The sequence below is a fragment of the Curtobacterium sp. MCLR17_054 genome, assembly GCF_003234335.2.
Lineage (GTDB): Bacteria > Actinomycetota > Actinomycetes > Actinomycetales > Microbacteriaceae > Curtobacterium > Curtobacterium flaccumfaciens.
This window is the reverse complement of the sequence record NZ_CP126263.1, coordinates 1,927,645-1,984,639: the sequence shown is the minus strand read 5'-3', so window position 1 is coordinate 1,984,639 and position 56,995 is coordinate 1,927,645. Positions and strand designations below refer to the sequence as shown.

Genomic DNA, 56,995 nt, shown 5'->3' with positions numbered 1-56,995 from the left:
TCGGTGTGACGGTCATCTCGAGCCACGCACGACCGGGCGACTTGAACTCGGCGCGGAGTCGCAGGTACCGGCCGCGCTCGAGTCGTTCGACGCGCCACCAGTCGAGCGCGTCGCCCTGCTCCAGGCGTTGCTGGTCACGCCGGCCGCGGTTCAGGCCGACACCGCCGGCGATCTTGTCCATCCAGCCGCGGGCGACCCAGGCGAGTGGGAACGAGTACCAGCCGTTTTCGCCGCCGATCGACTCGACGACGCGCCAGACGTCCTCGGCGGAGGCACTGGAGTGCCGCTTCCGGTCGTCGACGTAGACCGTGTGCCCGGCCCAGTCGGGGTCGTTCGGCATCGGGTCGGCCGAGGCGCTCGAGAGCGTCGCGCTGCGCCAGCTCGTCTGGACCTGACCGATGCGCATCTTGTTGAGCGCGAGGCGGACGGCCCGACGGTACGAGGTGAGCCCGCCCTCGGGCTGCGGCACGACGTCGTCGATGTCGTGCTCGCGCTGCACGCACTCGAACTGCAGCGACTCGATGATCGGCGTCGCGAGCTTGCGCGGGATCGGGGTGACGGCGTTGAACCAGTGTGCGGCGAGGCGCGGGGTGAGCACCGGCAGGACCGTGATCGGGCGCTGGGGCAGCTTCGCCTCGACCGCGTAGCCGTTCAGCATCTGGCCGTACCGCAGGACGTCGGGGCCGCCGATGTCGAAGGTGCGGTTGACGTCGGCGGGGACGTCGAGCGCGGCCACCAGGTAGTACAGGACGTCGCGGACCGCGATCGGCTGGATGTGGTTGCGGACCCAGCGCGGCGCGGGCATCCACGGCAGGACGTCGGTCAGGTGCCGGATCATCTCGAACGAGGTGCTGCCCGAGCCGATCACGACCCCGGCCTGGTACGCCACCGTCGGCACGCCGGAGCCGAGGAGGATCTCCCCCACCTCCTTGCGGCTGCGGAGGTGCTTGGACAGCTCGCCGTCCGGGTGCAGCCCGCCCAGGTAGACGAACCGGCTGACGCCGGCCGCCTTCGCCTCGCGCGCCATGGTCTCCGCTGCTTCGCGCTCGGCCGACTCGAAGTCGCCGTCGGCGCCCATCGCGTGGGCGAGGTAGTAGACCGCCTCGATCCCGTCGACGGCGGCGCGCACCGCCTCAGCGTCCTGGAGGTCGCCCTCCGCGACGTCGACCTCACTGCTCCACGGGACGTCCTGGAGCTTCCGGGGGTTGCGCACGAACACACGGACGGAGTGGCCGGCTTCGAGGAGACGAGGGACGAGACGACCACCGATGTACCCGGTGGCGCCGGTGACGAGGACCTGCATGCCCTGCACGCTACGCGGCACGCCTGACGGGTAGGCTTGCCGGGTGGACAACGCAGCCTTCCCCGTCACCGTCGATGCCGTCCGCGGCCTCATCGACCACGCGATCCTGAAGCCCGAACTCACCCGCGCGGACGTCGACGCCCAGCTCGACGAAGCCGCCGCCCACCGCGTCTTCAGCGTCTGCGTCCGTCCGAGCGACGTCGCCCACGCCGTCGAGCGCCTCACGGGCACCGGCGTCGGCGTCGGCACCGTGATCGGCTTCCCGCACGGCACCACGTCCACCGCGGCGAAGGTCGCCGAGTCGCTGCAGGCCCTGGCAGACGGCGCGTTCGAGCTCGACATGGTGCAGAACATCGGCGCCGCGAAGTCGGGCGACTGGCAGCGCGTCGAGCAGGACGTCCGCGCGGTCGTCGACGCCGCCGGCGACACCGTCGTCAAGGTGATCCTCGAGACCGCGTTCCTGACCGACGACGAGATCGTCGCGGCCTCGCGTGCGGCACAGACCGCCGGCGCCGCCTTCGTGAAGACCTCGACCGGGTTCGCCGGCGGTGGCGCGACGGCCGAGCACATCGCCCTCATGCGCCGCACGGTCGGTGCCGACACCGGCGTGAAGGCCTCCGGCGGCGTCCGCGGCCTCGACACGCTGCTCGAGATGGTCGAGGCGGGCGCGAACCGCATCGGCACGAGCGCCTCGGCCCGCATCCTCGACGAGGTCGCGCACCGCGCCGAGACGGGCGCCGCGTCGGCGCTCGGCGACGACACGACGTCCTACTGACCCACGGGGCTGACCCACGGCGCTGAGCCCACCCGGCTGAGCCAGCCCAGCTGAGCCAGCCCACGCACCCAGCACGACCCACCACGACCAGGCCGGTGCCCACCGGACGCGACGACGCGTCGGCGACCCGCACCGTGCCTCCAGACCGCCGCATCGGAGCGCGCATGTCCAGCACCGCACCCCAGTCCCCCGCCCTCGCCCTGGCCGTCGACCTCGGCGGCACGAAGGTCGAGGCCGCGCTCGTCACCGACCAGGGCGTCGTGCTGCCGGCGACCCGGTTCCGCAGCCCCACCGGGCCGCAGCGCACCTCGGACGAGCTGCAGGCCGCCGTCGACGAGGTCGTCACGGCCGCGCTCGGCGCGCTGCCCGCCGACGCGACGCTCGTCGGCGTCGGCGTCGGTTCCGCCGGCCCGGTCGACGAGGAGCACGGCCTCGTCTCCCCGCTCAACATGCCGGTCTGGCGTGGCCACCCGCTGCGCGACCGGATCGCGGCGCTCGTGCCGGACGACGTCCCGGTGACGCTCCGCATGGACGGCCTGGCGATCACCCTCGCCGAGCACTGGGTCGGCGCGGCCCAGGGCTACGAGCACGTCATGGGCATGATCGTCTCCACCGGCGTCGGCGGCGGGCTCATCCTGCACGGTCGCACCGTCAGCGGACCGACGGGCAACGCCGGCCACATCGGCCACGTCGAGTGCGGCGGCTACGACGACCCCTGCGCCTGCGGCGGCACCGGTTGCCTCGAGGCCATCGCCAGCGGCCCGAAGACCGTCGCCTGGGCACGTCGTCAGGGCTTCGCGGGCACGACCGGCGAGGAGCTCTCGGCCGCCTACGCCACGGGCGACGAGATCGCCGTCGCCGCGGTCCAGCGGAGCGGCCGTGCCCTCGGGCAGGCCATCGCCGCCGCCACGAGCCTGGTCGACCTCGAGATCGTCGCCATCGGTGGCGGGTTCTCGCACGTCACGCCGGACCTGTTCGAGTACGCCCGGCAGGCCGTGGCGGAGCGTGTCGAGTTCGGGTTCGTCACGAAGGTGCAGATCGTGCCGACCGGGTTGTCCCAGGACGGCCCGCTCATCGGTGCCGCGGCGCTCGTGCACCGCGCCGACGTCCTGCGCTGAGCGCGCGCGTCGCGCCCGGCCGCGTCCGATCCGGCGCGCGGCCGTCGGCTGGTCGCGTCGTCGACGCGGCCTACGCCGTGGACGTGACCGGCGACGGCCTGGAGGCGCGGTGCCGGCCCGCCACGGTCCTCCCGGTCGGTGCGTGGCTTGTCCACAAGCCTGTCGGTCGCGTGCGCAGGTCGGGCAGGATGTGCGGGTGCCCCACCCGCGACTGCTGACCAGTGACGACTGGCCGGAGCCCGAGCTGCGTGCGGCGGTCCTGGCCGGCGAGCTGGTCGCCGTCGGTCCCTGCTGGGCCTCCCCCGCTGAGCCGCAGACGCCGTCGTTGCGCGCCGCCGCTGCCGCATGGGTCCTGCGGGACGCGCGCCTGATCGCTTGCACGCTGACCGCCGCGTGGATCTGGGGTGCGGTGTCCCGGCCGCCGGCGCCGCTCGAGGCCTGCATCCCGCCCCAGGTCCGTGTCCACGTCGGGCCGGACGTGCGCCTGCGAGAGGTCAGGATCGACGTCGACGACACCGTCGAGCGCTCGCGGCTGCGGGTCACACTGCCGGCGCGGACCGCGGTCGACCTGCTCCGGACGCCGGGGCCGACGGCCGGTGCGTTCGGGGAGGCCGAGGCGACGGCCGTGCACGGGCTGCTCGCGATCGGGGTGGTCACGGCTGCCGAGCTGCAGGCGCGCCTGAGGTCCCTCGGGACGATCCCCATGGTGCGGCAGGCCGAGCGGCGGTTGCGGGGGCTGCAAGGCGCGGCTGGGGGTGCTGTGCGGTAGGGGTTGCGCGCTGGGTGCGGGCGCGGGTGGTCACAACACCCCGTTCACGTCCGCCGAGTGGTCACGAATCGTCGGTTGGCGGGGCCGCAGCCGACGGTTCGTGACCGGTCGACGGAGGGGCCGCGCGGGGCCCTGCCGCTAGCCGGCGCTGACGCGGTAGACGTCGTAGACGGCGTCGATGCGTCGCACCGCGTTGAGCACGCGGTCGAGGTGGATGGTGTCGCCCATCTCGAACACGAACCGGCTCAGCGCGAGACGGTCGGACGAGGTCGAAACCGTCGCGGACAGTATGTTCACGTGGTGGTCGGTCAGCACCCGGGTGACGTCGCTGAGCAGGCCCGACCGATCGAGCGCCTCGATCTGGATCTGCACGAGGAACACCGACTTCGATGACGGGGCCCACTCGACCTCGATCATCCGGTCGGGTTCGTTCATGAGCGACTTCACGTTGGTGCACGACGACTGGTGCACGGAGACACCCTGGCCGCGGGTGATGAAGCCCACGATCTGGTCGCCCGGCACCGGCGTGCAGCACTTCGCGAGCTTCACGAGGATGTCGGGCGCACCGCGGACCAGCACGCCGCTGTCGCTCGTGCGCAGCTGCCGACTGGTGACCTGGCGCGGGAACGCGAGTTCGGGTTCATCCGTCTCGGTCTCGGTCTGGACGTTGCCGAGGACCTTCTCGATCACCGACTGCGTCGAGACGTGGCCCTCGCCGATGGCGGCGTACAGGGCGGAGACGTCCTCGTACCGCATCGACGAGGCGACCTCGGCGATGCTGTCCTGGCTCATGATGCGCTGGAGCGGCAGGTTCTGCTTGCGCATCGCCCGGGCGATGGCGTCGCGACCCTGCTCGATCGCCTCTTCGCGGCGCTCCTTGGTGAACCACTGCTTGATCTTGTTGCGCGCGCGGGGGCTGCGGACGAACTGCAACCAGTCCTGCGAGGGGCCGGAATCGGGATTCTTCGACGTGAAGATCTCGACGACGTCGCCACTGGACAGCTGGCTCTCGAGCGGGACCAGGCGGCCGTTGACCTTCGCACCCATCGTGCGGTGGCCGATCTCGGTGTGCACGGCGTAGGCGAAGTCGACCGGGGTGGCTCCGGCGGGGAGCCCGATGACCTTGCCCTGCGGCGTGAAGACGTAGGTTTCCTTCGCGCCGATCTCGTAGCGCAGGGAGTCGAGGAACTCGCCCGGGTCGCTGGTCTCGGCCTGCCAGTCGGTGATGTGGGCGAGCCACGCCATGTCCTGGTCGTCCGTGGTCGACGAGGTACCGGCGTCACGGCCGGCAGCACGCTGCTTGTACTTCCAGTGGGCGGCGACACCGAACTCGGCGCGCTGGTGCATCTCGTGCGTGCGGATCTGGATCTCGACCGCACGACCCTGCGGTCCGAGCACCGTGGTGTGCAGCGACTGGTACAGGTTGAACTTGGGGGTCGCGATGTAGTCCTTGAAGCGACCGGGCAGCGGGGTCCAGCGGGCGTGCACCGAGCCGAGCATGGCGTAGCAGTCGCGCACGGTCGGCACGAGCACGCGGATGCCGACGAGGTCGTAGATCTCGTCGAACTCGCGACCCCGCACGATCATCTTCTGGTAGATCGAGTAGTACTGCTTCGGCCGACCCATGACGTCGCCGCGGACCTTGGCGGCCTTCAGGTCCTTCTTCAGGGTCCCGATGACGTTCTGGACGAACTGCTCGCGCTTCGGCTGGCGTTCCTTGACCAGGCTGTCGATCTCGACGTAGAGCTTCGGGTGGAGGACGGCGAACGACAGGTCCTCGAGCTCGAGCTTGATCATCTGGATGCCGAGCCGGTGCGCGAGCGGCGCGTAGATCTCGAGCGTCTCCTTCGCCTTGCGCGTGGCGGAGGTCGACTCGACGAAGCCCCACGTGCGGGCGTTGTGCAGGCGGTCGGCGAGCTTGATGACGAGGACGCGGATGTCCTTCGACATGGCGATGACCATCTTGCGGACGGTCTCGGCCTGCGCGCTGTCGCCGTACTTGACCTTGTCGAGCTTCGTGACGCCGTCGACGAGCATCGCGATCTCGTCGCCGAAGTCGGCTCGCAGCTGATCGAGCTGGTAGTCGGTGTCCTCCACCGTGTCGTGCAGGAGGGCGGCCGCGATGGTGATCGTGCCGATGCCGAGGTCGGCCAGGATCTGCGCGACCGCGACGGGGTGCGTGATGTACGGCTCACCGGACTTGCGCTTCTGCCCGTCGTGCGCGCGCTCGGCGACCGAGTAGGCCCGCTCGATGAGCGTCACGTCGGCCTTGGGGTGGTGCGAGCGGACCGTGCGGATCAGTGTGTCCACGGCGCCGGCCGGCTGGGCGCGCGAGAACAGGCGCGGCAGCAGCGAGCGGAGGGAACCGAGGTTGCCGGTGGTGTTCGGACCGATCGGGCTCGAGGGCCGCGGGGCGGAACCCGGGCGGCTCGGCGCGGACGGCTCTTCGCGGGTGTCCGTCATGATGCGCCTCCCAGGACTCGGTCCGAGAGCTCGATCCGAGCTCGATCCGACAAGACTACGCGTCCCCGGTCAGTGCCCGTGACGCGGTTCGCCCTGGGCGTCGCGCTCCACCGGTGCCCCCGCCTGCTCCCAGGCGAGCATGCCGCCGGAGAGGTTGACGGCCGGGACCCCCGACTGCTCGAGCGCCGCGACGATGCGCGACGAACGGCCGCCGGAGTGGCAGACGATGATGGCCGGCTGGTCGCCGCCGTCGATCTCCTGCCAGCGGTCCACGAACTCCGACATCGGCACGAGCGTGGCCTGGGGAGCGTGGACCTCGTCCCACTCCCCCTGCTCACGGACGTCGAACAGGCGGGCTCCGGCGTCGATGCGGCGCTGGGCCTCGGCGACGTCGATCTCCTGGATCTCGATGGGCATCAGACGTTCGCCTCCGCTGCGTCGACCTCGCGTCGGCGCTTCTCGGCCGCCGCGGTCTTCTTGGCGTCCGACTCCTTGATCTTCGGCTCGTTCTCGCGCAGCTGCGCGTACATCGGCGACGCGATGAAGATCGTCGAGTAGGTGCCGACGATGATGCCGATGAACAGTGCGAGCGAGATGTCGCGCAGCGTACCGGCGCCGAGCACGTACGACCCGATGAAGAGGATCGCCGCGACCGGCAGCAGTGCCACGACCGAGGTGTTGATCGATCGGACGAGGGTCTGGTTCACCGCGAGGTTGACCGACTGCTTGAACGTCCGGATCGACTCCTGCGCGGTGTTCTCACGCACCTTGTCGAAGACCACCACGGTGTCGTAGAGCGAGTACCCGAGGATCGTCAGGAAGCCGATGACCGCCGCGGGCGTGACCTCGAGCCCGACGATGCCGTACACACCGGCCGTGATGAGCAGGTCGTGCAGCAGCGCCGCCATCGCGGACAGCGACATCTTCCAGGTGCGGAAGTACAGCGTCATGAAGACCGCGGCGAGGGCGAGGAAGATCACGAGACCACGGATGGCCTGCGCGAGCACGTCGGCACCCCACGTCGCGCCGATGAAGGTCGCGGCGACCTGGCTCTCCGGGACGTCGTAGGCCTTCGCCAGGGCGTCCTGCACCTCGGTCGTCTGCCGGTCGGTGAGCTGCCCGGTCTGGACCCGGATGCCGTGCGTGCCGAGCTGCGAGACGCGCGGGATCGACTCCGGGACGACGTCCTCGACGGTCTCGGTGGCGATGTTCTGGTCGAGCGTCTTGACGTCGGAGATCGTGAACTCCGAGCCGCCGGTGAACTCGATGCCGAGCTGGTACCCGCCACGGAGCCACGGGGTGACCAGGGAGATCAGGATCATCGCGAGGGCGATGAGGTACCAGGTCTTCCGGCGCCCGATGATGTCGTACGACCGCTTCCCCGTGTAGAGGTCGCTGCCGAACTGGCTGAAGCTGGCCATCAGTCGTCCTTCCCGTCCGGCGTCGAGCCGTTGTCGCCGGAGGCCTGCTGGGCCTTCCGCTCCGCGATCGTCTGTCGGCGCTGTGCCTCACCGGCACTGCGCTGGCGCTTGCCGTCCACGACGGGTGCACGGAACTGTGCGCGCCCCCGGTAGACGGCACCGAGTGCTGCCGGGTCGAGACCGCTGAACCGGTGCCCCTCGCCGAAGAACCGGCTGCGGGCGATGAGCTGCATCATCGGGTGGGTGAAGAGCGCGACCACCACGATGTCGATGAGGGTCGTGAGGAGCAGCGTGAACGCGAATCCCTTCACGTCGGCGACCGCGAGCACGTAGAGCGTCACGGCGGCGAGGAAGTTCACCGCGTCGGACGCCAGGATCGTGCGCAGGGCACGCTTCCAGCCGGACTCGACCGCGCTCTCGAGGGCACGGCCGTCACGGAGTTCGTCACGGATGCGCTCGAAGTAGACGATGAACGAGTCCGCCGTGATGCCGATCGCGACGATCAGACCCGCCACACCCGCCAACGAGAGGCGGTAGTCGACGCGCCACGACATGATCGCGATCACCAGGTAGGTGAGCACGGCGGCGATCCCGAGCGACAGCACGGTGACGAACGCCAGGGCCCGGTACTGGATGACCGAGTAGATGATCACCAGGATCAGCCCGATCAGGCCGGCGACGAGGCCACCGATGAGCTGCGCGGTGCCGAGCGTCGCCGAGATGTTCTCGTTCGACTGCACCTGGAAGTTGATCGGCAGCGCACCGTACTTGAGCTGGTCCGCCAGGGTCTTCGACGACTCGGCCGTGAACGACCCGGTGATCTGCGCCTTGCCGTTCGTGATCGCGGAGTTCGTCGTCGGTGCGGTGATGACCGAACCGTCGAGCACGATCGCGAACTGGTTCTGCGGCTGCTGGAGCGAGACGAGACGGTTCGTGACGGTGCGGAAGTCCTTCGAGCCCTCGCCGTTGAACGTCAGGTTGACGGCCCACTGGCCCGTCGACGTGCCCTGCGAGTCGGTGGCGAGACCCGAGGTGGCGTTGCTGATGTCGGCACCGGAGACCTCGACCGGACCGAGGATGTACTTCCCCGCGCCGTCCTGGTCACACGTGACCAGGGGCTCGTCGTCGGGCGCCGTGGTGACGTCGTCCGGAGCCGCGCAGTTGTAGTTGGTGTACAGGTCCTGCAACTTCGGCGTGACCCAGTTCAGGTCGCTCGCGTTCGTCGGCTTCGCGCTCGGCGTCGCGGCGAGCGAGGCCGGCGGCGAGTACGGCGTGGCCGATGCGGTGCCCTTGCCGTCGTCACCGACGGCGGAGTTCGTCGCGGCCTCGGTGAAGAGCACCGGGCGGAAGGTCAGCTTGGCGGCTGCCTCGATGCGGTCGATCGTGGCCTTGTCGGGACGACCCGGGATCGAGACGACGATGTTGTTCGCGCCCTGGGTGTTGATCTCGGACTCGGAGACACCGGTGGCGTCGATGCGCTGGCGGATGATGTTCACCGCCTGCTGCAGCTGCTGCGAGGTGACGGAGTCGCCCTCGGTGTTCTGCGCCGCGAGGGTCAGCTGCGTGCCGCCCTGCAGGTCCAGAGCCAGCTCCGGCACCCAGCTCGCGCCCTGGTACCACTTGTCGGTGTCGTCCTTCGAAGAGCCGGCGAGGATCGACGCGGCGGTGTTCACGCCGGCGAGGATCGCCATCAGGATCACCAACCAGGTGAGCGAGCGCAGCGCCTTCTTGACGGGTGTCGATCGTGCCACCGGTCGTCTCGTCTTTCTGTTCAGGACCGTCGGCACACCGTGCGACGGCAGAGGGAAGCCGCCGGGTCAGACGACCCGGCGGCCGAGGGCGTCAGTCGTCGGACTTGCGCTTCGTGACGTCGGTCTCGTCGACGCGGTCGGTGTCGACACGCTCGCCGTAGACCGGCTCACCGTTGAGCTCGGCCACGGGCTTCGGCTCGTCCTCGGTGGTCGTGGTGGTCTCGACGTCGGACGCGTTGTCGTCGACGACGCGCGACAGGGTCTGGCGGTGCACGGTGACGATGGTCCCCGGTGCGATCTCGACGTCAGCGGTGACCTTCTCCTCGTTCACGGAGAGGAGCGTGCCGTAGAGGCCGAAGGACAGCATGACCTTGGCGCCCGGGACCATCTTGTCCACGAGTTCGGCCTGCTGCTTCTTGCGCTTGCGGCTGTTGTAGAACATGAAGGCCGCGAACGCCACGACGATGACGATGAGGATGACTTCTTGACCCATGATGCGTTGCCTTCTCTGGTTGCTCGGTTTCGGGCCGTAGCAGTCTAGGGCACGCCGGTGTCCGTGGCATGTCACTCGACTGATCGGCGTTCAGTCGTCGGTGTCCTGGTCGTCGAAGAGCCCCGGCTGCCCGCCGTCGGCCTGTCCCGGGGTGAGTCCGAGGTGCCGCCAGGCACGTGGTGTGGCGATGCGCCCACGGGGCGTGCGCGTCACGAGACCGACCCGGACGAGGAACGGTTCGACGACCGACTCGATCGTCTCGGATTCCTCTCCGACCGAGACGGCGAGGGTGTTCAGACCGACCGGGCCCCCGTCGAACCGGGTCAGCATGATCTCGACCACGGCCCGGTCGAGCCGGTCGAGCCCGAGTTCGTCGACGTCGTACAGGTCGAGCGCACCCTGGACCGCGGCCATGCCGTCGGTGGTGCGGTGCACGAGGGCGTAGTCGCGCACCCGGCGGAGCAGGCGGTTCGCGATGCGCGGGGTGCCGCGGGAGCGTCCGGCGATCTCGCGCAGGGCGGTCCGGTCGATGTCGAGTTCGAGCAGGTGGGCCGCACGGATCAGGACCTGTTCGAGCTCGTCCTTCTCGTAGAACTCGAGGTGGGCGGTGAAGCCGAAGCGGTCGCGCAGCGGGTTCGGCAGCAGGCCGGCCCGGGTGGTGGCGCCGACGAGCGTGAACGGTGCGAGGTCGAGCGGGATGCTCGTGGCACCCGCACCCTTGCCCACCATCACGTCGATGCGGAAGTCCTCCATCGCCAGGTAGAGCATCTCCTCTGCCGAGCGGGCCATGCGGTGGATCTCGTCGATGAACAGCACTTCGCCCGGGACCAGGGACGACAGCACGGCGGCGAGGTCACCGGCGTGCTGGATCGCCGGCCCGCTCGACATGCGCAGCGGCCGGCCGGTCTCGTGCGCGACGATCATCGCGAGCGTGGTCTTGCCGAGGCCGGGAGGACCCGCCATCAGGATGTGGTCGGGCGTGCGCTCCTGCATGCCTGCGGCCTTGAGGAGCAGGTCGAGCTGCCCGCGCACCTTGCGCTGCCCGACGAACTCGTCGAGCGAGCGGGGGCGGAGCGCGCCTTCGAACGCGAGTTCCTCTTGCGACTCGGCGCCGGCGGACGTGATGCCGCTCACCGGCCGGCTGCCGCGGGTCGCAGGGCGCCGAGGGCGGCGCGGAGCAGGGCCTGGGTGCCCATCGCGGCGGCACCGGGCTCGTTGGCGACGGCGTCGTCGACCGCGGACTGTGCCGCGTCCTCGCGCCAGCCGAGGCCGATGAGCGCCGAGACGACGTCGACCGCGGCGGGGTGCACTGCGGTCCCCCGTGCGGCCGCGACCACGGCTGCCTGCTCGAAGGCCACGAGCTTGCCGGAGAGCGCGACGATGATGAGCTTTGCGGTCTTCGGGCCGATGCCGGAGACCTTGCGGAACGCGCCGTCGTCCTCGTTCGCGACGGCGTTCGCGATCTGCGCCGGGTCCATGTGGGCCAGGACGCCCATCGCGGACTTCGGGCCGACGCCGGAGACCCCGCGGAGCAGGTCGAACACCTGCAGCGCGTCGGTCGACTCGAACCCGAAGAGCAGGTGCTCGTCCTCGCGCACGATCATGGCGGTCCGCACGAACACCTCGGACCCGTGGCGCATCGTCAGCGCGTGCGCGGGGGTCACGGTGACGGCGTATCCGACTCCCCCGACCTCGATCACCACGGCCGAACCGGCGATGTCGATGCAGGTGCCCCGGAGACTCGCGATCATGCTCCGAGCCTAGGGCCGCCCACCGACGACGCCGACCTGCCACGCTGCGGGCGGGCCGCGGCGGCGGCCGCGCGGGCCAGCGGCGAGTCGACGGTGCCGCCCTGGGCGTCCCGCCAGGCACGCTGTGCCGGGGTGAGGTTCGTGGCACGCGAGCCGGCGGCGTCAGGTGATCCGAGCCTCCAGGCATGGCACACGGCCAACGCGAGCGCGTCGGCGGCGTCGGCCGGCTTCGGGGCCTCGTCGAGCCCGAGCACGCGCGCGATCATGGTCTGCACCTGACGCTTGTCAGCGTTGCCGTAGCCGGTGACGGCGGCCTTGACCTCGGACGGGGTGTGCAGCCCGACGGGCAGGCCGCGGGCGGCCGCGGCGTGCAGCGCCAGGCCAGCGGCTTGCGCGGTGCCCATCACGGTGCGGACGTTCGCCTGCGCGAACACCCGCTCGACGGCGACCGCATCCGGGTGGTGCTCGTCGATCTCGGCGGCGATGCCGTCGGCGATGCGGAGCAGCCGCTGTTCGAGCGGCATGTCCGGCGGGGTGCGCACGACCGTCACGTGGACGAGCCGAGCGCGCCGGTTCGGTGCGACCTCGACGACGCCGACGCCGCACCGGGTGAGCCCGGGGTCCACCCCGAGCACACGGAGCACGGTTACTCGCCCTCGTCCTCGTCGAGCTCGGCCTGGACGTCCGCGGGGATGTCGAAGTTCGAGTAGACGTTCTGCACGTCGTCCGAGTCCTCGAGCGCGTCGATCAGGCGGAACACCTTGCGGGCGGTCTCGGCGTCGACCGGGACCTTGAGGCCGGGCACGAACTCGGCGTCGGCGGAGTCGTAGTCGATGCCGGCGTCCTGGAGGGCGGTGCGGGCGGCGACCAGGTCGCTCGCCTCGGTGATGATCTCGAAGCCGCCACCCTGGTCGATGACGTCCTCGACACCGGCGTCCAGCACAGCGGTCATCACGGTGTCCTCGTCGAGGCCGTCGGTCTTCGTGACCGAGATGACGCCCTTGCGCGAGAAGTTGTAGGCGACGCTGCCCGGGTCGGCCATGGTGCCGCCGTTGCGCGACATCGCGGTCCGGACCTCGGCCGCGGCACGGTTCTTGTTGTCCGTGAGGCACTCGATGAGCATCGCGACGCCGTTGGGGCCGTAGCCCTCGTACATGATCGTCGTGTACTCGATGGTCTCGCCCGTGAGACCCGCACCGCGCTTGACGGCGCGGTCGATGTTGTCGTTGGGGACCGAGGTCTTCTTCGCCTTCTGCACGGCGTCGACCAGGGTCGGGTTGCCGGACATGTCGGCACCGCCCATCTTCGCGGCGACCTCGATGTTCTTGATCAGCTTGGCGAACGACTTGGCACGGCGCTGGTCGATGACCGCCTTCTTGTGCTTGGTCGTTGCCCACTTGGAATGCCCGGACACGGTTCTCCTTGCGTCTTGCGGAAAGTCCCGCTCAGTTTAGCGGCCCTGTGGGCCGAACACCGGCCTGGAGGCGCGGCGCGGCTTCCGTCCCGTCGGTGCGGCGGGTGGACGGTCACGCCTCAGGCGCTGCGCACCAGGTCGAGGAACCGGCGGTGGAAGCGGTCCTCGCCGGCGACCTCGGGGTGGAACGCACTCGCGATGACGTTGCCCTGCTGCACGGCGACGACCTGGCCGTCGGGCAGTGCGCCGAGGACGTGGACGTCGTCGCCGCGCTGCTCCACGACGGGGGCCCGGATGAACACGGCGTGCACCGGGGCCTCGCCGAGGTCGGGCATCGGGATGTCGATCTCGAACGAGTCGTTCTGCGCACCGAACGCGTTGCGGCGCACGGTGGTGTCGAGCACGTCGAGGGTCTGCTGGCCGCTGATGCCGTCGGTGATCCGCGACGACAGCATGATCATGCCGGCGCAGGTGCCGTAGGTGGGCAGGCCACCGCGGATCGCGTCGGCGAGGGGCTCGGCGACGCCGAACGCGCGGGACAGCTTGTCCATCACGCTCGACTCGCCCCCGGGGATCACGACGCCGTCGAGGGTCTCGATCTCCTCGGGGCGACGGAGCGGCACCACGTCGGCGCCGAGCTCGGTCAGCGAGGCGATGTGCTCGCGGAAGTCACCCTGCAGCGCCAGGACCCCGATGCGGGGCCGAGCGCTGCTCGTCGGACTACCAGCCACGCTCGGCGAGGCGGTGCGGTGCGGGGACGTCGGCGACGTTGATGCCGACCATCGCCTCGCCCAGACCACGGGAGACCTCGGCGATGACCTTGGGGTCGTCGTGGAAGGTCGTCGCCTTGACGATCGCGGCGGCACGCGCTGCCGGGTCGCCGGACTTGAAGATGCCGGAACCGACGAAGACACCGTCGGCGCCGAGCTGCATCATCATCGCGGCGTCGGCCGGGGTGGCGACACCACCGGCGGTGAAGAGGACGACGGGGAGCTTGCCGGTGCGGGCGACTTCCTGCACGACGTCGATCGGGGCCTGGAGCTCCTTGGCGGCGACGTAGAGCTCGTCGTCACGCAGGTTGCGGAGCGCCGCGATCTCCTTGGTGATGGTGCGGATGTGCTTGGTGGCCTCGGACACGTCGCCCGTGCCGGCCTCGCCCTTGGAACGGATCATGGCCGCGCCCTCGGTGATGCGACGGAGCGCCTCGCCCAGGTTGGTGGCACCGCAGACGAAGGGGGTGGTGAACTTCCACTTGTCGATGTGGTTGAGGTAGTCGGCCGGCGACAGCACCTCGGACTCGTCGATGTAGTCGACACCGAGCTCCTGCAGCACCTGCGCCTCGACGAAGTGGCCGATGCGGGCCTTCGCCATGACGGGGATCGACACCGCGGCGATGATCTCCTCGATCATCGAGGGGTCGGACATGCGGGCGACGCCGCCCTGCGCACGGATGTCAGCGGGAACGCGCTCGAGGGCCATGACGGCGGTCGCACCGGCTTCTTCCGCGATGCGGGCCTGCTCGGCGTCGACGACGTCCATGATCACGCCGCCCTTGAGCATCTCGGCGAGTCCGCGCTTGACGCGGTCGGAGCCGGTGATCGAGGTGCCAGGGGTGCCGGAGGTGCTGGTGCTGTCGCTCATGATGCCGACCAGTCTAGTGCGCCCGGGGCCACCCGTCGGCGACGAGTCGACGGGTCTCGCCGAGCAACTGCGACATGGACTTGGTCCGGGCGATGATCGGGAAGAAGTTCGCGTCCGACTGCCACCGCGGGACGATGTGCTGGTGCAGGTGTGCGGCCACGCCGGCACCGGCGACCTCGCCCTGGTTCATGCCGATGTTGAAGCCGTCGCAGTGCGAGACCTCGCGCAGCACCCGCATCGCGGTCTGGGTCAGCTCGCCGATCTCGCGCAGTTCGTCCGGCGTGGCCTCGTCGTAGAGCGGGACGTGGCGGTACGGGCAGACCAGCAGGTGCCCGTTGTTGTACGGGAACAAGTTGAGCAGCACGTAGGCGTGCTCACCCCGGGCCACGATCAGGGCGTCCTCGTCGGACTTCCGCGGGGCTTCGCAGAACGGGCAGTCGTCGTCGTGCCCGCGTCCCCGGCCTTCGCGGCCGGCGTCGATGTAGGCCATCCGGTGCGGGTTCCAGAGCCGCTGGAACGCGTCCGGGACGGCTGCGCCGGTGGCCGCGTCGCGGATCACCAGCGGATCGGTGTCCGCGCCTTCGGAGGGCGCGGCGGCGGTGGGGCCGACCACGTCGTCGACGTGACCGGTCCCCGCGGCCTGCTCCGGGCCTCCTGGGAGGGCCATCAGACCTGCGTGCGCTCGCGGATCGCGGTGAGGATGCGGTCCACGGCCTCGTCGACGGGCACCGCGTTGTCCTGGCGGCCGTCGCGGAAGCGGAAGCTGACGGCGCCGGCATCGCGGTCGTCGCCACCCGCGATGAGCTGGAACGGCACCTTCGCCTTGGTGTGCGTGCGGATCTTCTTCTGCATGCGGTCGTCCGAGTGGTCGACCTCGGCGCGGACGCCGTGGGCACGGAGCTTCGCGATGACCTCGTCGAGGTAGTCGCCGTACTCGGCCGCGACCGGGATGCCGACGACCTGGACGGGCGACAGCCACGCCGGGAACGCGCCCGCGTAGTGCTCGGTGAGGACCCCGAAGAAGCGCTCGATCGAGCCGAACAGCGCGCGGTGGATCATCACCGGACGCTGGCGCGAGCCGTCGGCCGCGGTGTAGTCGATGCCGAAGCGCTCGGGCAGGTTGAAGTCGAGCTGCACGGTCGACATCTGCCAGGTGCGGCCGATGGCGTCGCGGGCCTGCACGGAGATCTTCGGGCCGTAGAACGCGGCGCCGGCGGGGTCCGGCACCAGCTCGAGGCCGGACTCCTCGGCGACCTGGCGCAGGGTCTCCGTCGCGACGTCCCAGACCTCGTCGTCACCGACGTACTTCTCCGGGTCCTTCGTCGACAGCTCGAGGTAGAAGTCGTCGAGGCCGTAGTCGCGCAGGAGCGAGAGCACGAACGCGAGGGTCGTGGTCAGCTCCTCCTTCATCTTCTCCTGCGTGGTGAAGATGTGCGCGTCGTCCTGGGTCAGGCCGCGCACGCGGGTGAGGCCGTGGATGACGCCGGACTTCTCGTTGCGGTACACCGTGCCGAACTCGAACATCCGGAGTGGCAGGTCGCGGTAGGAGCGGGGCTGCGACCGGTACGCCAGGATGTGCATCGGGCAGTTCATCGGCTTGAGGTAGTAGTCGGCGCCCTGCCGGGTGACGTTGCCGTCCTCGTCCTTGGCCTCGTCCATGTGCATGGCCGGGAACATGCCGTCCTTGTACCAGCCGAGGTGCCCAGAGGTCTCGAACAGGTCGCCCTTGGTGATGTGGGGCGTGTAGACGAACGAGTAGCCGTTCTCCTCGTGCCGACGGCGCGAGTAGTCCTCCATCTCGCGGCGGATGATGCCGCCCTTCGGGTGGAAGATCGCCAGGCCGGAACCGATCTCGTCGGGGAACGAGAACAGGTCGAGTTCGGCGCCGAGCTTGCGGTGGTCGCGCTTGGCGGCTTCCTCGAGGCGCACCAGGTACGCCTTGAGCTGGTCCTTGTCGGGCCAGGCGGTGCCGTAGATGCGCTGCAGCTGCGGGTTCTTCTCCGAGCCGCGCCAGTACGCGGCGGCGACGCGCATGAGCTTGGCGGCGTTGCCGATCCAGCGGGTGTGCGGGACGTGCGGGCCGCGGCAGAGGTCCTGCCAGAGCACCTCGCCCGACTTCGGGTCGACGTTCTCGTACACGGTGAGCTCGCCGGCACCGACCTCGACGCTCTCGCCGGAGTCACCGTCGGACGCCGCACCCTTGAGGCCGATGAGCTCCTGCTTGTAGGGCTCCCCCGCCATCAGCTCGCGTGCCTGCTCGTCGGTGACGACCACGCGACGGAAGCGCTGGGCCTGCTTGACGATGCGGTCCATGCCCTTCTCGATCGCCTTGAGGTCTTCGGGGGTGAAGGGCTCGGCGACGTCGAAGTCGTAGTAGAAGCCGTCGGTGACGGGCGGCCCGATCCCGAGCTTGGCTTCCGGGTTGATCTGCTGCACGGCCTGCGCCAGCACGTGGGCGGCCGAGTGGCGGAGTATGTCGAGCCCGTCCTGCTCCTGCAGGGTGACGGCCTCGGCGGTCTCGCCGGCCTGCACGTCCGCCGCGAGGTCCTTCAGGACACCGTCGACGCGGATCGCGACGACGCCGCGCTCACCGTCGAAGAGCTCGGTGCCGGTCGTGGTCGTCGTCGCGGTCCGGGGCTCGGGTGCCTGGGGAAGCTCGGCGGGCGCGGGTGCGACTGACTCGGTCACGATGATGGGACTCCTCGATCGAAATGGTGCGTCAAGACTAGTGCGAGACGTGCTCGCGTGCGGACGCCGGGGACGCGCCTGTGGAGAGAACGGATGCCGCCCCGACCGCGCGGTTGCCCGCGCTCAGGCCGGGACGGCGCCGAGCGTCGCGACGGGCAGCCGCGGCTCGAGACGCTCGCGCCCGTTCAGGCCGTCGAGCTCGAGCAGGGCGGCGAACCCGATGGCCTGGTAGCCGGCGCGTTCGAGCAGCGTGATGGTCGCTGCACCGGTCCCGCCGGTGGCCAGGACGTCGTCGACGACGAGCACCCGGGTGCCGGCCGGCAACTGGCCGGGGCGCAGTTCGAGTTCGGCCTCGCCGTACTCCAGCGCGTACTGCTCGCTGAGGACCTCGCCGGGGAGCTTCCCCGCCTTGCGCACGGTGAGCACGCCGACCTGGTGCTGGGCGGCGATGCCCCCGGCCAGTGCGAAGCCGCGGGCCTCGATGCCAGCGACGGCGTCGAACCCGGCTCCGACCGCGAACGGTGCCGCGAGTGCTTCGCACACGCGGCCGAACGCGACGGCGTCCGAGAACACCGGCGTCACGTCACGGAAGAGCACCCCCGGCTTCGGGAAGTCCGGCACGAGGGCGGTGAGGCGTTCGACGAGTGCAGCTGCGGTTTCGGTCACCCGCCAACGGTACGGGAGGCCCGGGGTGCGTCCGACACGTCGGCGCACGGTGCGAGGGTGGTCGCCTCGTGCGGGGCCAACCGTTCGCGGCACGGTGCGGGTTCCGTCGGACGGTTCGCCGAAGGTGGCTCGGTGCGAGGCTGTTTCCTCGCACCGAGCCGTTCAGTCCGCACGGGCTTCGGAACGACGCACCGTGCGTGCGTGACGCCGACGACAGCGCCGGCACCCCAGCGCCGCGGGTCAGCGCCACATCCGCATGGCGGCGCCCTGGGTGATCCAGTCGGCCTCGCGCTGCTGGCGTTCGCGCTCCATGCGGGCCAACGTGGCGAGGTCGACCTCGGGCCGCTCCTTGCGGGTGCGTCGGCTCCAGATGATGAGCGACATCCCGACCCGGAGTGCGATGCGGTCGGCGAGTGAGACCCGGCGGCGCACCGCGCGGGTATCGGGTGGACGGGTGGTGGTCTTCGTGGACACGGTGTTCCCCTTCAGGGCACGGCAGAGCTGCCCGGGTGTCGGGCAGGACGAATCCGCCCGGGTTGCGGGCAGCAGGAAATGAATGCGTGAGAATGCACTCCGGGATGGTCCGGAAATGTTCGGACAACGATCGCGGAATGCTCGTCGACACCGAGAGCGTCGCACTGTCCACCGACATTCTTCCGGCGTCGTCCGCGCAGATCGGACGGCACGCATCGACGAGTCGACGAGCCGTTCAGCAGGCGAACGAACCGGTGCTACGGCGAGCCTGATCGGCTCAGCGCACGGTGCCCGGAGGCACAGGTGTCAGGAGAGTGGGACGCTCCGGGTCAGCGGACGCGGAACGGGGTACCGACGCGTCCACGGATTCCACGGAACGGAGTGGTTGCGGAGATCATCATGGTCGGCCCCCTTTCGGTCTCGAGCTGGCGGAGTCGTCCGGGTCGAATGTTCGACCGTTCGCGACGAGTGAACACTATCGGCACCGCAATTCGGAGCGCAACCCCTTTTCCGGAAAAGATCCGGAATTGCATTCCCGAACAGGCTGATCACGGTGCGACGTTCGTGGTCTCGCGTCAACTTGCCGGCTGCGTGCCGAGTTCCCGTCGTGCACTGGAGCCGGGCCTCCCGGCTGCACCGTGCGCCGTCGGCGGATCGGTGGCAGCCTGCGCGCTCGGTGCGGGATCGCAGCCGTGCACCGTGCGGGCAACCTCGCACCGTGTGACGGAACACGCACGGCGCGCGGCGGCGGCGCGCAGCGCAACACCGCGGCGGTCCGCGCACGCCGAAGGCCCGGTACCGAATCGGTACCGGGCCCTCGTTGTGCGTGCGACCGGACTAGACCGCCGCGTGCTCCGCGACGCTCGCCGTCAGGGCATCGCCCTCGACGTCGAGCCGCACGGTGTCACCCGCGGTGACCCCACCCTCGACCACCAGGGTCGCGATGCGGTCGTCGACCTCCCGCTGGATGAGCCGACGGAGCGGGCGGGCGCCGTACTCCGGCTCGTACCCGTGCTCGGCGAGCCAGTCGACCGCCGCGTCGGACACCGACAGGAGCATGTCCTGTGCGACCAGCCGGAGCGCAGTGTCCTGCAGCAGCAGCGACACGATCGACGCGATCTGGGACCGGTCGAGCTTGCGGAACAGCACGATCTCGTCGATGCGGTTGATGAACTCGGGCCGCATCGCCTCGCGCAGCTTGCCCATGACGCGGGCCCGCAGGTCGTCTTCGGCGTAGCCGTCCGTCGCGCCGACCGGGGAGAACCCGAGCGCTCCCGAGCGGGAGGCCAGGAACTCCGAGCCGATGTTCGACGTCATGATGACGACCGTGTTCCGGAAGTCGACCGTCCGCCCCTGCCCGTCGGTGAGCCGGCCGTCGTCGAGGACCTGCAGCAGCAGGTTGAAGACGTCCGGGTGGGCCTTCTCGACCTCGTCGAGCAGGATCACCGAGTACGGGTTGCGGCGGACGCGCTCGGTGAGCTGGCCGGCCTCGTCGTAGCCGACGTACCCGGGAGGGGCACCGACCAGGCGGGACACGGTGTGGCGTTCGCCGAACTCGCTCATGTCGAAGCGGAGCATGGCGGACTCGTCACCGAACAGCGACGACGCCAGGGCCTTCGCGAGTTCGGTCTTGCCGACCCCCGTCGGGCCGAGGAACAGGAAACTGCCCACCGGACGACGCGGGTCGCCCATGCCGGTCCGGCTGCGCCGCACCGCCTTGGCGATCGCCCGCACGGCGTCGTCCTGGCCGACGACTCGGTCGTGCAGCTCGGACTCGAGCGCGGCGAGCCGCGTCTTGTCGGCCGAGCCGAGGCGGGTCACCGGGATCCCGGTGGCGCGGGACACCACGGCGGCGATGTCGGCCTCCGTGATCGACGTGTCCGCGGATTCCGGACGGGAGGCGCGGGTCGCGTCCGCCGACGAGGCGGCGGTGATCCGGGCCTCCAGTCCGACGATCTCGTCACGCAGGTCGGACGCTTCTTCGTAGTGCTCCTCGGCGACCGCGCGGTCCTTGCGGGCCGTCAGGTCGGCGACCTGGGCACGCAGTGCCTCGACGTCGACGTCGCCCGACAGGGCGAGGCGACGGCGTGCACCGGCCTGGTCGATGAGGTCGATGGCCTTGTCCGGCAGGTGCCGGTCGGTCACGTAGCGGTGCGAGAGCTCGACGGCGGCGCGGAGCGCCTCGGGCGTGTAGCCGACGCCGTGGTGCTCCTCGTAGCGCGGGGCGAGGCCGGTCAGGATCGCGACGGCGTCCTCGACGTTCGGCTCCCCCACCGTGACGGGCTGGAACCGGCGCTCGAGCGCGGCGTCCTTCTCGATCCGGCGGTACTCGTTGAGTGTCGTCGCGCCGACCAGGTGCAGGTCGCCGCGGGCGAGCCGGGGCTTGAGGATGTTGCCGGCGTCCATCGAGCCGCCCTCGCCGCCGCCACCGGCGCCGACGACGGTGTGGAGCTCGTCGACGAAGACGATGAGCTCGTCGGCGTGCGCCGCGATCTCGTCCATCGCCGTGGTGAGGCGCTCCTCGAAGTCGCCGCGGTAGCGGGTGCCGGAGAGCATGCCGGGCAGGTCGAGCGCGACGAGCCGCTTGCCCTGCAGCAGGGCGGGGACGTCACCGTCGACGATGCGCTGGGCGAGGCCCTCGACGATCGCGGTCTTGCCGACGCCGGGCTCACCGATCAGCACCGGGTTGTTCTTGGTGCGACGGAGCAGGATCTCGACGGTCTGCTCGATCTCGTCGGCGCGGCCGATCACCGGGTCGACGTGCCCGTCACGGGCGCGCTCGGTCAGGTCGGTGCCGAACTGGTCGAGCGTCGGGGTGTCGCTGTCGGTGGCCTGGTCGGTGCCGACGGCGTCGTTCGTTCCTGGCATGGGGCGCCCCTCTCGTGCTGCTGCCGCGGCCTGCTGGGCGTAGTCCTGCATGACCTGCGGGGTGATCCCGGCGCTGGCGAGCAGCTGGCCGGTCACGGTCTCCTGGTCCATCACGAGCGCGAAGAAGACGTGCTCGGGGTCGGTGTAGGTGCTGCCGAAGCCCCGCGCGGCCTGCGTCGCCTCGACGAGGATGCGCTGGGCGGTGCCGGTCAGCGCCGGGCGGCCGGTCTGCTCGGTGAGCGGCTCGTGCGCCATCGGCAGGCGCTGCTCGATCTCCTCGGCGAGTCGCTGGGGATCGACCCCGGCGGAACGCACGACGGCGTCGAACGGTTCGGTGCGGACGAGCACGTGCAGGATGTGCAGTGCGTCGATCTCGCGCTGCCCCTGCGCGACCGCGTACTCGGCGGTGTGCTGGAGCAGCTCGTGGGTCCGGCGGCTGAGCAGCCGGGTGATGTCGACCGGTCGACCGAACGCGCGGACGCGCTGCTGGTCACCGGTGCGCTGTGCCGCGAGCAGGCGGGCGAGGAACTCGTCGAACGAGTCGTTGCTACCGGTCGGGCCGAACGTCTCTGGCAAAGGGACCTCCTGGGGAACTTGAGTGCCTTCGACTCAATGCAACGCAGGAGGGCCCAGGTCATTCCCGGGTGCCGAAAAAACTTGCGGCGACTCGACTCAGGTCCGCGCGATGGGTGCGGCGACCGCCTCGGTGATCCGCGCGAGGTCGGTCGGCGCCACCTCGACGTCGAAGCCGCGACGTCCGCCGGACACGAAGATGCTCGAGTACGACAGCGCCGACTCGTCGAGCACGGTGCGGAGCCGGGTCTTCTGGCCGACCGGGCTGATGCCGCCGACCACGTAGCCCGTGCGCTTCTCGGCGAGGGCGGGATCGGCCAGCGTCGCCTTCTTGCCCCCGACGGCTGCGGCGATCGCCTTGAGGTCGAGCCGGTTCGCCACCGGCACGATCGCGACGGCGAGGGTGCCGTCGACGGAGACGACCAGGGTCTTGAAGACCTGCTCCTCGCGCAGCCCGAGGGCGGCGGCCGCCTCTTCTCCGAAGTTGGTGGCGCTCTCGTGGTGCTCGTACACGTGCGGCGTGTACGGGACCCCGGCCGCCTCGAGCGCGACGGTCGCTGGGGTGCTCGGCGAACCTGCGGTCATGCCGTGATCCTCCCCCGCCGCACCTTCCGGTCCTCGACGGCACGCGGGCGTTACGCTGAACGGACCATGACCGCCGTCCTGCTGCTGCTCCGCGCCACCGCCGCGCTGGTGCTCGGCGACCCGGCCGCCGGGGTGCTGCCCCTGCTGGCCGTCGCGGCACTCGGGCTGACCGCGGTCGCCGTGACCGTCGTCGTCGCCCGGCTGCTCGTCGCGGTGCTCGCGGCCGTCCTCGGGGTCGGATCGGCGTCCGTGTCGGACCGGTCGGCGGTACCCGACCTGGTCACCCGGATCGGGTGGAGCCACCCCGACGCCGACGGCCACGTCCGCTCACGGGCACCGGGGGTCGCGACCCCGGCCTGACCACCGACCGGTGGCCGGGCCGCTCGCGCACCCCGCTGACCCACCACCGATCGGAACCGTCATGGACCTGTCCACCCTGCCCCTCGTCGGCCCGCTGCTGCACGGCGGCGCGGACCTCTTCACCGCCCTCACCGCGGCGCTCTCCCCCGTGGCCGGCTCGTTCGCCGCGGCGATCGCCGTCGTGCTCCTCACCCTGGCCGTCCGCCTGGTGCTCGTCCCGCTGTCCGTGCTGCAGGTGCGGGCCGAGCGGGACCGCCGGCGCCTCGCACCCCAGCTCGCGGCGCTGCGGAAGCGGTACGGCCGCGACACCCAGCGCCTGCAGCGGGCGATGCAGCAGCTGTACACCGACGAGAAGGTCTCGCCGCTGGCCGGCTGCCTGCCCGTCCTGGCGCAGGCACCCGTCGTGTCGCTCGTCTACGCCCTGTTCACGCACGCCTCGATCGGCGACACCACGAACGCCCTGCTGGAGGCGACGCTCGTCGGGGTCCCGCTCGGCCACTCGCTCGTCGTCACCCTGACGTCGCCGCTGTGGGTGCACGCCTGGGTGGTGATGGTCCTGCTGGCGGTGCTCGCGGTCGTCGTCGAGCTCAGCCGCCGGTCGAACGCGCACTGGAACCCGGTGCCGGCACCGGAGCCGGGCGTCCCCGGCGCCGCCGCGACCGCCGCCGTGGGTCGGTACGTGCCGTTCATCACGGTCGTCTTCGCGGCGATCGCACCGCTCGCCGCCGCGCTCTACGTCGTGACGAGTGCGGCCTGGACGTACGGCGAACGCGCCGTGCTGCGCCGGGTGGTCCGTTAGCCGCCCTGGCCCTCCTGCTGCGGTCCCTGGTCGACCGGGTCGTACTCGGTGCCGCGGCCCTGCTCCTCGTCGGCGGTCGGCACGTGGCGTTCCGTGCCGGCACCGCCGGGGCTGGTCGCGACGTAGTCGGCCTCGCCGGACTGGGTGTCGTGGCTCAGCGGCTCGAGGGTCTCGGCGTCGGCGTCGTGCTGCGGCATGGGGTCGGTGCTCATGCACCACGCCTACTCCCTCGTTCTGGGTGCGCGCGCACGGCTGTGCGGTGCCACGATGGAACTGTCCACGCGACCGGCAGAGCGGGAGTGCGCATGGCCCACGACGACGTGGCAGCGGAACGGGCACGGCTCGAGGCCGTCGCCTGGGGAGCAGGATCGAGCCCGGCGGACGCGGCGCGCGCCCGGATCGCACTGCAGGACCTGGAACGCGGACGACGACCCCGCGTGCGTGCGGTCGCGACGGCGCGGGATCTCCTGCCGGGAGGCCCGGGTCCGGTCCGGACGTCCGTCCCGTCCGTGACGCGGTCGGGTCCAGGGCCCGTGCCGGTGCCCGTGTCCTCGCCCGCTGACGCGGCGGTCGTGTCCTTGCCCGCCGGCGCGGCGGCGGTGCCTGCCGGAGCCGACGTGTCGGAGGCGACCGACGGCGGTGGGGGCGAGCACGTCGACGACGCGCGGGGCGACGGCGGGGACGAGCCGGGCCGCCAGGCCGAGCCGACCGGTCGGACCCGGTGGCGGCGGTGGTTGTGGACGGAGCGACCACGCGCCTGGATCGCGGGCGGCGCGGCTGCCGCGGTGGGCGTCGCGTTCGCCGCCGGGACGCTCGTCGGGACCGCGCAGCCCGACGTCGCCGCGGCGCCGAGTGTCACGCCGACGGCGGGGACGGTGACGCTCGAACAGCTGCTCGACGTCCCGCAGACGTACGCCGACCAGCTGCCGGGGCCGGTCGCTGCGCCGGTGAGCCTGCACACGACGCGACTCGTCTTCACGAACCGAGCGCTCGACGGCGGGACCGCCGAGACCCCCTGGAACGTCTGGGCCGGAATCGGGACCGACCGGTCGACGATCTGTCTCGTGGCGACGGCGGACCGGATCGAGTCGTCGACGGCGTGCTTCCCGCGGCAGGCGGCGCTGCACGGGGCGGTGTCGATGTCGGCGCAGTCCAGGAGCGGCACGTTGACGATCGAGCTGCGCGGCGGCGGGGTCCAGGGCCGGGTGACGAACGAGTACTGAGCGGGCGATCAGTACCTGAGTGTTTCGTTGGAGCGCTCCGATGTATTTGCTGGATGCCCTCGCGAGAGTCGTTCCATCGTGCAACACTGGATGAGCGCACTCGTCGTGGAGTCGTACCCACATCATCCACATCCGCCAGCGAGCGCGCCCCGCAGACCCTCCCGGTCACCGCCGTCAGAACGATCGGCATCGTCGCGCGCTCCACCGTGCCTCGGAGGAGGTCAGCAGCGTGTCCACCAACACCACCACCTCGGCCGTGTCGACCCACACGCGGCCGATCACCGTCACCAGTCAGTCGATCGTCGGCATCGCCGTGCTCGGACTGGCGACGTTCTTCGCCATCACCACCGAGCTCATGCCCGTCGGGCTGCTCGGCACGATGAGCGCCGACCTCGGCGTGACCGAGGCCACCATGGGCATCGTCATCACCGTGTACGCCGCTGCCGTCGCGCTCCTCGCGCTGCCGCTCACCGCGTTCACCGCGAAGCTGCCCCGCAAGACCGTGCTCGTCGCCACGCTCGTCGGCTACACCGTGTCGAACCTGATGGTCGCGCTCGCACCGTCGTTCGCCGTGGTCTGCGCCGGACGCGTCGTCGGCGGCATCGCGCACGCACTGTTCTTCTCGGTCGCCTCGGCGTACGCCACCCGGATCGTGCCACCGCGGCTGGCCGGGCGCGCGATCGCGTTCGTGTACTCGGGCAGCTCGCTGGGTTTCGTGCTCGGTGTGCCCGTCGCGACCTGGGTCGCGCAGCACATCGGCTGGCGCCAGGCCGTGTTCTCCGTCGGGGTCGCCGCAGCGGCACTCGCGGTCGTCGCCCTGCTGTTCCTGCCCGCCGTCCGCGGTGCCTCGTCGCCGCACATCGGGTCGCCGAAGGCCTGGGCGCGCACCGGACTGCTGTCCGTCGTGATCGCCGACATGCTGCTGTTCGGCGGGCACTACGTCGTCTACACCTACATCGGGCCGTACGCGATCGACGCCGGGCTCGACGCCGGCATGGTCAGCGGGGCGCTGCTCGTGCTCGGTGGCACCGGTGTCGTCGGGCTCTGGCTCGCCGGCATGTTCGTCGACCGTGCGCCCCGGCAGACGCTGATCGCCTCGGTCGCCGTGATGGTCGTGGCCTTCGCGACGATGCCGTTCGTGCACGGCTCCCTGATCGGGACGATGGTCGTCGCCGGGGTCTGGATGGCCGCGAACGGCACGACCGGCACGCTCTTCATGGCCGCGGCGATCCGTGCCGGAGGCGTCTCCCCCGACATCGCCGGCGCGCTGGTCAACGGGGCGTCGAACATCGGCATCGCCGGTGGTGCGGCGTTCGGCGGGCAGGCCCTCGGGATCGTCGGGCTGCAGTACCTGCCGTTCGCCGGTGCCGCGGTGCTGGTCGGCGCGCTCGGGGTCGTCGTGCTGGCGCGCCGTGGGTTCCCGGTGCACTCGCACGCGCAGGAGCACCTGTCGACCTCGTCCATCGAGGCGATCACGTCGTCGCTCGCGGTCGTCACCACGTCGGTGCCGGTCGTCGGGCGGGCGATCCAGACGGTCACGGGGTCGATCGGTGTCGTCACGGGTTCGGTGCGGCGGCCGCGGACGCGGTAGGGGCTGTGCGGGGGCGCGGGCGCGGGTGCGTTCGCGGGGGCGTTCGCGGAGTGGTCACGACATGCCGTTGGCGTGGCGTCGGGGTCGCTCGAACTGTCGTCTGACGGGCCGGCGGGCGACGGTTCGTGACCCCTCGGCAGACGCGGGCGGCGTGTTGTGCGACCGCGACGAAGGCCCGCGGCCAGGCGCCGAGTGGTCACGACATGCCGTTGGCGGGGCGGCAGGGTCGCACGAACTGTCGTCTGCAGGGGTGGCGGGCGACGGTTCGTGACCCCTCGGCGGACGCGGGCGGCGTGTTGTGCGACCGTGGCCGCCGCCGCCGCCGCCGCCACCACCGCGGCCGCAGCCCGGTCAGTCCTGCAAGTGGTCCGTGCGGCGGCGGTTGCGCACCGCGCGGTAGGTCAGCAGCGCCGCACCGAGCAGCACGAGCACCCCGGCGGCGATGAGCCCCGGCCCGAGGTCCGCCCCCGTGTACGCCAGCGGTTCACCGTCCCCCGCGTCGCCCTGGCCCGAGACCGGCGCGGAGCCAGAGCCCGAGCCGGCAGCGGGGCCGGTCGGAGCCGCCGAAGGAGAGCCACTCGGCGACGGCGACGGCGACGGAGCAGGAGCCGGCGCCGGACCCGCCGCGGCCCGCAACACGAACGCCAGCGGTGTCGCAGCCCCGGACTCCGGGGTGACGACGGTCGCCGTCTCGGCCCCCTCGACGTCGACCGAGACGACGTACTCGGTCGTGGGCTCCAGGCCGGTCAGGTCGAACGCACCATCGTCGTCCGTGACGACCGACACGGGATCGCCGGACTGTGGGTCCGTCGGAGTCGCGACGACCTCGACGTCCGGAACGGGTTCGCCGTTCGGGTCGACGACCGTGCCGGGCTGGTCGGTCGTGACCTCGGCTGCGGGGGCGGCGGAGGCGAACGGCAGGTCGGACGCAGCACGCTCGCCAGCGACGGCCGTCACACCGGTGTTCGAGGTCGCCCCGGTCGCCCCCGGCTCCGGTCGTTCGGTCCGGACCGTGTACGTGCCGGCCGCGGTGGCGAAGACGTAGCGACCGTCCGCGTCGGTCTCCGTCGATGCGACCACGGCGCCTGTGCCGTCGACGAGCTCGACCACTGCGCCGGCGGGCACGGGTGCACCGTCGAGCGACACCACACCCGCGACCGTCGCGACGACGGCGGCCGGCACATCGATCTCGTCGGGGACCGCGGGTGCCGCGTCGACGTCGCCGGTCGTGATGGTCACGGGTGGCTCGTCGGCGACGGACACGTCGAGGTCGGTGTCCGCCGGCAGGTCCGAGCCGGTGTAGACGCCGTCGCTGTTCGTCGTGGTGTCGACGAGGACGTCCCCGGATCCCGGGTCGGTGATGACGACCTCGAGGTTCGAGACCGGTCGACCGTCCTCGTCGACCACGGTGCCGATGACCGACACGGTGTCCTCCGGCGACGTGAACGCGAAGTCGGCCTGCTGGTCCACGCCGCCCGGTGAGCCTGCCTGGGCGAGGGAGACCCTCGTGGGCTGGTCAGGACCCTCGGCGCCGTCCGGCGGGGTGATCTCGACGCGGTAGTTCGCGATGACCGGCAGCTGCGGGAACGCGTAGGTGCCGTCGGGGTTGGTGGTCGTCGTGTAAACGGTGCCGCGCGGAGCGGTGACACGGACGATCGCCCCGGGGATCGGCGCTCCGTCGAGGGTCGCCGTGCCGGTGATCGCGGCGGTGCGGTTGGCGAACCAGGTCTGGTACACCGGGAACCCGCTGCGCTGCTGGTACGTGATCGTCAGGCTGGTGAGCGACACGGTCGGCGTGAACCAGGCCGTCGCACCGGCGGTGTCGACCGCGCCGGTGTTGCCCGTGAGGGTCCGGGTGGCCGGGTCCCAGGTGGGCCGGTCCTGCCCGGTCGTGCCGTCGGGGTCGGCGGTGCAAGACGGCCCTCCGGCGACGGCGGCCGAGCACGAGTTGTAGGACCTCACGTAGCCGAGCTGCTCCGCGGTCGCGGCGCCACCCCCGGAGACGGTGGCCGAGATGGTCGCCCGGTCCGCGTCGACGTCGCCGAGCACGAACGACCAGCTCTGGGCACCCGGCGTCGGCTCGGCGAACGTGTAGGTGGTCGTCGAGGCGCCGGTCGTGGGCGAGTCGACGTTCGGCCGCTGGTTCATGTAGGTCTGGCCACGGCTCGTCCCGTAGACCGCGCCCGACGGGGTCGACGCCGACTGCCAGGTCGATGCCCCGCTGACGACGGTCGACTGCCGGGAGTCCGACGTGAAGGTCGTCTCGGGGAACCCGGCGAGCGTCATCGTGCCGGTGTAGGCCCGGCTCGCTCCGCTGAGGGTGAAGGTCCCCCAGTTGCCGACCGGCTCCGCCGACGCGCTGGTCGCGCCGCCGATCGCGAGTCCTGCTCCGAGTGCGAGGGCCGTCAGCCCTGCCGTGACCGCGCGCCAGCGCCGCATGCGTACTCCCCTGCTGTGGCGCCGGTGAACCCGACACCCCCTCAGACTATCCAGCGGGCGAGGCTCGTGTCCGGGGCATTACACGAGCAAGAAGGTCCCGCCGAGTGGTCACGACCTGCCGCGTGCCGGTCGCCGGGTGGCCGAGAAGTGTCGGCTGGAGGGCCGCCGGACGACAGTTCGTGACCCCTCAACGAACACGAGCGGCGCGTCAGGCACCCATCGCCACCAGGGCGTCGAGCGCAGCGACCTGCCCGGCCACCACCAGCTCCCGCGCCTCGTCGAGGCCGACCCACCGTGCGTCGTCCACCTCGGGCACCTCCACGAACCGCCCCGACCCGCGCGGCAGCTCGAGCCGCACGGTGTTGCTCCGCACGGTGTCGACCGAGAACCCCGACGCCCGTGCCGCGAAGACCCGCACCCGCTTGCCCGACGCCTGCCGGAACTCCCCCAGGTCGGTCAGGCCGGCCGCGGTCACCGGTGCGGGCACGCCGATCTCCTCCGCGAACTCGCGCAGTGCGGTGCCGAGCGGCTCCTCGCCCGCCTCGACCAGGCCCTTCGGGATCGACCAGGCACGCGGCCGGTTCCGCCAGAACGGTCCGCCCATGTGCGCGAGGAAGACCTCGGGCCCGGACGGACCGGTCCGGTGCAGCAACAGTCCGGCGCTCACGACCACGTCCCGAGACTACGCAGACCCGGCCGGGAGGCCCGGATCACCACCCACACGCCGCGCACCACCCGACGTGCGCGGTTACACCGCCGGTTCCCCACGTCCGCGCCGGGAGTACCGTGTGGCGCACGGAGCGCCGTGTGACGCCCCCGGAGGACCTGCGATGGAGGAGGCCGATCGGGATGGACGAACGATGGACGACGGTGACGTTGGCCGCGGACGCCGCGATGCCGCACGACGAGGCGCTGCGGTGGATCGCCGCCCGCGCGGACAGCGGGATCGAGCGGATCCGGATCATCGGTGCCGACCCGGCGATCGAGGGCCCCCGACCGGTCGCCGACCGCCTGGCCGAGGCCGCTCGTGCCGCCCTGCCCGGAGTCACCGTCGAGGTGCACCGGCACGCCGGACCGTTCGCCACCGCTCTGGTCGAGGAGTCCGACGGCGGTGACCTCCTGGTGATCGGGACCTTCCGGAGCCGACGGGGTTCGACCGCCGGCGGCGACCCGGCGCGGGTCGCGGTCCGCGCGGCCGTGCCGACCGTGATCGTCCCCGAGGGCCCGCGCCCGATCGACGGCGACGTGGTGCTGGCCGTCGAGGAACCCATCGACGAACGGGCCGTCTCGATCGCCGTCGCCGAGGCCGTCCGGCTGCACCGACGACTGACGCTGCTCCGGGCGTGGGAGATGCCCGTGCTGACCCGGACCGGGCTCACCGACTTCGCCGAGGATCCCCTGCGGTGGCGCGCCCGCAACGCCGAACTGCTGCAGCGGGTCACCGAGGACCTGACCGCGCGGTTCCCGGCGGTGCGGATCCGGCCGCTGCTCGTGGAGGGGCACCCGGGGCACGCCATCGCCTCGCGCACCCGGCGGGCGTCGCTCGTGGTGCTCGGACGGGGGCACGTGCGGGTGCTGTCCGGCGCACTGCTCCACGACGTCGTCCGTGAGACGGCGGCTCCGGTGTGCGTCGTCCCTCCGGCGGCGCACACGGACAGCGCGGGGTCCGGACGGGTCAGCCGGCGAGTTCCCGGATCGCGTCGGCCATCTGGTCGGTGAGGTACGCGACACCGCGGCCGTTCGGGTGCAGGGCGCCGGCCTTGAGGTCGATGCGTCGCAGGTCGCTCGAGCCGGTCAGGCTGACGCCGGCGACGTAGCGTTCGTCCGCCGGGGCGCAGGCCGAGTGGGCCTCGGTGCGTTCGAGGACGTCGACGAACCGCACCCCGGCGGCGTCGGCGGCGGATGCGGACACCGCGTCGAGCTCCTCCTGGACGCCGTGGAGGTACGCCACGTCGTCGTCGGTGAAGGGGAAGGTGTCCGAGGGGAACGATCCCGCGAGCGTGCCGAGGTCGAGCGCGGAGCGGAAGCAGCCCTTCGCCGGCGTGTGCTCGGCGTCCGGGAAGATCGCCGGGTACCCGAGGAACACGACGACGGCGTTCGGCGCGGCCCGTCGCACCGCTGCGAGGGTGTCGGCGATCCCGAGCGCGACCCGCGACTGGATCTTCACGCTGAGCTGGTCCTCACCGTCCTGCACGAGCGTGCTCTCGCACGACGGCGCGTCGCGTCCGGAGAACACCGGGCCGTCGGCCGAGATCGCCAGGCACGACGCGGCGGTGCCGAACAGGTCCGCGTCGTTGCCGCCGATGGTCAGGGTCACGAGCCGGGTGCGCGACGACAGCGACTCGATCTGCGGGGGGACGCCCGTGAACTGGTGTCCGGTCGTGACGTCCTCGCTGGTGGCCCCCGCGCACGTGACGTCGGTCAGGTCGAGGCCGAACCGCGCCGCGAGCCGGTGCGGGTAGTCACGGGCCGACTGCACGCACGCGCTCGTGGGCAGCCGCGTCCGGTCGCCGAGTCCGTAGCCGGCGGAGTACGAGTCACCGAGGGCGACGTACTCGCTGCCGGGCGGGAGGTCGGCGAGTGGCTCGGTCGGGTCGTCCGGCACCGGGTAGGGCTGCGGGACGGGCCACATCGGTGCGGCCGACGCGGGTTCCACCGGCCCCGGTGCCGCGACCCCGGCCACCACCAGCCCGACGACGGCGACCGCCGCCAGGGCGGCGAGCAGCGTCGTACGGGCGGTGCGGAGCAGTTGCGGCCTCCGGGCGGGTGCGGCGGATCGGTCGGTCGGGTGGGGTCGGTCGGTGGGGCGGGACGGACTCAGCGGCGTCCGAGTCGGCGTTCGCCACCGCTGCCGGTGCGGTACTCCAGCCCGTAGTGCTGGAACAGCTCGGGCTCGGTCGCGGCGTCGAGCTCGCCGTCGGTCGAGATCGACGGGGCGTCCTTGACGAGCTTCTTCGGGAACGTCACGCGCAGGTGCTTCGGGGCGACCGTGGCGCCGAACAGCGGGACGAAGACGAGCTTCTGGAACCCGACCATGCCGGTGGTCAGGGCACCGAACGCCGGCTCGGAGGTGGCGGTGTCGTAGTAGATGCTCTCGAGCGTGCCGACCTTGTCGTCGGCCTCGTCGACGACCGGCAGACCGATCCAGTCACGGATGTTCGCGGCTTCGAACACGAAGGACTCCCTCCGAGCATCCGGCAGGTCCGGGTGGCTCTCGGTCGACGCTACCGCCCGGCCGCCTGAGCGGTCACCCGGAGCCGGTCCACCGCGCCGAGCACGTCGTCCGCGGTCACGGCCAGGATCGCCGGGTCCGGGTCCTCGGCGAAGACGTCACCGCGACGGACCGAGGCGTCGGTGAGCACGATGTGCGGACCGGTCGACGGCGGGCCCCACGCCTCGGGCGGGGCCGGGCCGAACAGCACGACCGACGGCACCCCGTACGCGGACGCCAGGTGCGCAGCGCCGGTGTCGACCGTGACGACGAGCCGCGCCGCGGCGATCACCGCGGCGAAGGCCTGCAGGTCCAGGGTGCCGGCCAGGACCGCCTCCGGCGCCAGGCCGGCCGCGTCGGCGACGGCACGGGCGCGCACGACGTCGTCCGAGCCTCCTGTCAGGACCACGTCGGCACCGCGCGCACGCAGTCCGCGCACCACGTGGGCGAAGCGGTCCGTCGGCCAGTGCCGCGCACCGTGGAAGGCACCCACGTGCACGACGGCCGCGTCGGCGACCACCGGCGGCTCGGCGGGGCGGTCGATGTGCACCTCGGTGGCGTCCGCCTGGATGCCGTGCCACGTGAGCAGGTCCGCCCAGCGGTCGCGCTCGTGCACGTCGTCCGGCCACTCCGGGCCCTCGTAGTCGTGGGTCGGGTCGACGTGCCCGATGACCCGGCGCGGGGCGAGCGCGGCGACGAGGTCCGAGGACTCCGGGCCGGCGCCGTGCAGGTTGACGGCGATGTCGACGGCACCGTGCGGCACCGCGATCGGGTGGTCGAGACCGTGCTGGGCCAGGTGGACGTCCACCGCCGGCACGAGTTCGACGACCGGCGCCAGCCACGCCGTGGTGGCCAGGGTGATGCGGTGGTCGGGGAACGCGCGGCGGAGCGCGTGCAGTGCGGGGACGGCGACGAGCAGGTCGCCGAGCTTGATGGCACGGAGGACGAGCAGTTCCGGGCGTCCGTCGGGGTCGGGCAGCTTCTCGAGGGCGGTCACCGCCGCGACGGTAGACCCGACACGCTGACGGTCCTGCCGGGACCGCGCTCCGCGGCTCTTCCTGGGGCGGTCCCCGGCTGTGGACCGGTAGTCACGGAGCATGGCCCTCGCACCGGACCGCGTCATCCGCGGCCTGCTCCTCGACCGCGACGACACCCTGGTGGTGGACGTCCCGTACAACGCCGACCCGCACCTGGTCGTCCCCGTCCCCGGTGCCCGCCGCGCCGTCGACCGGGCGCGTGCCGCCGGGTTGCAGCTCGGCGTCGTCACGAACCAGTCGGTGATCGCGAAGGGCATGGCCACGCGCGAACAGGTCGACGCCACCAACGCCCGGGTCGACGAGCTCGTCGGCCCGTTCGACGTGTGGTGCGTCTGCCCGCACGACGCCGGCGACGACTGCGCCTGCCGGAAGCCCCGGCCCGGGATGGTCCTCGACGCCGCCGAGCGGCTCGGCATCCCGCCGGAGTCGATCGTCGTCGTCGGTGACATCGGCGCCGACGTCCAGGCCGCGCGGAACGCCGGCGCGCAGGGGATCCTCGTGCCCACCCCGCGCACCCGCCGTCAGGAGATCGACGAGGCCGACACCGTCGCCACGGACCTGGACGAGGCCGTCACCCTGGTGCTCGAGCACGTCGGCAGCGTGGCGGACCGGGCATGAGCGCCGGCCGACGCGTCCTCGTCGCCCGACTCGACTCCTTCGGCGACGTCCTGGTCGCCGGCCCCGCGGTGCGCGCGGTCGCCGCCGGTGCCGCGCACGTGACGATGCTGTGCGGACCGCAGGGGGCGCCGGCCGCCGACCTGCTGCCCGGCATCGACCGGGTGCGGGTGTGGGCGGCACCGTGGGTCACCGAGACCGCACGCCCGATCGACGACGCCCTGCTCGCCGAGTTCCGCGCGCTGGTCGCCGAGGAACAGCCCGACGAGGCCGTCGTCCTGACGTCCTTCCACCAGTCGCCCCTGCCCCTCGCGCTGCTCCTGCGCCTGGCCGGGGTCCCCCGGGTCTCCGGGGCCTCGGTCGACCACCCCGGGTCACTGCTCGACGTGCGGCTGCGCCCCGGCGAGGACCTGCCCGAGGACCTCCCCGAGCCCGAGCGCGCGCTGCGGATCGCCGAGGCGGCCGGGTTCCGGCTGCCGCCGGACGACGACGGGAGGCTCGCGGTGCGCCACGACGCCGTCCCGCCCCCGCCCGTGGCCGGTCTCGACCGCTACGTGGTCGTCCACCCCGGAGCCAGCGTCCCGGCACGGTCGTGGCCGGAGTCCCACCACCGTGCGCTCGTCGCCGCCTACGCCGAGCGCGGCGTCCCCGTCGTCGTCACCGGCTCCCCCGGCGAACGCGCGCTGACCGCCGCCGTGGCGGGTGACAGCGGCATCGACCTCGGCGGACGCACCAGCCCCGCCGAACTCGCGGCCGTCCTCGCCGGCGCCGAGGTCGTCGTCGTCGGGAACACCGGTCCGGCCCACCTCGCCGCGGCCGTCGGGGCACCCATCGTGAGCCTGTTCTCGCCGGTCGTCCCCGCCGTGAAGTGGGCGCCGTACGCCCCGCTCGTCGAACTGCTCGGCGACCAGGCCGCACCGTGCCGGCTCAGCCGCGCTCGCGAGTGCCCGGTCCCCGGCCACCCGTGCCTGTCCGGAGTGCGCATCGCGGACGTCCTGGAGGCCCACGAGCGGCTCCGCGACCGCGTTTCGCGGACTGATCCGAGAAGTCTGCGGGGCGGCCCAGAAGGCGCTGCGTAGCGTGCGCCACTGCTTCTCCTGCTCCTTCTCCTGCTGCTCCGGCAGCGGCGGGGAGCGAGCCCATCGACACCGACCGGAAGGCCCTGCATGCGGATCCTCGTGTGGCACGTGCACGGCGGCTGGATGGACGCCTTCGTCCGCGGCCCCCACGAGTACCTCATCCCGACCACCCCGGCGCGCGACGCCTGGGGACTCGGCCGCGGCGGCCGCGCTTGGCCTGACTCCGCGATCGAGATCGACCCGGCCGACGTCGCCGAGGCCGAGGTCGACGTGGTCGTCCTGCAGCGCACCGAGGAGCTCGAGGAAGCCCGCCGTCTGCTCGGTGGCCGTGACGTCCCGATCGTCTTCGTGGAGCACAACGCCCCCCGGGTCGACGTGCCGAACAGCCTGCACCCGATGCGCGACCGCGACGACCTGACGATCGCGCACGTGACGCACTGGAACGCCCTGATGTGGGACTGCGGCACCACCCGGACCACCGTCGTCGAGCACGGCGTCGTCGACCCCGGCCCGCTGTACACCGGCGCGCTCGAGCGCCTCGGCGTCGTCATCAACGAACCCGTCCGGCGCAACCGTGTCGTCGGCACCGACCTGCTCCCCCGCTTCGCCGAGGTCGCCCCGGTCGACGTCTGGGGCATCGGCACCGAACGGCTGCCGGAGCTCGGCTTCGGCGACCGCGTGGTCGCGCAGGGCGACGTCCAGGCCGACCCCATGCACGCGGCGCTGGCCCAACGGCGGGCCTACGTGCACCCGAACCGCTGGACCTCGCTCGGCCTGTCGCTCATCGAGTCGATGCAAATGGCCATGCCGGTCCTGGTGCTCGCGACGACGGACGCGGCCCGCACGGTCCCGGGTGAGGCCGGGGCGATCGCGACCGACGTCGAGGAGCTGGTGCGGGCCTCCAGGCTGCTGCTGGAGGACCCGGACGAGGCGCGCCGACGGGGGCTCGTGGCGCGTGAGGCCGTGCTCGCACGGCACGCGCTCGGTCGGTTCCTGGCCGACTGGGACGACCTGCTCGACGACGCCGTCGCGCGCGGTGCGCGACGGAACCGTGCGGCGGGAGCCGCGCTCGAAGGGAGCCTGCGATGAAGATCGCCATGGTGTCCGAGCACGCGAGTCCGCTCGCCGTGCTCGGCGGGGTCGACGCCGGTGGGCAGAACGTCCACGTCGCCGAACTGTCCGGTGCACTGGCCGACCGCGGCCACCACGTGACCGTCTACACGCGGCGCGACGACGCGTCGCAGCCCGTCCGCGTGCCCCTGCGCCCCGGTGTGGACGTCGTGCACGTCGACGCCGGTCCCGCGCGTGCCGTGCCGAAGGACGAGCTGTTCCCGTTCATGGGGACGTTCGCGTCGGTGCTCGCCGCCGAGTGGTTCCTCGACCGCCCCGACGTGGTGCACGCGCACTTCTGGATGTCGGGCCACGCCGCCCTCGACGCGGTGACGCAGGTGCAGGCCCGGACCGGTGGGGTGCGGATCCCGGTGGTGCAGACCTTCCACGCCCTGGGTGTCGTGAAGCGCCGGCACCAGGGTGCCGCGGACACCAGCCCGGCCGAGCGCGAGTGGGTCGAACCCGCCGTCGGTCGGAGCGTCGACCAGGTCGTCGCGACCTGCTCGGACGAGGCCTTCGAGCTCAAGGCCCTCGGTGTCCCGCTGCACCGCATCTCGGTGGTGCCGTGCGGCGTCGACGTGTCGCTCTTCCGTCCGGACGGCCCCGTCGAGCAGCGCGACCGTCCGCTCCGGGTGCTCACCGCCTCACGACTCGTGCAGCGGAAGGGCGTCGGGACGACGATCGCCGCACTCGCCGCGCTCGTCGAACAGGGCCGTGACGTCGAACTCGTCGTCGTGGGCGGTGCCGGTGTCGCCGGTGCCGACCTGGTGGACGACCCCGAGTACCAGCGCCTCGACGCACTCGCCCGGTCGCTCGGCGTGCGCGACCACGTGACGTTCCGCGGGCAGCTCGGGCAGCACGACATGCCCGCCGTCTACCGCAGCGCCGACGTCGTCGTCTGCGCCCCCTGGTACGAGCCGTTCGGCATCGTGCCGCTCGAGGCGATGGCCTGCGGCCGCCCGGTGGTCGCGTCGAGCGTCGGCGGGCTCATCGACACCGTCGTCGAGGACGCCACCGGCCTGCACGTGCCGCCGCGCGACGAGACCGCGGTGGCCGAGGCCGTCGGCGCACTGCTCGACGACCCGGAGCGCCGCGAGGCGTACGGCCGTGCTGGTCGACAGCGCGCCGAGTCCCGCTACACCTGGCAGAAGGTCGCGGCCGACAGTGAACGCGTCTACGAGCGCCTGCTCGCCGGCGCGACCTCGTCCGCCAGCACCACCGGGCCCGCTGCCGGCCGCTCGCGCACCACCCACGCCGGCCGGGTCACCCGCGCCGCGCAGTCGACGGAGAGGACCGCACGATGACCATCGACCAGCAGACCGGGATCGAGGACCGCGCCGTCACCGACAGCGCCCGCGTCGTCGTCGACCACGTCGCGGCGTCGGTCCCCGTGATCGCCTCCCTCGTCGACCACCGGGACCACATCGCCGAGTGGGCGGACGACATCGCCGGGCGGCTCGTCGCCGGACGTCGGCTGCTCGCCGCGGGCAACGGCGGCTCCGCTGCCGAGGCGCAGCACCTGACGTCCGAGCTCACCGGCCGCTTCGAGGGCGACCGGCCCGCGTACTCGGCCATCTCGCTGCACGCCGAGACCTCCGCCGTGACCGCCATCGGGAACGACTACGGCTACGACCAGGTGTTCGCGCGGCAGGTGTCGGCGCACGCCCGTGCCGGTGACGTCCTCGTGCTGCTGTCGACGAGCGGCAAGAGCCCCAACCTGCTGCGGGCCGCCGAGGCCGCACGTGCCGTGGGTGCCCGCTCCCTCGCGCTGACCGGCTCCGGACCGAACCCACTCGCCGACCTGGTCGACGACGCGATCTGCATCGAAGGGCCGTCCGCCAACGTGCAGGAGGCGCAGCTCGTCCTGGTGCACGCGCTCTGCAAGGCCATGGAGCCGACGCTGCGTCGCGGGGGCCGTCGATGAGCGGGCTCGTTGCAGTCGCACCGCGTTCCGGTGCCGCCGGTGGCCGTGCCGCCGGACCGCGCTTCCGCATCGCCGTCGTCGGGGACACCCTGCTCGACGTCGACGTGTCCGGCACGAGCGAGCGCCTGAGCCCCGACGCCCCCGTCCCCGTGGTGGACGTCGCCACCGACGACCGCCGTGCCGGTGGTGCCGGACTCGTCGCGACCATGCTCGCCCGCGACGGCCACGACGTCACCCTGGTCACCGTCCTGAGCGACGACGGCCGTGCCCAGGAGATCCGCGACCTGCTCCCCGACGTCACGATCGTCGCCGGACCATCCGGAGTCCCGACCCCCGTGAAGACCCGCGTGCGCGTCGTCGACCACGCCCTCGTCCGGATCGACGAGGGCTGCGCGACCCCGCCCGTGCCCGAGGCCACCGACGCGATGACCGCAGCCCTCGACGGCGTCGACGCGATCGTCGTCGCCGACTACGGCCGCGGGGTCGCCGCTGCCCCGGCACTCCGTGACGCCCTCACCCGTGCGGCCGAGCGCCTGCCGGTGGTCTGGGACCCGCACCCCAAGGGCGCCGCGCCCGTCCCCGGCACCACCGTCGCCACCCCGAACGCTGCCGAGGCGCGACGCTTCACCGACGTCGAGGGACACGGTGTGCCCTTCGCGACCGTCGCCGCCGCCCGGCTCGTCGAACAGTGGCAGGCCGGCGCCGTCGCCGTGACGATGGGTGACCGCGGTGCGCTGCTCGCCGACGCCCAGGGCGACAGCCGCTTCGTGCCGGCTCCGTCCGTCAGCGCCGGGGACCCCTGCGGTGCCGGCGACCGGCTCGCCGCGGGCGTCGCCGTCGCACTGGCGTCCGGCGCGGACGTCCCCGACGCCGTCTCCGCCGGCGTGGTCGCCGCGTCCGAGTACCTGGCCGCCGGTGGCGTCACCGCGCTCTTCGCCGACGACGGCCCCGCGCCGCTCGCCGTGCCCGGGGCCGACCGGGACGCCATGCGCCTGGTGCACGACGTCCGGAGCGCCGGCGGAACCGTCGTCGCGACCGGAGGCTGCTTCGACCTGCTGCACGCCGGGCACGCCCGCACCCTGTCGGCCGCCCGTGCACTCGGCGACTGCCTGGTCGTGTGCCTCAACTCGGACTCGTCAGTTCGCGCACTGAAGGGCCCGGACCGGCCGATCATGACCCAGGACGACCGGGTCGAGCTGCTCCTGGCACTCGACTGCGTCGACGCCGTCGTGGTGTTCGACGAGTCCACCCCCGACGAGGCCCTGCGCCGCTTCCGACCGGACGTCTGGGCGAAGGGCGGCGACTACACCGCGAGCGAACTGCCCGAGACGGCGACCCTCGCCGAGTGGGGTGGCCGCGTCGTCACCGTGCCGTTCCACCCGGGCCGGTCGACCACCCGGCTCGCCGCCGCGATCGAACGCGTCGGCTGAGCGTCCGTCCGCCGTCACACACCTGCTCGACCACTTCCCGCTCCACTACGCAAAGGACATCCATGCCCGTCCCCACCACCCCCATCGGCCGCGTCCTCGTCACCGGCGGCGCCTCCGGACTCGGCGCCGCCGTCGTGGCTGCCGTCACCGAGGCCGGCGGCACCCCGATCGTCCTCGACCTGCGGATCGACGCCGTCCCCGAGGGCGTCGACGCCGTCGCCGTGGACGTCTCGGACACCGACGCCGTCGAGCAGGCGGTCCGTGACGCCGCCGAGCGGCACGGCGGCCTCGACGCCGTCGTCACCGCCGCGGGCATCGACACCCCCGCCCCGATCGACGCGATCTCGTCCGGCAAGTGGGAGCAGATCGTCGGCGTCAACCTGATCGGCACCGCCTCGACCGTGCGCGCCGCACTGCCCGCCCTCGAGGCCACGCACGGCCGCGTCGTCACGATCTCGTCGTCGCTCGCCCTGCGCGGCGTCGGCGACGGCACCGCGTACTCGGCGTCGAAGTTCGGCGTCCGAGGCTTCTCGCAGGCGCTGGCCGCCGAGACCGCCGGTCGCATCGGCGTGACGAACATCATCCCCGCCGGGATGCGGACGAACTTCTTCGCCGACCGGACCGAGCAGTACAAGCCGGGCCCGGACGCGCAGCTCATCGAGCCGGAGTACGTCGCGAACTCGATCATCTTCGCGCTGTCGCAGCCGGCCGGCTGCGAGATCCGCGAGCTGTCGATCATGCCGGCGACGGAGCCGAGCTGGCCGTAGTCGCTCGCCGCTGACGGACGGGAGGCGCGGTGCCGGCTGGCACCGCGCCTCCCGTGTGTCCGCGTGCCGCGTGCCGGGTCCCGTGCACGGTGCACGGTGCGCGGTGCGTCGCCTGGTGCAGCGTTGACGGCTGGGTGCGCGCTTGCAGCGCCGCACGCAGCGGTGAACCGCGCACGGGGTGACGGCGTGCGCACGGTGCGGCCGGGAGGCGCGTTGCGGGCTGGCAGCGGGCCTCCCGTCCGGCGTCCGGTCGCGTTCCGTGCACGGTGCGCGGTGCGTCGCCTGGTGCAGCGTTGACGGCTGGGTGCGCGCTTGCAGCGCCGCACGCGGCGGTGAACCGCGCACGGGGTGACGGCGTGCGCACGGTGCGGCCGGGAGGTGCGTTGCGGGCTGGCAGCGGGCCTCCCGTCCGGCGTCCGGTCGCGTTCCGTGCACGGTGCGCGGTGCGTCGCCTGGTGCAGCGTTGACTGCTGGGTGCGCGCTTGCAGCGCCGCACGCAGCGGTCAACCGCGCACTGGGTGACGGCGTGCGCACGGTGCGGCCGGGAGGCGCGTTGCGGGCTGACAGCGGGCCTCCCGTCCGGCGTCCGGTCGCGTTCCGTGCACGGTGCACGGTGCACGGTGCGCGGTGCGCCGCCTGGTGCAGCGTTGACGGCTGGGTGCGCGCTTGCAGCGCCGCACGCAGCGGGCAACCGCGCACGGGGTGACGACGCGCGCACGAGACCGAAGCTCGCACGGTGCGAGGCTCGTCAGAGCGTGCGGAGCAGGTCCTCGACGTCGGCGAGGACGGCCTCCGGCTCGACCTGGTCCACGTAGGACGGGTCGTGCTCGCACCGCTCGGCGGTCCAGCCGACCTGGGTGACGTCGGTGCCGCACACCGGGCACTGCGTCACGAAGGACAGGTGCACGCGGTGCCGACCACGGTCGAACGGCCCGGCGTTGATCACGTTGCCGAACCAGAACACCCCGACGGTCGGGGTGCCGACGGCGACGGCGAGGTGCCGTGGGCCGGAGTCGTCGCCGACCATGACGTCGGCGGCGGCGAGGACGTCGGGGAGTTCGCGCAGCGGCAGTGACCCGGTGCGGTCGTGCACGCGCTCCCGGAGCTCGGGCGGCAGCGACGCGACGATGGCGGACGACGCCGGCACGTCCGAGTCGTCACCCACGAGCACCACGTCGTCCCCCGAGGCGAGCCGGGCACGGGCGACCTCGGCGAAGCGCGAGGGGCTCCAGCGGCGACGCGGGTCGGTGGCGCCGGGGTGGATCGCGACGAGTCGTCCCCGCGCGCCGAGGCGCTGTCGGACCCCGGCCCGCGTGGCCTCGGGGACGTGCAGTCGGGGGTCGAGGGTGACCGGTTCGGCGCCGGCGAGCGAGGCCACCTCGAGCGCCCGGACGACCTCGTGCTGGTAGTAGACGTAGCGGACCCAGCGCTCCAGGACCTCGGCGTCCTCGGTGGCGGTGCCCACGGTGTGACGGGCGCCGAGCCGGAGCAGGAACGGGTTCGAGTTCCGGCCGCCGCCGTGCACCTGCACCGCGAGGTCGAAGCGCCCGTGCAGCCGCTCGAAGAAGTCCTGCTCGGTCGGTGCGCCCTCGCCGGAGTCCCGGACGCCGGGGACGACGGGGAGCTCCTCGAAGGCGTGGACGGCGTCGGTGCGACCCTCGAGCACCGGCCGCGCGGACGGCGCCCCGAGCAACGTGATCCGGGCCCCGGGGTACGCGGCGGCCAGGGCCTCGACCGCCGGGAGGGCGAACATCAGGTCGCCCAGTCCCCCGCCGCGGAGCACCGCAATCTCGCTGACACCGTCGAACCGTTCTCCGCCCACACCGATCTGTTGCACAGCTCCACGTCTACCGGTCGGACCCGTCCGGACGCCCAGCAGCGCCCCCGGATGGACGAGAAGCGCGATGCCGTGACCGCACACAGCGGAGCACGAGCACCGTGTGAGGCCCCGCCCGCCTCCGGAAGGACCCCATGACGATCGCACCCCCCGCCGCCGACGACCTCGTGGTGACCGACCCCGTGAACGGATCGATCGCGTCCACCGTGCGCCGCTCGACCGAGGACGACGTCCGCAACGCCGTCGCCCGCGCCCGTGCCGCTGCCGGTGCCTGGGCCCGGACCGCGCCGGCCGAGCGCGGTGCCCTGCTGCACGCCGCGGCCGAGCACCTCCGTGCGCACGCGCAGGAGCTGGCGGACCTGAACACCCGCGAGACCGGCAAGGTGCCCGGCGACGCCCTCGGTGGGGTCGAGGCCGGCATCGGCACGCTCGTGCAGTACGCCGAGCTCGGGCCGGTGCACCGCGGTGAGGCCCTGCGCGGGCAGTTCGGTGCCGCCGACTGGTCGGTGCCGCACCCGCGCGGCGTGGTGCTCGCCTTGACGCCGTGGAACGACCCGGTCGCCGTGGCCTGCGGGATCCTCGGCGCAGCGATCGTCACGGGCAACACCGTGGTGCACAAGGGCAGCGAACGCTGCCCGGCGACCTTCGCCCGACTCAACGCGCTGCTCGCCGAGGTCCTGCCGGACGGCGTGCTCATCGGGGTCGACGGCGACGCGACCACCGGCGAGCTGCTCCTGGCGCAGGAGGGCATCGACGTCTACGCGCACGTCGGGTCGACCGCGACCGGCGACCGCCTGAGCGAGGTGGCCGCGACCACCCGCGCCCACGTCATCCGCGAGAACGGCGGCAACGACCCGGTCATCGTCGATGCCGACGTCGACCCGGAGTGGGCAGCCGCACAGGTCGCACTCGGCGCGTTCGCGAACACCGGCCAGATCTGCACCAGCGTCGAGCGGGTGTACGTGCACCAGGACGTCGCCGAGCCCTTCGTCGCCGCGCTCGTCGCCGAGGCGGAGCGCCGCACGGCCGCACCCGCCGCCGAGTTCGGGCCGCTCGTGGACGACCGGCTGCGCGAGCTCGTGCAGCACCACGTCGACGACGCGATCGCCCGCGGCGCCTCGGTCCGGACCGGTGGCGTCACGCCCGGCGGGCTCGGATCGTTCTACCCGGCGACCGTCCTGACCGACTGCACGGACGACATGCTCGTGCTGACCGAGGAGACCTTCGGCCCGATCGCCCCGGTGCGCATCGTGTCGGACTTCGCGGAGGGACTCCGGCTCGCCGCGGCCGACCGCTACGGCCTCGCGGCCACCGTGCTGACGAACGACACCGCGCACGCGCTCCGTGCCGCGGCCGAACTGCCCGTCGGCACCGTCAAGGTGAACGCCGTGTTCGGTGGCGCTCCGGGCGGCAGCGCCCAGCCCCGCGGTGCCTCGGGCGCCGGGTTCGGGTACGGCCCGCACCTGCTCGACGAGATGACGACCACGACGGTGGTGCACCTCGAGGCCGCACCGCCGCGCCGCACCGCCGAGACGTCGACGGCAGCAGACCGCAGCAGCGCAGCCACAAACAGCACCGCAGCCACCATCGGCACCGCGACCGACACCGGCCCCGCAGCCGCAGCAGGCGCCACCGCCGGCAGCGCCGACACCGTGGGAGGCACCCGATGACCGCCGACGTCCGGCTGGTCCGTGACCTCGTCGCCACGATCGACGACCGCGAACCCCTCGTCGTCGTCATCGGCGACTGCATCCTCGACCGCTGGACCGTCGGCGAGGCCGAGCGGGTCTCCCGCGAGGCCCCGGCCCCCGTCGTCCGCGTCACCGAGACCATCGCGGTGCCGGGCGGTGCGGCGAACACAGCCGTGAACGCCCGCGCCCTCGGCGCCCGGGTCCGCATGGTGGGGCTCATCGGTGACGACGAGGCCGGTGACGTCCTGCGCCAGCGGCTCGAGGCTGCCGGCGTCGACACGTCGTTCCTGGTCGAGATCCCCGGTGCCCGCACCACGACGAAGTCGCGCGTGGTCGGCGGTGACCGCGTGGTGGTCCGGGTCGACGAGCTGGCTGCGACCCCGACCGCCGAGCACGGCGAACGCCTCGCCCGTTCGGTGGCCCGTGCCATCAGGTGCGCCGACGCCGCCGTCGTGTGCGACTACGGTCTGGGCGTCCGCGCCGAGGACGTCGTGCCGATGCTCGACCGTGACCGCCCCGGTGCCGTCGTCGTCGACGCGCACGACCTGACCCGCTGGGCCGCGCTGCACCCCGACCTCGTCACGCCGAACGCCGGTGAGACCGCCGCACTGCTCGGCACGGAGCTCGGCACCGGTGCCGACCGCGTCGGCACCGTCGTCGCAGCCCGTGCCGACGTGCTCGCCCGCAGTGGCGCCCGTGCCGCGGTGGTCACGCTCGACCGCGACGGCACCGTGCTGCTCGAGCCCGGCTCCGACCAGGGGTTCCGCACGCGTGCGACGCCCGCCTCCGAGCAGCAGGCCTCCGGCGCCGGTGACACCTTCTGCGCCGCCGCGACCGTCGCCCTCGCCGTGCAGGCACCCCTGCGCGACGCCGTCGCCGTCGCCCAGGCCGCTGCCGACGTCGTCGTCCGCGAGGCCGGCACGTCCGTCTGCACCGCCGCCGCCCTGCTCGACTCGGTGACCGCTCCGGCGGCGACCGTGGTCGACCACGACGAGCTCGCCTCCGCCGTCGAGGCCGCACGGCAGGCCCGCCGACGCGTGGTCTTCACGAACGGCTGCTTCGACGTCGTGCACCGCGGGCACACCACCTACCTGCGCCAGGCCCGTGACCTGGGCGACCTGCTCGTCGTCGCCCTGAACGACGACGACTCGGTGCGCCGGCTGAAGGGCCCGGAGCGGCCGATCAACCCGGCCGAGGACCGCGCCGGCGTGCTCGCCGCGCTGGCCTGCGTCGACCTGGTCACGGTGTTCGCGACGGACACCCCCATCCCGCTCATCGAACGGTTGCGCCCCGAGGTCTACGTCAAGGGCGGGGACTACTCCCCCGAGATGCTGACCGAGACCGAGGTCGTGCGCGGCTACGGCGGCGAGGTCGTCATGGTCGACTACGTGCCCGAGCACTCCACCAGCGCCGTCGTGCGCCGGATCCGCGAAGCCGCTGCGCGGCCCGAACCGGACCCGGCACCGTGACCGCCCGCTGGTCCGGGTCCTGGGCGAAGGCCCCCGATCCAGCGGACACGAGCACGGTCGACGTCGACGTGCTCATCCCGACCGTCGGCAGGCCGGCCGAGCTCGCCACGACGCTCGCCGGCCTCGCCGCCCAGACCGAGGTCGACCTGCGCGTCGTCCTCAGCGACCAGTCCGCGGACGGAGACGCCGCCAGCGCGCCGGCGGTCGCCGCGATGCTCCGCGTCCTGGAGGCGCAGGGCCGGCCCGTCACGCTCCTCACCCACCCGGAACGGCGTGGCCTGGCAGAGCACCGGCAGTTCCTGCTCGACCACGCCGAGGCCGCCGCGGTGCTGTTCCTCGACGACGACGTCTGGCTCGAGCCGGGGTCGATCGCGCGGATGCTCGACGCGCTGCGCACCCTGGGCTGCGGGTTCGTCGGCAGCGCCGTGCAGGGCCTGTCGTACCTGCAGGACCGCCGCCCGCACGAGACCTCGGTGTTCGAACGGTGGGACGGCCCCGTCGTGCCCGAGGTGGTGCGCCGCGGCACCCCCGGCTTCGACCGCTGGTCACTGCACAACGCCGCGAACCCGACGCACGTCGCCGCCGACCTCGACCTGCACCCCGGCGAGTGGGTGCCCTACCGCGTCGCGTGGGTCGGTGCCTGCGCGCTCTACGACCGCCGTGCGCTCGAGGAGGTCGGTGGCTTCCGGTTCTGGGACACCCTGCCGACCGAGCACGCCGGCGAGGACGTCGTCGCGCAGTGGCGGGTGATGGAACGGTTCGGCGGTGCGGGCATCATGCCCTCGGGTGCCGTGCACCTGGAGGCCCCGACCACCGTCGTCGACCGCCGTGTGGACGCACCCGACGTGGTCTTCGCGGACGGGAACGTCATACCGCGGTAGGGGGTGGTCGAGACCGCCGCGGGATGGCCAGAGCGCGCCGGCTCCGTAGCGTCGTCCTCGTCGGCGAGTTCCGTCGGCCGGAGGGAGCACCCCGTGTTCGACCAGATCACCCCGCTCGTCGTCGAGCTGGCCGCGAGTCCGCTCGTCTACGTCGTCCTCTTCGCCCTGTGCCTGGTGGACGGCTTCTTCCCGCCGGTGCCGAGCGAGGCCGCCCTCGTCGCGATCGCCGCCATCGCCGCGACGTCCGGACAGCCCGTGCTCGCCGTGGTGCTCGTCGCCGCCGCCCTCGGAGCGATCGCCGGCGACTCGATCGCGTACTGGATCGGGCGCCGGATCGGGTTCGCTCGGCTGGCCCGTTCGAAGCGACCACGGATCGCGGCGGCCTTCGCGTTCGCCGAGCGGCAGATGCAGCGCCGCTCCGCCAGCCTCATCCTGACCGGGCGCTTCATCCCGGTCGGCCGGGTCGCGGTCAACATGACCGCCGGAGCAACACGGCTGTCCTACCGCCGGTTCCTGGCGATCAGCGCGATCGCAGGGCTGGCGTGGTCGGCGGTGTCGATCGGGATCGCCCTGGCTGCGTCGAGCGTGCTGCACGAACCGATCGTCGCCGCCCTGGTGTCGATGGTGGTCGCCGCCGGGCTCGGGATCGCGGTCGACCGGGTGCTCGGTACCATCAGCCGCAGGCGCGAAGCCCGTGACGCCCGCGCCGCAGCCGCAGCCACCGCAGCCGCAGCCACCACAGCCACACCCGCCACAGCCACACCCGCCACAGCCACCGCCACAGCCATCGCCCCCGAACCCTGCCTCGCCCGAACCGGAGAGACCGCCTGCCCGTGACCGTCGTCCCGAAGCCCCGACCCACCTGGGTCCGGCCCGCCGTGCAGATCGGCTTCGTCGTCGTCGCGGTGTCCCTGTTCGCCGTCGCCGCACCCGTGACCGCCGCGTTCTACGGCGTCCCCGTGCCGCTCGCGTTGCTCGTGACCGCCGTCCTTTCGGCGAGCATCGGCCTCGCACCGCTCTTCCCCCGCACGGCGTCGGGCGCGCACCTCGTCGCCCTCGCCGGCCTCGGGGTCCTGACGGCACCCGGCACCATCGGGCCCTGGCCGGTCTCGGTCACGAGCATCGTCGGCCTCAGCGTGCTGCTCGTCGTGCTGGGCGTCCGCACCACCTGGCGGCTCACCGCGGTGGTCTGGGTCGCGGCGACACTGCTCACCCTGCTGCTCATCGGCGTGACGCCCGACCGGTGGGGACAGGTCGACGTCTGGGCGACGAGCTTCGTGGTGAGCGCCGGCGACACCCTCGTCGTGGCCGCCGCTGCGGTCGTCATCGGGCAGCGCCGGACCGTGCGCGAGGAACTCGCCGCCGCCCGCCGGGACACCGAGCTCGAGCAGGCCCGACGCCGGACGGTCGAGGAGCGCTCCCGGATCGCCCGCGAGCTCCACGACGTCGTCGCCCACAGCATGTCCGTCGTGCACATGCAGGCCGAGTCCGCCCCGTACCGCGTCGCGGACCTGCCGCCGGACGCCCGCACCGAGTTCGCCGCGATCGCCGAGACCTCGCGCACCGCTCTGCGGGAGATGCGGCAGCTGCTCGGCACCCTGCGTGGCGACGCCGACGCCGAGCGTGCACCGCAGCCGCGGCTCGCCGACTTGTCCGCACTGGTGCAGGCCACCCGCGCGGCCGGCATCCCCGTCGACCTGCGACTCGACGAGCGGCTCGACCCGGACCTCGACGACGTCGACCGGCTCGCACAGCTCACCGTGTACCGGGTCGTGCAGGAGGCGCTCGGCAACGTGGCCCGGCACGCGCCCGGTGCGACCACCGTCGTGACGGTCGGGAGGCACGGCTCGGCCCTCACGGTCGAGGTCGCCAACGCCGCGCCACCGGCCGGCAGCGTGCCCGGTGCTCCGCCGGACGACGGCGGCTTCGGCCTGGCGGGGATGCGCGAGCGGGTCGCCGCGCTCCGCGGCACCATCGACCACGGACCGGACCCGGACGGCGGCTTCCGCGTCGCCGTCAGTCTGCCCACCCGGCCCACCGCGACCACGTCGCAGCCGACGGCCAACGGGGGAACGCGATGACGCGGGTGATGGTGGTCGACGACCAGCAGATGTTCCGTGTCGGACTGCGGGCGATCCTCCAGGCCCAGGACGACGTCGAGGTCGTCGGCGAGGCCGCGAACGGTGCCGAGGCGGTCGTGATGGCGATCCGGCTCCGGCCGGACGTGATCCTGATGGACGTCCGGATGCCGGAGCTCGACGGGATCGAGGCGACCCGGCGGATCACCGCGGCGCCCGCGGAGTCGCCCGTCCGCGTGGTGATGCTCACGACGTTCGACATCGACGACTACGTGTTCGACGCGCTCCGTGCCGGGGCGAGCGGGTTCCTGCTCAAGGACGCGAGCGCCGAGGAGCTCGTGCAGGCCGTGCGGACCGTCGCGGCCGGCGACTCCCTGCTCGCACCGAGGGTGACCCGGCACCTCGTCGAGGCCTTCGTCGCCGGTCCGCAGCCGGCGGCCCCGCGGACCGAGGTGCTCGACGTGCTGACCGACCGGGAGCGGGACGTGTTCCTGCTGATGGCGCGGGGGCGGTCGAACGGCGAGATCGCGGCGGAGCTGTTCATCGCCGAGCAGACCGTGAAGACCCACGTCGGCCGGGTCCTGGCGAAGCTGCAGCTGCGGGACCGGGTGCACGCCGTCGTGCTGGCGTACGAGGGCGGGCTGATCACGCCGTCCGCGTGAGGTGCGGGCCCGGAGCGCGACCCGAGACGGACGGGAGGCCCGGTGCCAGCTGGCACCGGGCCTCCCGTCAGAGGTGTGGTCGCGACTCAGGCGGCGAGGTGCGCCTGCAGGAACCAGCGGTCCTTGGTCAGCGCGCGCTCGATCTCGATCGCGACGTCCTGGCTGTTGAGGTCGACCTCGTCGAGGCCGTCGACCGCACGGCGGACCTGCAGCAGCGCGGCGTCGATCTGGGCGATCACCTCGGTGACGGTGACGTCCGAGTTCTGGAAGCCCTGCGACAGCGGCGGCAGGGTGGTGTTCGCGGCGACGGTCGCGATGCGCGAGTCGACCGGCAGGCCGAGGGCGACGATGCGCTCCGCAGCCTTGTCCGCGTAGTCCTGCGCGTGGTCGACGATCTCGTCGAGGAGCTCGTGCACGCCGACGAAGTTGCGGCCACGGACGTGCCAGTGGGCCTGCTTGCCGTTGACGACGAGCGCCTCGAGGTCGATGACGACGGGGGCGAGGAACTGGGCGACCCCGGCTGCGAGCTCCGGCGTGGTCGAGAACGGGGACGTGGTGCTCGGGGTGGTGGTGCTGCTCTGCGTGGTCATGGCACAACCATGCCCCCGTCTTTTGCACATTGCAAGGAAGAGCAGGCTGCCCTTACCCGCCGTACTCGACCTGGACGTGCTGGCCGGCGTCGGTGAGCTCGAGCTGCACCATGGACCGAGCGCGCTCGATCCACGGGCTGTCCGCGCACCCGATCCACACCGAGGTGCGGGGCTCGCAGCCCGTCACGCACCACTCGGCGGCCCACCCGGTCAGGGCGTGTGCCAGCGCTTCGCCGTGGTCCGCGAAAACCAGCGGAGCGACGGCCGAGCTGCGGGCGCTCCGGACCAGCCAGGTCACGGTGACGCGCGGCGGGGCCGGCAGGATGCGGATCTGCTCGTCGAGGGCGACCTCGACGAAGACCTGCCCGTACGTGTTCTCGGGGAGTTCCTCGAGCTGGCGGTGGATCTCGACGAGGTCCTCGGCACCACCCGCGATGAGGATGCGTTCGCTGGGCTGTCGCCGGGTCCGTGCCATGTGGCAACGGTAAGGGAAGCCTTACCTCATCACAAGGGGGAACGACCGGTTCCGGCGATGTCCACAGCGGGCACACCGAGTTCGTGCGACAGGAACCGCCACATCCACGACAGGGCGACCGTGTTCGTCAGCCCCGGGACGCCCTGGGCGATCTGGGTCGCGACGCCGTCGCTGTACGCTGCGAGCTGCAGCGCGACGGTTTCGGCGTCGACGGGGTCGCCGCCGTCGCTGCCCTGGCGTGTGCCACCGAACACCCCGGCGTCCACCCCGCGCCGGATGACCCGCACCAGGCAGGCCTCCCAGACGCGGATGCGTTCGGCGTACTCGGCGGCGACCTCGGGCCGCCGGACCACCGCGGTCCAGTAGTCGGACCAGATCCGCCAGTGCTGCCGGACCTGCTCGGTGTCGCCGAACAGCGGGGCGACGAGCATCCGCAACCCCACCAGCACGTCGGGTTCGGCGTCGACGGCCGCGACGATGGCGCCGTAGAAGCGCTCCGTCTCGAGCACCACGACCTCGTTGAGGATCTCCGCGACACTCCCGAAGTGGTACGTCACGGTGCCGACGGAGACGCCGGCCTCGGCCGCGATGTCGCGCAGCCCGGTGGCGCCGACACCGTTCCGGACGATCACCGCGCGGGCGGCCTCGACGATCATCGCGCGCCGGACCTCCGGCCGCTGCCGGACGCGTGCCGCCGCGGTCACGCCGAGGTCCGTGGGACGTCGTCGACGAAGGTCCGCTCGGTGACGAGCACCTCGGGTTCGTCGGGTCCGCCGTCGCGTGCCCAGGCGCGCACGGTGTTGAGGACGTGGAAGGTGTCGGCGTCGGCGGTGACCTCGGACGTCGTCTCGAGGCGCGCGGCCCACTCCGGCTTCGTCAGCCCGATCGCCCAGCGGGAACTCGCCCGTGCGCTGGTCGGGTCGTCGGAGCGGATCCGGTACGTCTCGCGGGCGTCCTCGGTGAACACGAGGCCGTCCGGGTAGACGCGTCCGCCGCCGTACCCGGGATCGACGTCGAGCGTCCACTCCCCCGTCTCGACGTCGTGCGTCACCGTGCGCTGCGGCAGCGGGTCGGCCGGCGCGACGCGCTCGATCACGAGGGGCTCGGACCGTTCGGGCTCGGCGAAGGCCACCCCGTCGTCGGTCTCCCGGGTCCAGGTGGGCAGGGTGACGCTCGAGGTGGTCGGGTCGATCGTCACGGTGGCCTCGACGCCGTGCGGCCACACCCACGGCCAGTACGACGAGGAGACCGCGATGCGCAGCCGGTGTCCGGCGGCGAACCGGTGTCCGGTCGAGACCAGGCGCACGGGCAGGTAGGCGGGTGTCCCGGGCACGAGCACGTCGTCGCGGTCCATCCCGTCGCGCTTCGCGGCGTTCAGCACCCCGCGCGTGACGAGCGTCGACGAGCCGTCCGGTGCGACGTCGCAGAGCCGCACGGTCAGGGTGGCCCGGGGCTGGTCGCTCGTGACGGACAGCCGCACGAGCACGTTGCCGAGCAGGTCGAACGCCTTGCCGACGGGCAGGTCGAAGGTGACCGACCGGCCGTCCTCGGCGCGCTGGTCCGTCGGCAGGTCGGTGGCGTTGCCGAACGGGAAGAACCGACCGGCGTCCACCCCGGTGTGCTGCGGCGACCGCACGACGACCGGCCCGAGGTCACCGCCGCGCAGGGCGGCGAGGGGCAGGACACGCTCGTGGGTCGCGGCGGAGGGCCACGCCTCGGCACCGATCCAGCGACCGCGGCGGCCGGCGTAGTAGGGCGCGGGGGCTTCGCCCTCGTTGATCCAGGCCCGCAGTGCGGGGTCGTCCTCGACGCCGGTGTCGACCCCGCGCAGCCAGCGGTCCCACCACCGCAGGGTCTCCTGCAGGAACCCGATCGACGGCCCCGGCGCGAGTCCACGGTCCGGGTACTGGTGCGACCACGGGCCGACGATGCCCTTCACGGGGGCGCTGACGTGGTCGACCAGCCGGAGCACGGCGTCCCGGTACGGGTCCGCCCACCCGCCGACCGCGAGCACCGCGGCGCGGATGCCGTCGTAGTCCTCGGCCGCGCTGCCGTGCCGCCAGTAGTCGTCGCGCTCCTGGTGCGCGAGCCACACCGGCGTCATCGGGCGGTTCGCCTCGAGGCGTTCCCGCCACCGGTCGATCCACCCGGCACCGACGACCTCGGGCCGGGGCGGCCGCGAGTTGAAGGCGAACATCGTCGCGCCCCAGGCCGCCATGTCGATGGCGAGCACGGCGCCGCCGACGTAGTGCACGTCGTTGTCGTACCGGTCATCCGTCGAGCAGACCGTCACGATGGCCTTGAGGGCGGCGGGTGCCCGGGCCGCGAGCTGCAGCGCGTTGAAGCCGCCCCACGAGATGCCGAACATGCCGACGGCACCGGTCGACCACGGCTGCTCGGCGAGCCAGGCGATCACGGCTTCGCCGTCGAGCAGCTCCTGCTCGCTGTACTCGTCGTCGAAGAACCCGTCGGACGACCCGGTGCCGCGGATGTCGACCCGCACCGAGGCGTACCCGTGCTGGGCGTACCAGGGGTGCCGCTCCGAGTCGCGCGGTGCGGTCCAGTCGTCGAGCCGGTACGGCAGGTACTCGAGCAGCACCGGCGTCGGGTCGCTGGGCGTACCCGACTGCGTCGGCGGCTGCGACGGCGCCCAGATCCGGGCGTGCAGCCGCACGCCGTCGGGCATCGGGATCCACTCGTCGCGGACCGTCACGCCCGCGGGCAGCGAGCCAGGGTCGCCGATGGCGGTGAAGGCGGTGGCGGCGGTGCCGTGGTCGGTGCCGTCGTCGGTGGTCATGCGTCCTCCCAGTTGCGGGTGCGGTGTCCGTCGCCGTGGTCGGTCCAGCCGTCGGCGTGCCGCCAGCGCGGCACCCCGTCACCGACGTCGGGCAGGGTCGTGCTGCCGGGTTCGAGCGTCGCCGCGAGCAACGTCGACGTGTACGGGTGGTTCGGGCCGGTGAACACCCGCTCGGTCGGTCCGATCTCGACGATCCGGCCACCGGTCATCACCGCGACCCGGTCCGCCACACCCCGCACCACGGCGAGGTCGTGGCTGATGAACAGGCAGGCGAGGCCCCGCTCGCGCTGCAGGTCGGCCAGCAGCGCGAGGATTCCCGCCTGCACCTGCACGTCGAGCGCGGTGGTGATCTCGTCGGCGATCACGAGCGACGGCTCGGCCGCGAGTGCGCGCGCGATCCCGACGCGCTGGCGCTGCCCACCGGACAGCTGCGCGGGCAGGCGGTCGGCGAACTCCGGCCCGAGCCCGACCTGGCTGAGCAGGGCGCCCACGCGCTCGCGCGAGGACGAGCCGCTGAACAGCCGGAGCGGCCTCGCGACGGCGGCACCCACGGTGCGCCGCGGGTTGAGCGACGTGTCCGCGTTCTGGAACACGAGCTGCACCGCGCGCCGCAGGTCGGGCGCGCGGCCGGCGATCGGCTCGCGCAGGTCGCCGCTCGTCGCGCCGTCGTCGTACGTGAACGTCCCCGACTCGGCCGGCACCAGGCCAGCCAGCGCCGTCGCGAGCGTCGACTTGCCGCTGCCGGACTCGCCGACGACGGCGAGCGTCTCGTGCGCGGCGATCGTGAACGAGACGCCGTCGACGGCGGCCGGCAGGCCGCGGCCGTAGCGGATCACCAGGTCGTCCGCGGTCACCACGGGGCGGGCTGCGCGCTCGGGAGGCGCGGTGCCGGTGGCCGTGGAGCCGACCGTCCCGGGGACGGTCGCGTCGTCGGACACGTGCCCCCCGCCTCCAGGCCGTCGCCCGTCCGGCACCGCGGCCAGCAGGGCGCGCGTGTACTCGTGCTGCGGCGCGGCGAAGAGCGCCGCGGTGGCGGCGTTCTCGACGACCTCGCCGTCGCGCATCACGGCGATCTCGTCCGCCATGGCGGACACCACCCCGAGGTCGTGGCTGACGAGCAGGACGGCCATGCCGAGCTGCCGGCCGAGGTCGGCGACCAGGTCGAGGACCGCGGCCTGCGTGACCACGTCGAGGGCGGTGGTCGGCTCGTCGAGGACGAGCACGCGCGGCCGGGCGGCGACGGCCATCGCGATGGCGATGCGCTGCTGCTGCCCGCCGGACAACTGGTGCGGGTACCGGCGGACGATCGCGTCGGGGTCCGGCAGCCGGACCAGCCGGACCAGCTCGGCGACGCGTTCGGGGCCGTCGGGCTCGCCGTGGGCGCGGAGGGCCTCGCGGATCTGTTCGCCGACGCGCATCGACGGGGTGAGCGCCTGTCCGGCGTTCTGGGCGACGACCGAGGCGGTGCCGCCGCGGAGCGCCCGGCGGCCGGCCGGCGACAGGGCGAACACGTCGGCGCCGTCGACGCGGACCGTCCCGCCGTCGATCGCCGACCCGGCGCGCAGGTGTGCGAGGAGCGTCCGCGCGACGGTGGACTTGCCGCTGCCGGACTCGCCGACCAGGCCGAGGGTGCGACCGGCCTCGATCGCGAAGGAGACGCCCCGGACGACGGGGACGCGTCGTTTGCCGGCGGCGTACGAGATGGACAGGTCGTCGACGCGGACGACCGCGTCGGGCACGGTCGCCGTCGCGGCGGACGTCGTGCCGGTGTCGGTGCGGGTCATGCGCTGACTCCCTGCTTGGCGCGGTCGACACCGAGCGACTTGCTCAGGCCGTCGGCCGCGAGGTTCAGTCCGATCACCAGCGTGGCGAGCGCCACGATCGGGGCGAGGGTGCCGAGCGGCACCACGGTGAGCGCGGTGCGGTTCTCCTGCACCATCAGGCCCCAGTCCGGGGTCGGCGGGTTCGCGCCGAAGCCCAGGAAGGACAGCGACGCGACGAGCAGCACGATCCACGAGGCCCGCATCGCGTACTCGACGAGCACGACGTCGAGCACGTTCGGCAGGATCTCGCGGAACACGATCGACAGCGGCCGCTCGCCCCGGGCGCGGGCAGCGGTGACGTAGTCCTGGGTGATCACGGTGCGGGCGGCGCCGCGGACGACCCGGGTCACCGCGGGGGCGTAGACGACCGTGACGGCGAGGACGATGACCCAGAGGCCGGCGTCGAAGACCGTCACGACGACCAGGAGCGCGAGGATCGACGGCACGCTGAGCAGGGCGTCGACGACGCGCATGACGACCTCGTCGAACCAGTTGTCGGCGTAGGCCGTGACGCAGCCGAGCACGGTGCCGACCGCGACGGCGATCGTGGTGGCGAGGAAGGTCACGGACAGCGCGTACCGGCCGCCGTTCAGGGTGCGGGAGAGGACGTCACGCCCGTACTGGTCGGTGCCGAGCCAGTGCGTCCACGTCGGACCGGCGAGCACGTCGCCGGCGTTCGTGGCGACCGGATCGTGCCCGGCGATGACCGGCGCGAGCAGGGCGAGGACGACGTGCAGGGCGATGAGGCCGAGGCCGATGCTCAGCGCCGTCGACCCGCGCAGGGGTGCGAGCGCGCCGGCGAGCACGTCGCGTCCGACGCGGCGGCGGCGGGGTGCGGTGGCGGTCATGCGGCGGCCTTCCTGGTGCTGCGGGCGCTGCGGGTACGCGTGCGCGGTCGTCGCTGGCGGGTCCGCAGCTTCGGGTCGAGTGCGAGCGCGACGAGGTCGGCGGCCAGGTTGCACACGACGTAGATCAGGGCGCTCAGCAGGGCGATCGCCTCGATGGTGGGCAGGTCGCGGTTGAACACCGACTCGAGCATGAGCTTGCCCATCCCCGGGTAGTTGAAGACGTTCTCGACCACCACGACACCGCCGAGCAGCCACGCGACGTTGAGCGCGACGACGTTGAGCGTCGGCAGCAGGGCGCTCGGGACCGCGTGCTTCCAGACCACCCGGCGCATCGTCAGGCCCTTGAGCTCGGCCGTCGTGACGAACTCCGACGCCATCACGTCGATGGTCGACGAGCGGGCCGTCCGCACGATGTAGGCGGCCATCGCGAGCGTCAGCACGATGATCGGCAGCCAGATGGTGGGCAGCAGCTCGGCGACGGTGGCGTCGCTCCCCCGCAGCACGACGGCGGGAAAGACCGGCAGGCCGATCGCGAACAGCAGCACGAGGACGGTGGCGACCATGAACTCCGGCACGCTCATCACGACCAGGCTGACGATCGAGATCACCTTGTCGCTCGGACGGCCGCGGCGGACACCGGCGACGACACCGAGCGTCAGGGACACCGTGACGCCGACGAGCATCGCGGGCACGGCGATGAGCATGCTGTTCCGGAAGGCCGTGAACAGCGTCGGGGCGACCGGTTCGCCGCTGACGAGCGAGGTGCCGAAGTCGCCGTGCACGGCGCCGCCGAGCCACTGCAGGTAGCGGAGCCAGACGTTCTGGTCGAGGCCGAGGGTCTCGCGTAGTTGCTTCACGGCGTCGGGGGTGGCGTTCTGCCCGAGCAGTTGCTGGGCGACGTCACCGGGGAGCGCCTGCACCGCGAGGAACACGAAGAGGGAGGCGAGCACCACCGTCAGCACGGCGATGCCGACGCGGCGGAGGACGGGGACGAGGACGTCCGACGGTGCGTTCGTGGTCGTCATCGGCGCAGTCCGATCCGCAGGTAGTCGAACTCGAAGCCGTACTCCGAGTAGTTCACGACGTCGCGGGACAACCCCACGAGCCGGTCGCCGAACATCGGCGTCATGTCGGCACCGTCCTCGACGACGAGCCGCTGGGCGTCCTGGTACAGGGTGAGCCGCTTGGCGTCGTCCATCTCGGCGCGGGCGTCGTCGAGCAGCCCGTCGAAGGTCTCGTTCGACCAGGCGCTCTCGTTGTACGACGACCCCGAGCGGAAGATCTGGTTGAGCAGCTGGTCGATCGGCCGCCCCGTGAACCAGTAGCTCACCATGAGCGGCTTCTGCATCCAGATCTGCGTGTAGTACGAGTCCGAACTCGCGTTGCGGACGGTCAGACGGATGCCCGCGTCGGCGACGGCGTCGCGGTAGGCGACGGCCATCGGGGTGAACACCGACTCGTAGCTCGACGTGTAGATCGCGGCGCGGAAGTCCTCGCGCCCGGCCT

General features: G+C 72.5%; 54 protein-coding genes (2 of these 54 running past the window's edge). 21 read left to right on the top strand and 33 right to left on the bottom strand.

The annotated features are described in order from the left end of the window. Positions 1–1,303 carry the 5' portion of an SDR family oxidoreductase gene (locus DEJ08_RS09545; RefSeq protein WP_258367022.1) on the bottom strand. 230 nt of this gene lie to the left of the window's left edge, so the window shows 1,303 of its 1,533 coding nt (coding positions 1–1,303); its start codon is at positions 1,301–1,303; the stop codon falls past the left edge of the window. A gap of 43 nt (positions 1,304–1,346) precedes the next feature. Between DEJ08_RS09545 and deoC the strand changes: the two genes are divergently transcribed. The 3 genes from deoC (at position 1,347) to DEJ08_RS09530 (ending at position 3,965) form a co-directional block, all read left to right on the top strand. Next, complete coding sequence (gene deoC / locus DEJ08_RS09540) at positions 1,347–2,078, top strand: deoxyribose-phosphate aldolase (protein ID WP_083404120.1); 732 nt, start codon at positions 1,347–1,349, stop codon at positions 2,076–2,078. Positions 2,079–2,242: 164 nt separating this feature from the next. After that, positions 2,243–3,196: an ROK family protein gene (locus DEJ08_RS09535; protein ID WP_111054252.1), complete on the top strand. Its 954-nt coding sequence runs from the start codon at positions 2,243–2,245 to the stop codon at positions 3,194–3,196. Between the two features lie 196 nt (positions 3,197–3,392). Then, positions 3,393–3,965, top strand: a complete 573-nt coding sequence (locus DEJ08_RS09530) for a type IV toxin-antitoxin system AbiEi family antitoxin (RefSeq protein ID WP_181438952.1) — start codon at positions 3,393–3,395, stop codon at positions 3,963–3,965. 138 nt (positions 3,966–4,103) lie between these two features. On the opposite strand, the gene DEJ08_RS09525 is transcribed toward DEJ08_RS09530, so the two are convergent. From DEJ08_RS09525 to ybaK, 17 genes are all read right to left on the bottom strand, one after another. Next, a complete protein-coding gene (locus DEJ08_RS09525; protein WP_228513657.1) occupies positions 4,104–6,428 on the bottom strand; it encodes a RelA/SpoT family protein in 2,325 nt (774 codons plus the stop codon). A 69-nt stretch (positions 6,429–6,497) separates the two neighbouring features. After that, positions 6,498–6,845 (bottom strand): rhodanese-like domain-containing protein, encoded by a 348-nt coding sequence (locus DEJ08_RS09520; RefSeq protein WP_071403840.1) that lies wholly within the window; start codon positions 6,843–6,845, stop codon positions 6,498–6,500. Then, positions 6,845–7,849, bottom strand: a complete 1,005-nt coding sequence (gene secF, locus DEJ08_RS09515; protein ID WP_071403841.1) for a protein translocase subunit SecF — start codon at positions 7,847–7,849, stop codon at positions 6,845–6,847. Before secF ends, DEJ08_RS09520 begins: the two co-directional genes overlap by 1 nt. Next, the gene (gene secD, locus DEJ08_RS09510) at positions 7,849–9,600 is read right to left on the bottom strand and encodes a protein translocase subunit SecD (RefSeq protein WP_110860016.1); all 1,752 of its coding nucleotides are present in this window, start codon (positions 9,598–9,600) and stop codon (positions 7,849–7,851) included. The genes secF and secD overlap by 1 nt, the downstream gene beginning before the upstream one ends. 91 nt (positions 9,601–9,691) lie before the next feature. After that, positions 9,692–10,093 carry a preprotein translocase subunit YajC gene (locus tag DEJ08_RS09505; protein WP_111039336.1) on the bottom strand — a complete coding sequence of 134 codons (402 nt, stop codon included), beginning with the start codon at positions 10,091–10,093 and terminating at the stop codon, positions 9,692–9,694. Between the two features lie 90 nt (positions 10,094–10,183). After that, complete coding sequence (gene ruvB, locus DEJ08_RS09500; protein ID WP_071403843.1) at positions 10,184–11,227, bottom strand: Holliday junction branch migration DNA helicase RuvB; 1,044 nt, start codon at positions 11,225–11,227, stop codon at positions 10,184–10,186. Next, positions 11,224–11,844, bottom strand: coding sequence for a Holliday junction branch migration protein RuvA (ruvA, locus tag DEJ08_RS09495; RefSeq protein WP_071403844.1), 621 nt, complete (start codon positions 11,842–11,844; stop codon positions 11,224–11,226). The genes ruvB and ruvA overlap by 4 nt, the downstream gene beginning before the upstream one ends. Next, entirely contained in the window at positions 11,841–12,488 is a 648-nt protein-coding gene (ruvC, locus tag DEJ08_RS09490) for a crossover junction endodeoxyribonuclease RuvC (RefSeq protein ID WP_035808297.1), read from the bottom strand. The genes ruvA and ruvC overlap by 4 nt, the downstream gene beginning before the upstream one ends. Before the next feature lie 2 nt (positions 12,489–12,490). Then, positions 12,491–13,258 (bottom strand): YebC/PmpR family DNA-binding transcriptional regulator, encoded by a 768-nt coding sequence (locus DEJ08_RS09485; protein WP_017887357.1) that lies wholly within the window; start codon positions 13,256–13,258, stop codon positions 12,491–12,493. A gap of 119 nt (positions 13,259–13,377) precedes the next feature. Then, on the bottom strand, positions 13,378–13,989 hold the full coding sequence (pdxT, locus tag DEJ08_RS09480; protein ID WP_111054226.1) for a pyridoxal 5'-phosphate synthase glutaminase subunit PdxT: 612 nt from the start codon (positions 13,987–13,989) through the stop codon (positions 13,378–13,380). Further along, positions 13,979–14,899, bottom strand: a complete 921-nt coding sequence (gene pdxS, locus DEJ08_RS09475; RefSeq protein WP_071403847.1) for a pyridoxal 5'-phosphate synthase lyase subunit PdxS — start codon at positions 14,897–14,899, stop codon at positions 13,979–13,981. Before pdxS ends, pdxT begins: the two co-directional genes overlap by 11 nt. Before the next feature lie 13 nt (positions 14,900–14,912). After that, positions 14,913–15,566 (bottom strand): HIT family protein, encoded by a 654-nt coding sequence (locus tag DEJ08_RS09470; protein WP_258367021.1) that lies wholly within the window; start codon positions 15,564–15,566, stop codon positions 14,913–14,915. After that, the gene (gene thrS / locus DEJ08_RS09465) at positions 15,566–17,587 is read right to left on the bottom strand and encodes a threonine--tRNA ligase (RefSeq protein WP_111054225.1); all 2,022 of its coding nucleotides are present in this window, start codon (positions 17,585–17,587) and stop codon (positions 15,566–15,568) included. The genes DEJ08_RS09470 and thrS overlap by 1 nt, the downstream gene beginning before the upstream one ends. A 123-nt stretch (positions 17,588–17,710) precedes the next feature. Further along, entirely contained in the window at positions 17,711–18,253 is a 543-nt protein-coding gene (locus DEJ08_RS09460) for an adenine phosphoribosyltransferase (protein WP_017887364.1), read from the bottom strand. 240 nt (positions 18,254–18,493) lie between these two features. Further along, positions 18,494–18,727 (bottom strand): hypothetical protein, encoded by a 234-nt coding sequence (locus DEJ08_RS09455; protein WP_138803336.1) that lies wholly within the window; start codon positions 18,725–18,727, stop codon positions 18,494–18,496. An 837-nt stretch (positions 18,728–19,564) separates the two neighbouring features. After that, positions 19,565–22,171, bottom strand: a complete 2,607-nt coding sequence (locus DEJ08_RS09450) for an ATP-dependent Clp protease ATP-binding subunit (protein WP_111054224.1) — start codon at positions 22,169–22,171, stop codon at positions 19,565–19,567. Between the two features lie 96 nt (positions 22,172–22,267). Continuing rightward, entirely contained in the window at positions 22,268–22,753 is a 486-nt protein-coding gene (gene ybaK / locus DEJ08_RS09445; RefSeq protein WP_111054223.1) for a Cys-tRNA(Pro) deacylase, read from the bottom strand. Between the two features lie 66 nt (positions 22,754–22,819). Here ybaK and DEJ08_RS09440 point away from each other — a divergent pair, with 66 nt between their 5' ends. Then, entirely contained in the window at positions 22,820–23,113 is a 294-nt protein-coding gene (locus DEJ08_RS09440) for a hypothetical protein (protein ID WP_110863747.1), read from the top strand. Positions 23,114–23,174: 61 nt separating this feature from the next. Further along, positions 23,175–23,912, top strand: a complete 738-nt coding sequence (locus DEJ08_RS09435) for a YidC/Oxa1 family membrane protein insertase (RefSeq protein WP_111054222.1) — start codon at positions 23,175–23,177, stop codon at positions 23,910–23,912. On the opposite strand, the gene DEJ08_RS09430 is transcribed toward DEJ08_RS09435, so the two are convergent. Next, complete coding sequence (locus tag DEJ08_RS09430) at positions 23,909–24,124, bottom strand: hypothetical protein (RefSeq protein ID WP_027465592.1); 216 nt, start codon at positions 24,122–24,124, stop codon at positions 23,909–23,911. The two genes, DEJ08_RS09435 and DEJ08_RS09430, sit on opposite strands and share 4 nt — an antisense overlap. Before the next feature lie 93 nt (positions 24,125–24,217). Between DEJ08_RS09430 and DEJ08_RS09425 the strand changes: the two genes are divergently transcribed. Then, positions 24,218–25,135: a hypothetical protein gene (locus tag DEJ08_RS09425; protein WP_111054221.1), complete on the top strand. Its 918-nt coding sequence runs from the start codon at positions 24,218–24,220 to the stop codon at positions 25,133–25,135. A 229-nt stretch (positions 25,136–25,364) separates the two neighbouring features. Next, positions 25,365–26,726 (top strand): MFS transporter, encoded by a 1,362-nt coding sequence (locus DEJ08_RS09420; RefSeq protein ID WP_111054220.1) that lies wholly within the window; start codon positions 25,365–25,367, stop codon positions 26,724–26,726. A 351-nt stretch (positions 26,727–27,077) separates the two neighbouring features. Here DEJ08_RS09420 and DEJ08_RS09415 read toward each other — a convergent pair whose 3' ends face one another. Beyond that, on the bottom strand, positions 27,078–29,165 hold the full coding sequence (locus DEJ08_RS09415; RefSeq protein ID WP_111054219.1) for an MSCRAMM family protein: 2,088 nt from the start codon (positions 29,163–29,165) through the stop codon (positions 27,078–27,080). Positions 29,166–29,373: 208 nt separating this feature from the next. Further along, positions 29,374–29,838 carry an NUDIX hydrolase gene (locus DEJ08_RS09410; protein ID WP_111054218.1) on the bottom strand — a complete coding sequence of 155 codons (465 nt, stop codon included), beginning with the start codon at positions 29,836–29,838 and terminating at the stop codon, positions 29,374–29,376. Between the two features lie 176 nt (positions 29,839–30,014). Here DEJ08_RS09410 and DEJ08_RS09405 point away from each other — a divergent pair, with 176 nt between their 5' ends. Next, positions 30,015–30,884, top strand: coding sequence for a universal stress protein (locus DEJ08_RS09405; RefSeq protein ID WP_111054217.1), 870 nt, complete (start codon positions 30,015–30,017; stop codon positions 30,882–30,884). On the opposite strand, the gene DEJ08_RS09400 is transcribed toward DEJ08_RS09405, so the two are convergent. The 3 genes from DEJ08_RS09400 to DEJ08_RS09390 form a co-directional block, all read right to left on the bottom strand. Further along, entirely contained in the window at positions 30,841–31,821 is a 981-nt protein-coding gene (locus DEJ08_RS09400) for an SGNH/GDSL hydrolase family protein (RefSeq protein ID WP_146248462.1), read from the bottom strand. The two genes, DEJ08_RS09405 and DEJ08_RS09400, sit on opposite strands and share 44 nt — an antisense overlap. Positions 31,822–31,982: 161 nt before the next feature. Continuing rightward, a complete protein-coding gene (locus tag DEJ08_RS09395) occupies positions 31,983–32,339 on the bottom strand; it encodes a PRC-barrel domain-containing protein (RefSeq protein ID WP_027465587.1) in 357 nt (118 codons plus the stop codon). Positions 32,340–32,389: 50 nt separating this feature from the next. Next, the gene (locus DEJ08_RS09390) at positions 32,390–33,373 is read right to left on the bottom strand and encodes a glycosyltransferase family 9 protein (RefSeq protein ID WP_111054215.1); all 984 of its coding nucleotides are present in this window, start codon (positions 33,371–33,373) and stop codon (positions 32,390–32,392) included. Between the two features lie 100 nt (positions 33,374–33,473). Between DEJ08_RS09390 and DEJ08_RS09385 the strand changes: the two genes are divergently transcribed. From DEJ08_RS09385 to DEJ08_RS09355, 7 genes are all read left to right on the top strand, one after another. Next, positions 33,474–34,031, top strand: a complete 558-nt coding sequence (locus tag DEJ08_RS09385; protein ID WP_111054214.1) for a D-glycero-alpha-D-manno-heptose-1,7-bisphosphate 7-phosphatase — start codon at positions 33,474–33,476, stop codon at positions 34,029–34,031. Then, a complete protein-coding gene (locus DEJ08_RS09380; RefSeq protein WP_111054213.1) occupies positions 34,028–35,107 on the top strand; it encodes a glycosyltransferase family 9 protein in 1,080 nt (359 codons plus the stop codon). The genes DEJ08_RS09385 and DEJ08_RS09380 overlap by 4 nt, the downstream gene beginning before the upstream one ends. Positions 35,108–35,194: 87 nt before the next feature. Continuing rightward, positions 35,195–36,196: a glycosyltransferase gene (locus DEJ08_RS09375; RefSeq protein ID WP_111054212.1), complete on the top strand. Its 1,002-nt coding sequence runs from the start codon at positions 35,195–35,197 to the stop codon at positions 36,194–36,196. Further along, positions 36,193–37,521 (top strand): glycosyltransferase, encoded by a 1,329-nt coding sequence (locus DEJ08_RS09370; protein WP_111046034.1) that lies wholly within the window; start codon positions 36,193–36,195, stop codon positions 37,519–37,521. Before DEJ08_RS09375 ends, DEJ08_RS09370 begins: the two co-directional genes overlap by 4 nt. Beyond that, on the top strand, positions 37,518–38,141 hold the full coding sequence (locus DEJ08_RS09365) for a D-sedoheptulose-7-phosphate isomerase (protein ID WP_110863760.1): 624 nt from the start codon (positions 37,518–37,520) through the stop codon (positions 38,139–38,141). Before DEJ08_RS09370 ends, DEJ08_RS09365 begins: the two co-directional genes overlap by 4 nt. Next, positions 38,138–39,571 (top strand): PfkB family carbohydrate kinase, encoded by a 1,434-nt coding sequence (locus DEJ08_RS09360; protein WP_258367020.1) that lies wholly within the window; start codon positions 38,138–38,140, stop codon positions 39,569–39,571. Before DEJ08_RS09365 ends, DEJ08_RS09360 begins: the two co-directional genes overlap by 4 nt. A gap of 62 nt (positions 39,572–39,633) precedes the next feature. After that, entirely contained in the window at positions 39,634–40,338 is a 705-nt protein-coding gene (locus DEJ08_RS09355; RefSeq protein WP_027465581.1) for an SDR family oxidoreductase, read from the top strand. Positions 40,339–41,086: 748 nt separating this feature from the next. On the opposite strand, the gene DEJ08_RS09350 is transcribed toward DEJ08_RS09355, so the two are convergent. Then, positions 41,087–42,175, bottom strand: coding sequence for a glycosyltransferase family 9 protein (locus DEJ08_RS09350; RefSeq protein WP_111054211.1), 1,089 nt, complete (start codon positions 42,173–42,175; stop codon positions 41,087–41,089). Positions 42,176–42,309: 134 nt separating this feature from the next. On the opposite strand from DEJ08_RS09350, the gene DEJ08_RS09345 reads away from it, so the two are divergent. From DEJ08_RS09345 to DEJ08_RS09320, 6 genes are all read left to right on the top strand, one after another. Continuing rightward, positions 42,310–43,845, top strand: coding sequence for an aldehyde dehydrogenase family protein (locus DEJ08_RS09345; protein ID WP_111054210.1), 1,536 nt, complete (start codon positions 42,310–42,312; stop codon positions 43,843–43,845). Then, a complete protein-coding gene (gene rfaE2, locus DEJ08_RS09340; protein ID WP_111054209.1) occupies positions 43,842–45,335 on the top strand; it encodes a D-glycero-beta-D-manno-heptose 1-phosphate adenylyltransferase in 1,494 nt (497 codons plus the stop codon). The genes DEJ08_RS09345 and rfaE2 overlap by 4 nt, the downstream gene beginning before the upstream one ends. Continuing rightward, positions 45,332–46,216 (top strand): glycosyltransferase family 2 protein, encoded by an 885-nt coding sequence (locus DEJ08_RS09335; RefSeq protein ID WP_111054208.1) that lies wholly within the window; start codon positions 45,332–45,334, stop codon positions 46,214–46,216. The genes rfaE2 and DEJ08_RS09335 overlap by 4 nt, the downstream gene beginning before the upstream one ends. 93 nt (positions 46,217–46,309) lie before the next feature. Continuing rightward, on the top strand, positions 46,310–47,053 hold the full coding sequence (locus DEJ08_RS09330) for a DedA family protein (protein WP_111054207.1): 744 nt from the start codon (positions 46,310–46,312) through the stop codon (positions 47,051–47,053). Beyond that, entirely contained in the window at positions 47,050–48,297 is a 1,248-nt protein-coding gene (locus DEJ08_RS09325) for a sensor histidine kinase (RefSeq protein WP_181438950.1), read from the top strand. Before DEJ08_RS09330 ends, DEJ08_RS09325 begins: the two co-directional genes overlap by 4 nt. After that, positions 48,294–48,956: a response regulator gene (locus tag DEJ08_RS09320; protein ID WP_111054205.1), complete on the top strand. Its 663-nt coding sequence runs from the start codon at positions 48,294–48,296 to the stop codon at positions 48,954–48,956. The genes DEJ08_RS09325 and DEJ08_RS09320 overlap by 4 nt, the downstream gene beginning before the upstream one ends. A gap of 86 nt (positions 48,957–49,042) precedes the next feature. Here the strand turns inward: DEJ08_RS09320 and DEJ08_RS09315 are convergent, their stop codons facing one another. The 8 genes in view from DEJ08_RS09315 to DEJ08_RS09280 are tightly spaced (at most 52 nt apart) and all read right to left on the bottom strand, a layout consistent with a single transcriptional unit that may run on beyond the window. Further along, on the bottom strand, positions 49,043–49,546 hold the full coding sequence (locus DEJ08_RS09315; protein WP_111054204.1) for a Dps family protein: 504 nt from the start codon (positions 49,544–49,546) through the stop codon (positions 49,043–49,045). Between the two features lie 52 nt (positions 49,547–49,598). After that, entirely contained in the window at positions 49,599–50,021 is a 423-nt protein-coding gene (locus DEJ08_RS09310) for an SIP domain-containing protein (RefSeq protein ID WP_111054203.1), read from the bottom strand. Positions 50,022–50,050: 29 nt separating this feature from the next. Continuing rightward, complete coding sequence (locus DEJ08_RS09305; protein WP_111054202.1) at positions 50,051–50,725, bottom strand: TetR/AcrR family transcriptional regulator; 675 nt, start codon at positions 50,723–50,725, stop codon at positions 50,051–50,053. Beyond that, positions 50,722–52,818: a CocE/NonD family hydrolase gene (locus tag DEJ08_RS09300; RefSeq protein WP_111054201.1), complete on the bottom strand. Its 2,097-nt coding sequence runs from the start codon at positions 52,816–52,818 to the stop codon at positions 50,722–50,724. The genes DEJ08_RS09305 and DEJ08_RS09300 overlap by 4 nt, the downstream gene beginning before the upstream one ends. After that, the gene (locus DEJ08_RS09295) at positions 52,815–54,602 is read right to left on the bottom strand and encodes a dipeptide ABC transporter ATP-binding protein (protein ID WP_111054200.1); all 1,788 of its coding nucleotides are present in this window, start codon (positions 54,600–54,602) and stop codon (positions 52,815–52,817) included. Before DEJ08_RS09295 ends, DEJ08_RS09300 begins: the two co-directional genes overlap by 4 nt. Further along, complete coding sequence (locus DEJ08_RS09290) at positions 54,599–55,489, bottom strand: ABC transporter permease (protein ID WP_111054199.1); 891 nt, start codon at positions 55,487–55,489, stop codon at positions 54,599–54,601. Before DEJ08_RS09290 ends, DEJ08_RS09295 begins: the two co-directional genes overlap by 4 nt. Further along, a complete protein-coding gene (locus DEJ08_RS09285) occupies positions 55,486–56,514 on the bottom strand; it encodes an ABC transporter permease (protein ID WP_111054198.1) in 1,029 nt (342 codons plus the stop codon). The genes DEJ08_RS09290 and DEJ08_RS09285 overlap by 4 nt, the downstream gene beginning before the upstream one ends. After that, positions 56,511–56,995: the 3' end of an ABC transporter substrate-binding protein gene (locus DEJ08_RS09280; protein ID WP_111054197.1), read on the bottom strand. It continues 1,117 nt past the right edge of the window; the window shows 485 of its 1,602 coding nt (coding positions 1,118–1,602); the start codon falls outside the window, past its right edge; the stop codon is at positions 56,511–56,513. The genes DEJ08_RS09285 and DEJ08_RS09280 overlap by 4 nt, the downstream gene beginning before the upstream one ends.

Bases quoted from the DNA above. Each gene is read 5' to 3' on its own strand.
- DEJ08_RS09525 (WP_228513657.1), bottom strand. From the start codon at position 6,428: ATGACGGACACCCGCGAAGAGCCGTCCGCGCCGAGCCGCCCGGGTTCC.
- DEJ08_RS09430 (WP_027465592.1), bottom strand. From the start codon at position 24,124: ATGAGCACCGACCCCATGCCGCAGCACGACGCCGACGCCGAGACCCTC.
- DEJ08_RS09440 (WP_110863747.1), top strand. From the start codon at position 22,820: ATGACCGCCGTCCTGCTGCTGCTCCGCGCCACCGCCGCGCTGGTGCTC.
- DEJ08_RS09320 (WP_111054205.1), top strand. From the start codon at position 48,294: ATGACGCGGGTGATGGTGGTCGACGACCAGCAGATGTTCCGTGTCGGA.
- DEJ08_RS09300 (WP_111054201.1), bottom strand. From the start codon at position 52,818: ATGACCACCGACGACGGCACCGACCACGGCACCGCCGCCACCGCCTTC.
- DEJ08_RS09425 (WP_111054221.1), top strand. From the start codon at position 24,218: ATGGCCCACGACGACGTGGCAGCGGAACGGGCACGGCTCGAGGCCGTC.
- DEJ08_RS09505 (WP_111039336.1), bottom strand. From the start codon at position 10,093: ATGGGTCAAGAAGTCATCCTCATCGTCATCGTCGTGGCGTTCGCGGCC.
- pdxS (WP_071403847.1), bottom strand. From the start codon at position 14,899: ATGAGCGACAGCACCAGCACCTCCGGCACCCCTGGCACCTCGATCACC.
- DEJ08_RS09285 (WP_111054198.1), bottom strand. From the start codon at position 56,514: ATGACGACCACGAACGCACCGTCGGACGTCCTCGTCCCCGTCCTCCGC.
- DEJ08_RS09355 (WP_027465581.1), top strand. From the start codon at position 39,634: ATGCCCGTCCCCACCACCCCCATCGGCCGCGTCCTCGTCACCGGCGGC.
- DEJ08_RS09375 (WP_111054212.1), top strand. From the start codon at position 35,195: ATGCGGATCCTCGTGTGGCACGTGCACGGCGGCTGGATGGACGCCTTC.
- ybaK (WP_111054223.1), bottom strand. From the start codon at position 22,753: ATGACCGCAGGTTCGCCGAGCACCCCAGCGACCGTCGCGCTCGAGGCG.
- DEJ08_RS09310 (WP_111054203.1), bottom strand. From the start codon at position 50,021: ATGGCACGGACCCGGCGACAGCCCAGCGAACGCATCCTCATCGCGGGT.
- DEJ08_RS09415 (WP_111054219.1), bottom strand. From the start codon at position 29,165: ATGCGGCGCTGGCGCGCGGTCACGGCAGGGCTGACGGCCCTCGCACTC.
- DEJ08_RS09295 (WP_111054200.1), bottom strand. From the start codon at position 54,602: ATGACCCGCACCGACACCGGCACGACGTCCGCCGCGACGGCGACCGTG.
- DEJ08_RS09345 (WP_111054210.1), top strand. From the start codon at position 42,310: ATGACGATCGCACCCCCCGCCGCCGACGACCTCGTGGTGACCGACCCC.
- DEJ08_RS09535 (WP_111054252.1), top strand. From the start codon at position 2,243: ATGTCCAGCACCGCACCCCAGTCCCCCGCCCTCGCCCTGGCCGTCGAC.
- DEJ08_RS09380 (WP_111054213.1), top strand. From the start codon at position 34,028: ATGAGCGCCGGCCGACGCGTCCTCGTCGCCCGACTCGACTCCTTCGGC.
- DEJ08_RS09365 (WP_110863760.1), top strand. From the start codon at position 37,518: ATGACCATCGACCAGCAGACCGGGATCGAGGACCGCGCCGTCACCGAC.
- DEJ08_RS09405 (WP_111054217.1), top strand. From the start codon at position 30,015: ATGGACGAACGATGGACGACGGTGACGTTGGCCGCGGACGCCGCGATG.
- DEJ08_RS09520 (WP_071403840.1), bottom strand. From the start codon at position 6,845: ATGCCCATCGAGATCCAGGAGATCGACGTCGCCGAGGCCCAGCGCCGC.
- DEJ08_RS09470 (WP_258367021.1), bottom strand. From the start codon at position 15,566: ATGGCCCTCCCAGGAGGCCCGGAGCAGGCCGCGGGGACCGGTCACGTC.
- secF (WP_071403841.1), bottom strand. From the start codon at position 7,849: ATGGCCAGCTTCAGCCAGTTCGGCAGCGACCTCTACACGGGGAAGCGG.
- DEJ08_RS09360 (WP_258367020.1), top strand. From the start codon at position 38,138: ATGAGCGGGCTCGTTGCAGTCGCACCGCGTTCCGGTGCCGCCGGTGGC.
- DEJ08_RS09370 (WP_111046034.1), top strand. From the start codon at position 36,193: ATGAAGATCGCCATGGTGTCCGAGCACGCGAGTCCGCTCGCCGTGCTC.
- rfaE2 (WP_111054209.1), top strand. From the start codon at position 43,842: ATGACCGCCGACGTCCGGCTGGTCCGTGACCTCGTCGCCACGATCGAC.
- DEJ08_RS09385 (WP_111054214.1), top strand. From the start codon at position 33,474: ATGGCCCTCGCACCGGACCGCGTCATCCGCGGCCTGCTCCTCGACCGC.
- DEJ08_RS09315 (WP_111054204.1), bottom strand. From the start codon at position 49,546: ATGACCACGCAGAGCAGCACCACCACCCCGAGCACCACGTCCCCGTTC.
- DEJ08_RS09290 (WP_111054199.1), bottom strand. From the start codon at position 55,489: ATGACCGCCACCGCACCCCGCCGCCGCCGCGTCGGACGCGACGTGCTC.
- DEJ08_RS09435 (WP_111054222.1), top strand. From the start codon at position 23,175: ATGGACCTGTCCACCCTGCCCCTCGTCGGCCCGCTGCTGCACGGCGGC.
- ruvA (WP_071403844.1), bottom strand. From the start codon at position 11,844: ATGATCGCGAGTCTCCGGGGCACCTGCATCGACATCGCCGGTTCGGCC.